At 40.8% G+C, this 57671-nt stretch carries 57 protein-coding genes and 1 tRNA gene (1 of these 58 running past the window's edge); 26 read left to right on the forward strand and 32 right to left on the reverse strand.

The annotated features are described in order from the left end of the window. Nucleotides 1-246 precede the first annotated feature (246 nt). The 6 genes from CSC79_RS07820 to CSC79_RS07845 all read left to right on the forward strand — a co-directional run bounded on the left by CSC79_RS07820 (nucleotide 247) and on the right by CSC79_RS07845 (nucleotide 5524). On the forward strand, nucleotides 247-1089 hold the full coding sequence (locus tag CSC79_RS07820) for a metalloregulator ArsR/SmtB family transcription factor (RefSeq protein WP_099295282.1): 843 nt from the start codon (nucleotides 247-249) through the stop codon (nucleotides 1087-1089). Nucleotides 1090-1103: 14 nt separating this feature from the next. Next, nucleotides 1104-1595: a dual specificity protein phosphatase family protein gene (locus CSC79_RS07825; RefSeq protein WP_099295283.1), complete on the forward strand. Its 492-nt coding sequence runs from the start codon at nucleotides 1104-1106 to the stop codon at nucleotides 1593-1595. A gap of 20 nt (nucleotides 1596-1615) precedes the next feature. Further along, the gene (locus CSC79_RS07830; RefSeq protein ID WP_099295284.1) at nucleotides 1616-2626 is read left to right on the forward strand and encodes an ArsJ-associated glyceraldehyde-3-phosphate dehydrogenase; all 1011 of its coding nucleotides are present in this window, start codon (nucleotides 1616-1618) and stop codon (nucleotides 2624-2626) included. Then, nucleotides 2627-3859, forward strand: coding sequence for an organoarsenical effux MFS transporter ArsJ (arsJ, locus tag CSC79_RS07835; RefSeq protein WP_180270404.1), 1233 nt, complete (start codon nucleotides 2627-2629; stop codon nucleotides 3857-3859). 155 nt (nucleotides 3860-4014) lie between these two features. After that, entirely contained in the window at nucleotides 4015-4440 is a 426-nt protein-coding gene (locus CSC79_RS07840) for a hypothetical protein (RefSeq protein WP_099295286.1), read from the forward strand. Between the two features lie 661 nt (nucleotides 4441-5101). Beyond that, entirely contained in the window at nucleotides 5102-5524 is a 423-nt protein-coding gene (locus tag CSC79_RS07845) for a BLUF domain-containing protein (protein WP_099295287.1), read from the forward strand. An 11-nt stretch (nucleotides 5525-5535) separates the two neighbouring features. Here the strand turns inward: CSC79_RS07845 and CSC79_RS07850 are convergent. Together CSC79_RS07850 and CSC79_RS07855 are read right to left on the reverse strand one after the other, a co-directional pair. Further along, nucleotides 5536-5612, reverse strand: a tRNA-Ile gene (locus CSC79_RS07850). A gap of 226 nt (nucleotides 5613-5838) precedes the next feature. Next, entirely contained in the window at nucleotides 5839-7023 is a 1185-nt protein-coding gene (locus CSC79_RS07855) for an NAD(P)/FAD-dependent oxidoreductase (RefSeq protein ID WP_099295288.1), read from the reverse strand. A 310-nt stretch (nucleotides 7024-7333) separates the two neighbouring features. On the opposite strand from CSC79_RS07855, the gene CSC79_RS07860 reads away from it, so the two are divergent. Continuing rightward, on the forward strand, nucleotides 7334-9460 hold the full coding sequence (locus CSC79_RS07860; protein WP_099295481.1) for a S8 family peptidase: 2127 nt from the start codon (nucleotides 7334-7336) through the stop codon (nucleotides 9458-9460). An 87-nt stretch (nucleotides 9461-9547) separates the two neighbouring features. Here CSC79_RS07860 and CSC79_RS07865 read toward each other — a convergent pair whose 3' ends face one another. The 13 genes from CSC79_RS07865 to zapE all read right to left on the reverse strand — a co-directional run bounded on the left by CSC79_RS07865 (nucleotide 9548) and on the right by zapE (nucleotide 22798). Then, nucleotides 9548-10021 carry a peroxiredoxin gene (locus tag CSC79_RS07865; protein WP_099295289.1) on the reverse strand — a complete coding sequence of 158 codons (474 nt, stop codon included), beginning with the start codon at nucleotides 10019-10021 and terminating at the stop codon, nucleotides 9548-9550. 247 nt (nucleotides 10022-10268) lie between these two features. After that, nucleotides 10269-11633 carry a Gfo/Idh/MocA family oxidoreductase gene (locus tag CSC79_RS07870; protein WP_099295290.1) on the reverse strand — a complete coding sequence of 455 codons (1365 nt, stop codon included), beginning with the start codon at nucleotides 11631-11633 and terminating at the stop codon, nucleotides 10269-10271. Between the two features lie 140 nt (nucleotides 11634-11773). Beyond that, complete coding sequence (locus tag CSC79_RS07875; protein ID WP_099295482.1) at nucleotides 11774-12847, reverse strand: aminoglycoside phosphotransferase family protein; 1074 nt, start codon at nucleotides 12845-12847, stop codon at nucleotides 11774-11776. Nucleotides 12848-12896: 49 nt separating this feature from the next. After that, on the reverse strand, nucleotides 12897-13778 hold the full coding sequence (locus CSC79_RS07880; protein ID WP_099295291.1) for an NTP transferase domain-containing protein: 882 nt from the start codon (nucleotides 13776-13778) through the stop codon (nucleotides 12897-12899). A gap of 148 nt (nucleotides 13779-13926) precedes the next feature. Then, nucleotides 13927-15987, reverse strand: coding sequence for a M13-type metalloendopeptidase (locus tag CSC79_RS07885; protein WP_099295292.1), 2061 nt, complete (start codon nucleotides 15985-15987; stop codon nucleotides 13927-13929). Nucleotides 15988-16247: 260 nt separating this feature from the next. Next, nucleotides 16248-16688, reverse strand: a complete 441-nt coding sequence (locus CSC79_RS07890) for a ClpXP protease specificity-enhancing factor (RefSeq protein WP_099295293.1) — start codon at nucleotides 16686-16688, stop codon at nucleotides 16248-16250. After that, nucleotides 16688-17314, reverse strand: coding sequence for a stringent starvation protein SspA (gene sspA / locus CSC79_RS07895; protein WP_087533162.1), 627 nt, complete (start codon nucleotides 17312-17314; stop codon nucleotides 16688-16690). The genes CSC79_RS07890 and sspA overlap by 1 nt, the downstream gene beginning before the upstream one ends. Before the next feature lie 79 nt (nucleotides 17315-17393). Next, nucleotides 17394-18137, reverse strand: a complete 744-nt coding sequence (locus tag CSC79_RS07900) for a cytochrome c1 (protein WP_099295294.1) — start codon at nucleotides 18135-18137, stop codon at nucleotides 17394-17396. Next, on the reverse strand, nucleotides 18134-19399 hold the full coding sequence (locus CSC79_RS07905) for a cytochrome b N-terminal domain-containing protein (protein ID WP_058560964.1): 1266 nt from the start codon (nucleotides 19397-19399) through the stop codon (nucleotides 18134-18136). The genes CSC79_RS07900 and CSC79_RS07905 overlap by 4 nt, the downstream gene beginning before the upstream one ends. Beyond that, complete coding sequence (gene petA / locus CSC79_RS07910) at nucleotides 19399-19989, reverse strand: ubiquinol-cytochrome c reductase iron-sulfur subunit (RefSeq protein ID WP_058560963.1); 591 nt, start codon at nucleotides 19987-19989, stop codon at nucleotides 19399-19401. Before petA ends, CSC79_RS07905 begins: the two co-directional genes overlap by 1 nt. A 659-nt stretch (nucleotides 19990-20648) precedes the next feature. Beyond that, on the reverse strand, nucleotides 20649-21041 hold the full coding sequence (gene rpsI, locus CSC79_RS07915; RefSeq protein ID WP_024600778.1) for a 30S ribosomal protein S9: 393 nt from the start codon (nucleotides 21039-21041) through the stop codon (nucleotides 20649-20651). Nucleotides 21042-21049: 8 nt separating this feature from the next. After that, a complete protein-coding gene (gene rplM, locus CSC79_RS07920; protein ID WP_002957960.1) occupies nucleotides 21050-21478 on the reverse strand; it encodes a 50S ribosomal protein L13 in 429 nt (142 codons plus the stop codon). A gap of 231 nt (nucleotides 21479-21709) precedes the next feature. After that, nucleotides 21710-22798, reverse strand: a complete 1089-nt coding sequence (gene zapE / locus CSC79_RS07925) for a cell division protein ZapE (RefSeq protein WP_099295295.1) — start codon at nucleotides 22796-22798, stop codon at nucleotides 21710-21712. 181 nt (nucleotides 22799-22979) lie between these two features. On the opposite strand from zapE, the gene CSC79_RS07930 reads away from it, so the two are divergent. The 3 genes from CSC79_RS07930 (at nucleotide 22980) to CSC79_RS07940 (ending at nucleotide 26088) form a co-directional block, all read left to right on the forward strand. Further along, complete coding sequence (locus tag CSC79_RS07930; RefSeq protein WP_099295296.1) at nucleotides 22980-23423, forward strand: YhcB family protein; 444 nt, start codon at nucleotides 22980-22982, stop codon at nucleotides 23421-23423. Nucleotides 23424-23550: 127 nt separating this feature from the next. Then, on the forward strand, nucleotides 23551-24903 hold the full coding sequence (locus CSC79_RS07935) for a Do family serine endopeptidase (protein ID WP_099295297.1): 1353 nt from the start codon (nucleotides 23551-23553) through the stop codon (nucleotides 24901-24903). Nucleotides 24904-25005: 102 nt separating this feature from the next. After that, nucleotides 25006-26088: a trypsin-like peptidase domain-containing protein gene (locus CSC79_RS07940; RefSeq protein WP_099295298.1), complete on the forward strand. Its 1083-nt coding sequence runs from the start codon at nucleotides 25006-25008 to the stop codon at nucleotides 26086-26088. A gap of 39 nt (nucleotides 26089-26127) precedes the next feature. Here the strand turns inward: CSC79_RS07940 and murA are convergent, their stop codons facing one another. The 7 genes from murA to mlaF are packed head-to-tail and all read right to left on the reverse strand — an operon-like array spanning nucleotide 26128 to nucleotide 30793. Next, nucleotides 26128-27387: a UDP-N-acetylglucosamine 1-carboxyvinyltransferase gene (gene murA / locus CSC79_RS07945; protein ID WP_099295299.1), complete on the reverse strand. Its 1260-nt coding sequence runs from the start codon at nucleotides 27385-27387 to the stop codon at nucleotides 26128-26130. A gap of 13 nt (nucleotides 27388-27400) precedes the next feature. Continuing rightward, nucleotides 27401-27658, reverse strand: coding sequence for a BolA family protein (locus CSC79_RS07950; protein WP_099295300.1), 258 nt, complete (start codon nucleotides 27656-27658; stop codon nucleotides 27401-27403). Between the two features lie 5 nt (nucleotides 27659-27663). Next, nucleotides 27664-27957 (reverse strand): STAS domain-containing protein, encoded by a 294-nt coding sequence (locus CSC79_RS07955; RefSeq protein ID WP_099295301.1) that lies wholly within the window; start codon nucleotides 27955-27957, stop codon nucleotides 27664-27666. After that, nucleotides 27950-28630 (reverse strand): ABC transporter substrate-binding protein, encoded by a 681-nt coding sequence (locus tag CSC79_RS07960; RefSeq protein WP_099295302.1) that lies wholly within the window; start codon nucleotides 28628-28630, stop codon nucleotides 27950-27952. Before CSC79_RS07960 ends, CSC79_RS07955 begins: the two co-directional genes overlap by 8 nt. A gap of 5 nt (nucleotides 28631-28635) precedes the next feature. Beyond that, nucleotides 28636-29184 carry an outer membrane lipid asymmetry maintenance protein MlaD gene (gene mlaD, locus CSC79_RS07965; protein WP_058560954.1) on the reverse strand — a complete coding sequence of 183 codons (549 nt, stop codon included), beginning with the start codon at nucleotides 29182-29184 and terminating at the stop codon, nucleotides 28636-28638. 14 nt (nucleotides 29185-29198) lie between these two features. Next, nucleotides 29199-29978, reverse strand: coding sequence for a lipid asymmetry maintenance ABC transporter permease subunit MlaE (gene mlaE, locus CSC79_RS07970; RefSeq protein ID WP_099295303.1), 780 nt, complete (start codon nucleotides 29976-29978; stop codon nucleotides 29199-29201). Beyond that, nucleotides 29978-30793, reverse strand: coding sequence for a phospholipid ABC transporter ATP-binding protein MlaF (gene mlaF / locus CSC79_RS07975; RefSeq protein WP_099295483.1), 816 nt, complete (start codon nucleotides 30791-30793; stop codon nucleotides 29978-29980). The genes mlaE and mlaF overlap by 1 nt, the downstream gene beginning before the upstream one ends. 517 nt (nucleotides 30794-31310) lie before the next feature. Between mlaF and CSC79_RS07985 the strand changes: the two genes are divergently transcribed. From CSC79_RS07985 to mgtE, 12 genes are all read left to right on the forward strand, one after another. Further along, complete coding sequence (locus CSC79_RS07985; RefSeq protein WP_099295305.1) at nucleotides 31311-32282, forward strand: calcium/sodium antiporter; 972 nt, start codon at nucleotides 31311-31313, stop codon at nucleotides 32280-32282. A 22-nt stretch (nucleotides 32283-32304) separates the two neighbouring features. Further along, a complete protein-coding gene (locus tag CSC79_RS07990) occupies nucleotides 32305-33276 on the forward strand; it encodes a KpsF/GutQ family sugar-phosphate isomerase (protein ID WP_099295306.1) in 972 nt (323 codons plus the stop codon). Then, nucleotides 33277-33828: a 3-deoxy-manno-octulosonate-8-phosphatase KdsC gene (gene kdsC / locus CSC79_RS07995; protein WP_099295307.1), complete on the forward strand. Its 552-nt coding sequence runs from the start codon at nucleotides 33277-33279 to the stop codon at nucleotides 33826-33828. After that, complete coding sequence (lptC, locus tag CSC79_RS08000; RefSeq protein WP_099295308.1) at nucleotides 33825-34379, forward strand: LPS export ABC transporter periplasmic protein LptC; 555 nt, start codon at nucleotides 33825-33827, stop codon at nucleotides 34377-34379. Before kdsC ends, lptC begins: the two co-directional genes overlap by 4 nt. After that, the gene (gene lptA, locus CSC79_RS08005; RefSeq protein ID WP_099295309.1) at nucleotides 34369-34902 is read left to right on the forward strand and encodes a lipopolysaccharide transport periplasmic protein LptA; all 534 of its coding nucleotides are present in this window, start codon (nucleotides 34369-34371) and stop codon (nucleotides 34900-34902) included. Before lptC ends, lptA begins: the two co-directional genes overlap by 11 nt. Next, nucleotides 34899-35624 carry an LPS export ABC transporter ATP-binding protein gene (lptB, locus tag CSC79_RS08010; RefSeq protein ID WP_099295310.1) on the forward strand — a complete coding sequence of 242 codons (726 nt, stop codon included), beginning with the start codon at nucleotides 34899-34901 and terminating at the stop codon, nucleotides 35622-35624. Before lptA ends, lptB begins: the two co-directional genes overlap by 4 nt. Nucleotides 35625-35692: 68 nt before the next feature. Then, complete coding sequence (locus tag CSC79_RS08015; protein WP_099295311.1) at nucleotides 35693-37189, forward strand: RNA polymerase factor sigma-54; 1497 nt, start codon at nucleotides 35693-35695, stop codon at nucleotides 37187-37189. 29 nt (nucleotides 37190-37218) lie between these two features. Then, nucleotides 37219-37506, forward strand: a complete 288-nt coding sequence (gene hpf, locus CSC79_RS08020; protein WP_099295312.1) for a ribosome hibernation promoting factor — start codon at nucleotides 37219-37221, stop codon at nucleotides 37504-37506. A 4-nt stretch (nucleotides 37507-37510) separates the two neighbouring features. Further along, a complete protein-coding gene (ptsN, locus tag CSC79_RS08025) occupies nucleotides 37511-37963 on the forward strand; it encodes a PTS IIA-like nitrogen regulatory protein PtsN (protein WP_099295313.1) in 453 nt (150 codons plus the stop codon). 20 nt (nucleotides 37964-37983) lie between these two features. After that, nucleotides 37984-38826, forward strand: a complete 843-nt coding sequence (gene rapZ / locus CSC79_RS08030; RefSeq protein ID WP_099295314.1) for an RNase adapter RapZ — start codon at nucleotides 37984-37986, stop codon at nucleotides 38824-38826. A 21-nt stretch (nucleotides 38827-38847) separates the two neighbouring features. Then, the gene (locus CSC79_RS08035) at nucleotides 38848-39120 is read left to right on the forward strand and encodes an HPr family phosphocarrier protein (protein WP_099295315.1); all 273 of its coding nucleotides are present in this window, start codon (nucleotides 38848-38850) and stop codon (nucleotides 39118-39120) included. A 110-nt stretch (nucleotides 39121-39230) separates the two neighbouring features. Continuing rightward, a complete protein-coding gene (gene mgtE / locus CSC79_RS08040; protein WP_099295316.1) occupies nucleotides 39231-40589 on the forward strand; it encodes a magnesium transporter in 1359 nt (452 codons plus the stop codon). A gap of 661 nt (nucleotides 40590-41250) precedes the next feature. Here the strand turns inward: mgtE and CSC79_RS08045 are convergent. Both CSC79_RS08045 and CSC79_RS08050 read right to left on the reverse strand, forming a co-directional pair. Then, nucleotides 41251-41409, reverse strand: a complete 159-nt coding sequence (locus CSC79_RS08045) for a YqaE/Pmp3 family membrane protein (protein WP_099295317.1) — start codon at nucleotides 41407-41409, stop codon at nucleotides 41251-41253. 65 nt (nucleotides 41410-41474) lie between these two features. Continuing rightward, nucleotides 41475-42044 (reverse strand): BON domain-containing protein, encoded by a 570-nt coding sequence (locus CSC79_RS08050; RefSeq protein ID WP_099295318.1) that lies wholly within the window; start codon nucleotides 42042-42044, stop codon nucleotides 41475-41477. A gap of 323 nt (nucleotides 42045-42367) precedes the next feature. Here CSC79_RS08050 and CSC79_RS08055 point away from each other — a divergent pair, with 323 nt between their 5' ends. Continuing rightward, nucleotides 42368-43024 carry a LiaF domain-containing protein gene (locus tag CSC79_RS08055; RefSeq protein WP_099295319.1) on the forward strand — a complete coding sequence of 219 codons (657 nt, stop codon included), beginning with the start codon at nucleotides 42368-42370 and terminating at the stop codon, nucleotides 43022-43024. Between the two features lie 371 nt (nucleotides 43025-43395). Here CSC79_RS08055 and CSC79_RS08065 read toward each other — a convergent pair whose 3' ends face one another. Further along, nucleotides 43396-43812 carry a VOC family protein gene (locus tag CSC79_RS08065; RefSeq protein WP_099295320.1) on the reverse strand — a complete coding sequence of 139 codons (417 nt, stop codon included), beginning with the start codon at nucleotides 43810-43812 and terminating at the stop codon, nucleotides 43396-43398. A 331-nt stretch (nucleotides 43813-44143) separates the two neighbouring features. Further along, a complete protein-coding gene (pmbA, locus tag CSC79_RS08070; RefSeq protein WP_099295321.1) occupies nucleotides 44144-45493 on the reverse strand; it encodes a metalloprotease PmbA in 1350 nt (449 codons plus the stop codon). Nucleotides 45494-45627: 134 nt separating this feature from the next. On the opposite strand from pmbA, the gene yjgA reads away from it, so the two are divergent. Beyond that, entirely contained in the window at nucleotides 45628-46152 is a 525-nt protein-coding gene (gene yjgA, locus CSC79_RS08075; protein WP_099295322.1) for a ribosome biogenesis factor YjgA, read from the forward strand. Between the two features lie 82 nt (nucleotides 46153-46234). On the opposite strand, the gene CSC79_RS08080 is transcribed toward yjgA, so the two are convergent. Both CSC79_RS08080 and CSC79_RS08090 read right to left on the reverse strand, forming a co-directional pair. Beyond that, nucleotides 46235-48160, reverse strand: a complete 1926-nt coding sequence (locus CSC79_RS08080; protein WP_099295323.1) for a methyl-accepting chemotaxis protein — start codon at nucleotides 48158-48160, stop codon at nucleotides 46235-46237. Nucleotides 48161-48874: 714 nt separating this feature from the next. Further along, complete coding sequence (locus tag CSC79_RS08090) at nucleotides 48875-49564, reverse strand: hypothetical protein (RefSeq protein WP_143483824.1); 690 nt, start codon at nucleotides 49562-49564, stop codon at nucleotides 48875-48877. A 229-nt stretch (nucleotides 49565-49793) separates the two neighbouring features. On the opposite strand from CSC79_RS08090, the gene CSC79_RS08095 reads away from it, so the two are divergent. Next, a complete protein-coding gene (locus tag CSC79_RS08095; RefSeq protein WP_099295326.1) occupies nucleotides 49794-50933 on the forward strand; it encodes an AraC family transcriptional regulator in 1140 nt (379 codons plus the stop codon). A 110-nt stretch (nucleotides 50934-51043) separates the two neighbouring features. Here CSC79_RS08095 and CSC79_RS08100 read toward each other — a convergent pair whose 3' ends face one another. The 3 genes from CSC79_RS08100 to prlC form a co-directional block, all read right to left on the reverse strand. Further along, nucleotides 51044-51799 carry a class I SAM-dependent methyltransferase gene (locus CSC79_RS08100; protein ID WP_099295327.1) on the reverse strand — a complete coding sequence of 252 codons (756 nt, stop codon included), beginning with the start codon at nucleotides 51797-51799 and terminating at the stop codon, nucleotides 51044-51046. A gap of 57 nt (nucleotides 51800-51856) precedes the next feature. Next, nucleotides 51857-53038, reverse strand: coding sequence for a response regulator (locus CSC79_RS08105; protein ID WP_099295484.1), 1182 nt, complete (start codon nucleotides 53036-53038; stop codon nucleotides 51857-51859). 130 nt (nucleotides 53039-53168) lie between these two features. Continuing rightward, nucleotides 53169-55220: an oligopeptidase A gene (gene prlC / locus CSC79_RS08110; protein WP_099295485.1), complete on the reverse strand. Its 2052-nt coding sequence runs from the start codon at nucleotides 55218-55220 to the stop codon at nucleotides 53169-53171. 132 nt (nucleotides 55221-55352) lie between these two features. On the opposite strand from prlC, the gene gorA reads away from it, so the two are divergent. Then, on the forward strand, nucleotides 55353-56714 hold the full coding sequence (gene gorA / locus CSC79_RS08115; protein ID WP_099295328.1) for a glutathione-disulfide reductase: 1362 nt from the start codon (nucleotides 55353-55355) through the stop codon (nucleotides 56712-56714). A gap of 92 nt (nucleotides 56715-56806) precedes the next feature. Here the strand turns inward: gorA and CSC79_RS08120 are convergent, their stop codons facing one another. Then, nucleotides 56807-57671, reverse strand: partial view of a LysR family transcriptional regulator gene (locus tag CSC79_RS08120; protein ID WP_099295329.1) — the 3' portion only. It continues 47 nt past the right edge of the window; the window shows 865 of its 912 coding nt (coding positions 48-912); its start codon lies beyond the right edge, outside the window; its stop codon occupies nucleotides 56807-56809.

Consider the following 57671-nt stretch of genomic DNA (forward strand, 5'->3'; position numbering starts at 1 on the left):
AATTATACGCAAGCGTTTTTTAAAGTTATTTGTAATTAATTAGCATTTGGTATGATTTTCAAACGAACAGCATAAAAACACAGCTAAACTATCTGCAAAACAACTTATATAACCTAGTTAACTATATCTTTGGCTAAGATCCACACAATAGAAACTTAGGTTATTACTATAAAACGCACATCCCAGCTTGAACATACACAAAAACGAATATACACTTTATCATATATTAAACTTAAGGCTTTATTTATGAGTAATCAAACTTCCGCTAATAAGCGTTCGGTTTTATTCTTGTGTACTGGTAACTCTGCTCGCTCACAAATGGCCGAAGCATTACTTCGTCACAAAGCAGGCGATCTATTTGATATTTTCAGCGCAGGTACGTCACCTGAATTGATTGACCCCCGTACTTTAGATGCCATTGAGAAATTTGGTTTGACTATAGATAACCTTAAATCTAAAAGTGTTGATGAGTTCTCAGGCAAAGAGTTTGACTTTGTTATTACCCTTTGTGATAAAGCAAATAAAGAATGCCGTAACTTCCCTGGCGCCAAAGCACAATTAGCTTGGGATTTTCCAGACCCAAAAGGCCGATGCTGTAATAACCCTTTTGCTACCACATTAAGTGAATTAAACAATCGCTTGTCGATGTTTCTACTTTTAGAAAGTAAAAATCAGCCAAATAACAAGACTGCATTGAACCTGCGTATTGATGAACAAATTTCTGAGCTTGATTCTTTTACGATTGATCCTGTTTCATTTTATAAGTGCTTAACAGACGATATACGTTTAAAAACACTGATGCTGACTAATTATCACGGTGAACTATGTGTATGCGAGTTGATGGAAGCATTACAAGAAGACAGCCAACCTAAAGTGTCGCGTAATTTAGCTGTTTTAAAGCGAGCGGGCATTATCACAGATAGAAAACATGGCCAGTGGGTGTTCTATAGAATTAATCCAGACCTACCTATATGGATCAAAAAAGTGATCAGTGAAACAACTGAAAGCAACCTCACACTGATAGCCAACAATTTGGACAACCTCGCTAACATGCGGAACCGTCCAAGTAAAACTGACTTTTGTCGCTAATATAGGATTTTACAATGCAACTTCACCCCTTTGACACATTAACGTTAGATAATGGCGCAAAGCTTATTTTTACGCCTTGCCCTGGTACTAAACAAGCATCCCTTGAAGAGTCAGTGTTCACACTTAAGCAAGCCGGCACCAGCATGTTACTTACGCTAATGTATGACCATGAAATTGCTAAAAATAACATTAAGCAGCTACCCACTATTTGTGCTGAACATGATATCTCTTGGTTACAGCTGCCTATATTAGATGACGATGCCCCCGATAAAGAATTTGAAGCACAGTGGCTGCAACATAAAGAAGCCATTCTAAACGCAGTAAATAACCAAGAAACTATTGCGGTGCATTGTAAAGGCGGCACAGGCAGAACAGGCTTAGTGATTGCGCTTATTTTACTGACTCATGGTTGGCCTAGTGACAAAATAATTCAACAGGTACAAAAAATAAGGCCAAAAGCACTTAGAAATACACTTCAACTTAATTATTTTAATTCACAGTTATAATCAGTATTAAGGAATAAACAATGACAATTAAAGTAGGTATAAATGGTTTTGGCCGTATGGGCCGTTTATCAATGCGGGCAGCTTTCGATTGGGATGATGTGGAAATCGTCCAGATTAACGACCCTGCAGGTAACGCTGAAACATTCGCTCATTTAATGACATTTGATTCCGTACACGGCAAATGGCATCACGAAGCAAGCCATAACGACAATGCCATTATTATAAATGGTAAAAAAATTGGCTTTAGTCAAAACACTAAAACACAAGAGACTGATTGGTCACAATGCGATGTGGTTATTGAAGCATCTGGCAAAATTAAAACTAAAGCACTACTGCAAGCTTACCTTGATCAAGGTGTAAAACGCGTTGTTGTAACAGCGCCAGTAAAAGAAGACGGTATTTTAAATGTTGTAATGGGTGTAAACGATCACCTTTATAACAAAGACACTCATTCTATTGTTACTGCTGCTTCATGTACAACTAACTGCTTAGCGCCTGTAGTTAAAGTTATTCATGAAAAGATTGGTATTAAACATGGTTCAATCACCACGATTCACGACATAACCAATACCCAAACAATTATTGATGCCCCCCACAAAGACTTACGCCGTGCGCGTTCATGTGGCACAAGTTTAATTCCTACCACCACAGGGTCAGCAACAGCTATCACACATATTTTCCCCGAGTTAAAAGGCAAATTAAACGGTCACGCGATTCGCGTACCACTTACTAATGCATCAATCACTGATTGTGTGTTTGAACTTGAACGTGGCACAACCATTACTGAAGTAAATACCTTACTTAAAGAGGCAGCCGCGGGTGAGCTTAAAGACATTATGGGCTATGAAGAACGCCCGCTTGTATCTATTGATTACAAAACCGACCCTCGCTCAAGTGTTATTGATGCACTTTCAACTATGGTGATCAACGACACACAAGTGAAGCTTTACGTGTGGTACGACAATGAGTGGGGATATGCAAACCGTACTGCCGAACTTGTACGTAAAGTTGGCCTAGCCGATAAGGAATAATTGACCGTGGAGCGATTAAAAGCACTTCCGCCACAAATAAAACAATATTTAATAATTACCGGTAATTATTGGGCGTTTACCCTTACTGACGGCGCATTGCGTATGCTTGTAGTGCTGTACTTCCACCAGCTTGGTTACAGCCCGCTTAGCATAGCGATGTTATTTTTGTTTTATGAAATTTTTGGTGTGATCACTAATTTAGTGGGCGGATGGCTTGGCGCTCGATTCGGCCTCAATAAAACCATGAACATTGGCTTGGGCTTACAAATAGTTTCTTTAGCCATGCTCATGGTGCCTGTTGATGTACTCACTGTAATTTATGTTATGGCAGCACAGGCACTATCTGGAATAGCCAAAGATCTCAACAAAATGAGCGCAAAGAGTGCGATAAAACTCCTTGTGCCAAAAGATGCGCAAGGCCAGTTGTATAAATGGGTGGCAATATTAACTGGATCTAAAAATGCACTCAAAGGGGTTGGCTTCTTTTTGGGTGGCTTGTTGCTTACCATACTGGAGTTCCACGGTGCAATTCTTAGTATGATTTGCATGCTCACCGCGGTCTGGCTATTTAGTATCTTTGCTTTAAAAGAAGACTTAGGTAAAGCTAAAAATAAAGCCAAATTTAGTGAGTTATTCTCCAAAAGCAAAGCCATTAATGTGCTCTCCGCTGCACGAATGTTTTTATTCGGCGCAAGAGATGTATGGTTTGTGGTTGCCCTACCGGTATTTTTAGCCGCAACCTTTGGTTGGGATCACTGGTGGGTTGGTGGCTTTATGGCAAGCTGGGTGATCGGCTATGGCGTAGTGCAATCTTTTGCCCCCTCTTTTACCGGTAAAAAGTCAGGGCAAGTCCCAAGTGGCCGCAGCGCATTTTTATGGGCGAGTTATTTAACGCTATTGCCTGCATTTATTGCTTTAGCACTACATTTTGACTTTCATATTCAGGTATCAATTATTGTAGGCTTACTACTGTTCGGTGCAGTCTTTGCTATAAACTCATCATTACATAGTTACTTGATTGTCAGCCTTGCAGATAGTGATGGCGTGTCGTTAGATGTAGGCTTTTACTATATGGCCAACGCCATGGGCCGATTAATTGGTACTGTTCTATCGGGCTGGGTATATCAACAGTACGGACTTGAAGCCTGTTTATGGATTTCAAGCGCATTTATTGCCTTAGCTGCCCTGCTATCACTAGCATTGCCACAACAAGCCGACGCTCCTGCACAGTAACTGAGTTTACACCTGCATGGTGTTTACCATGCAGGGCTCTGCAGTTTCAAAAATAAGACAGCTCACGACTAAGCAACTTACCTAAATATGGAACATTTAATGCATGATTTTTGACATTAAAAAACATGTCAATTTATAGTCGCACGGGACGCTCAATGAATCTAACCAATATACCTTCATCATTAATTACTGATCCAAACTTGTTAAAGCAAGCCCAAACTGGCACACAACAAACTATGAACCAAGCTGAAGATAGCGCACCAACAGCTACTTCAGCAAAAGTTGCTGATGAGCAAACCACCCAAGACGAAGCTAACACTGATGAAACCAAACAAAGCACGCAGCAACAGATGATTACACACATAAAAACACTACAAGAAAAAATTCGCGCGCTAGAAGCTGACGACAGCCTAACAAAAGCAGATCAACAAACACAAATTGACGAATTACAGCAAGAGTTAGATGAAGAACTCGTTGCAATACAATTAAGCGTTAAAAAGAATGTATCAACGTTGATGGGAAGTTTATTTTCGTCAGCAGGCAACACGAGTTCAGGTTTATTGTTTAATCACAGCGCTTAGGGTAACTTTTTAACTAATATTCTTAGAACTAAAAAAGTCCCTAAGCGGGGCTTTTTACTTATTACCCTTGACCTACATGTGCCTTATTTACTGCTTGTACTTGAGGAAAATTGCTCGCCTCAAGACTTGATTATAAACCCGCTTTTTCTCACTTGAGCTAAGTTCAAAGTCTACACGCGTAGAATATTTCATCTAAATGATGCTTTGCCTAATTTAATATGGGTGACTGGTGCATATTCACACCAATCGACGTCATTACTGGATGCATAGTCATATTTAAAGTGAGTTAAAAAAACAACACTTGGTTTTTTAATTAAAAGATCAAGAAAACACAACAGCTTGCTTGACCGAAACTTTCTAATGGGAGAGCCCTTATAAGCACTTCACAGTTAATAGATTGCCAGTCTTGCTAACAGCCATGGCGTATCGTTAGATGTAGGCTTTTATATAGGGTCGACGCCATGGGAAGGTTTATCGGGCTTTATTATCAATAGGGACTTAAAGCCTGCTTAAGGTTGTTAAGTGCACTTATCGCTATCGCGGCAATATTATCTATGCTTCTTCCAATCCAACACTAAAAATAACTAAGTACGCGTTTTTTTAGCTTTCTTCTCAAAGTGTCGTATATTTAAAGGCAGTAATTAACTACAGAGTTGCAATAATGTTCCTTACCCGCTTAATTTACGCAAGCCGAATTACAGAAAGCTTTTCAAACTCAAGTATTGAGCACATTATTAGAAAGGCATCTGAAGATAACGTCAAAAATCATATAACAGGCATGTTGTGCTTTAATAGTAACTATTTCTTACAGTGTCTAGAAGGAGCACGCACGCAAGTAAACCAAACCTATAAACGAATTTTAAATGATGAACGCCACACGGACATAACCCTTCTTTACTATGATGAAATTGCTGTAAGGGATTTCGCTGACTGGTCCATGGGATATGTACCTTCTTCAAGCCTCAGCAGCTCTATTAACCTTAAATTTTCAGGCTGCACTGATTTTAACCCATATAAAATCTCAGGTGACGGCGCATTTAAAATGATGTTGGAGTTAAAAAAGTTATTACCATCAATAGAGTGAATGTATAAAAGTGGTGGCCCCTCCCAGACTCGAACTGGGGACCTAACGATTATGAGTCGTGTGCTCTAACCAACTGAGCTAAGGGGCCACTTATATATTAGCGTTTATATACAGCTAAATTTTGAAGCGTTTAGTCACTTGATTGACTAAAGCGGGTTGCAGTATAAAAAGTTTTTACTGGCTTGTCACTAGCAAAAACCTTTATTTTAACAATCTGTAAGCCAACTGCCTAAATAGTAATCGCCACAATGCTTTATAGTGGTGTTTATAGCAATTTAAACTTTAAAAACCACCTTCACAGCATATATCACAACCTAACAGAATTGCCCTGCTGCAAAACCACAGCTCCAAGCGTATTGAAAGTTATAGCCTCCCAACCAACCTGTTACATCTGTTACTTCGCCAATAAAATATAAATTTTTAGCCTTTTTAGCTTCAAAGGTCTTTGAACTGAGTTCGTCGGTGTCTACTCCGCCTAATGTAACTTCTGCGGTGCGATAGCCTTCAGTCCCGTTAGGTTTAATTTGCCAGTTATGTATGTAATCAGATAGCTCGTCAATTTGGCTGTGAGTAAGCTGGTTTATATTACAATCTGGAATTGCTTTACTTTCATGTAATATTTCAACAAAACGTTTTGGTAAAATAGTTGCTAGGCTATTCTTTAATGATTTTTGTGCTTGGCTTTCGCGCCATGTTGCTAGTTGCTCTTTTAAATCAAGCTCTGGTAACAGGTTTATAGTAACTGCTTGCCCTGCTCGCCAAAACGAGCTTATTTGTAATATGGCAGGGCCGGATAAACCACGATGAGTAAACAGAATATTTTCTTTAAAAGTCGTGCCGTCTTCGCTACTGACAATACAGGGAATACTGATCCCTGATAACCCTTCAAAGCGGTCTTTATCATGTTGGTGCAAGGTGAAGGGTACAAGTGCAGCCATGGTAGGTAATACTTTCAAACCAAATTGTTCAGCAACCTTATAACCTATTGGTGTGGCACCAAGCTTTGGCATTGTTAAGCCACCCGCAGCAACTACAAGTGATTCACACTGATAGGTTTCTTGCTCTGTGGTTACCTGATAACCAGTATCGGTTTTTGTTACGTTTAGCACTTCATTGCGAAGCGCAACATTAACCCCTGCCCACTCACATTCGGTGAGCAATATATTAACAATGTCTTGGGCACTGTTATCACAAAATAACTGACCTAGGGTTTTATGATGATAGGCTAAACCGTGGCGATCGACCAATTCAATAAAGTCATGCTGGGTATAACGACTTAGACATGATTTAACAAAATGAGGATTGCCGCAAAGGTAATTGTCAGGGCTCGCATTTTCGTTGGTGAAGTTACAACGCCCTCCTCCACTAATTAAAATTTTACGTCCTGGCTTTTTACCCATATCAAGCACCGTAACATTGCGTCCTCGGTAACCTGCTTGAGCAGCGCACATTAAACCTGCAGCACCGGCACCTATCACTATTACATCTACTTGGGTCATTTACTTTTCTCGCTAAATTTTTTTGAATTATAACAAACTTAGCTCGACAAACTGAGATGTATTTAACTATTAAATTAATAACAATAAAGATTTTATCGGGATTATCGCCACATCAAAAAACAATACTTTATAACTAAAAACCAATGAAAAAACAAAGCTAAAAATATTATTTGGCCATATAAACATCTCTATATAACCAAAATGGTGACAGACATAACGAAACGTTATTTTCACAGTTTTAACAGATCGTTTACTTTTGTACCCCTTCACAACAATTCATTGTGAAGTAATACATAACAATCTAGGGATAATTATGACAACAACAAGTTTTAAAAAGTGTGCATTAGCACTCACATTGGGTACGCTATTTACTGCAACAACCACCATGGCTAATCCAAGCCAATCAATTATGCCATCAATGGCTGAAACAACCGCAAAGCTTCAAGGGCAAGATCCTTTAGGTACACGTTTCATCATCAAATATAAAAACAACTCAAGTGAAATGGCGACGCTTTCAGCTATGGATGCTAGCCCACAAATGATGAACAAAAAAGCGCAAGGCTTCGTTAAAAACTTTACGAGCAAAAAAGGTAAAGTTAAAGCGCAGTATGTCCGCGCAATGGCATTAAGTAATCACCACGTTATGCGTGCAGACAAAAAATTAAGCGCTTCTGAGGCACAAGAATATATGCAAGACGTTATCGCTACAGGTAACGTAGAGTACATTGAAATTGACCAAATGCTGAAGCCATTTGCAACGCCTAACGATCCTCGTTATTCAGATCAGTGGCATTACTTTGAACAAGCAGGTGGTTTAAACCTACCAACAGCTTGGGATACAGCAACTGGTAGCGGTGTAACCGTTGCAGTGCTAGATACAGGTTATCGTCCGCATATTGATTTGAATGGTAATATTTTACCCGGCTACGATATGATTTCTGATACGTTTGTAGCTAATGATGGCGGTGGCCGTGATAATGATGCACGCGACCCAGGTGATGCTGTTGCAGCAGGCGAATGTGGTAACAATGGTGCGCAAGGTTCTAGCTGGCATGGTACTCATGTTGCGGGTACTGTTGCAGCTGTTTCTAACAATGGTGAAGGTGTGGCTGGTGTTGCTTACGACGCTAAAGTTGTTCCTGTTCGTGTACTTGGTAAGTGTGGTGGTTTAACCTCAGATATTGCTGATGGTATTATCTGGGCTTCAGGTGGTTCTGTTTCTGGCATTCCAAGCAATGCAAACCCAGCTGATGTTATTAATATGAGCCTTGGTGGTAGTGGCTCTTGTAGCTCAACTACGCAATCTGCAATTAACCAAGCACGTGGTAATGGTGCGGTAGTTGTTATTGCGGCTGGTAATGACAATGATAACTCTGCAAACTATAACCCAGGTAACTGTAGCGGCGTAGTAAACGTTGCATCGGTTGGCCGTAATGGTGGTCGCGCTTACTACTCTAACTACGGTAGCAATATCGATGTTGCAGCACCTGGTGGCGCACAAAGTTTTGCTAATGATTCTGAAGGCGTACTTTCAACCCATAACTCAGGTTCATCAAGCCCTTCAAGTGATAGTTATCATTACTCGCAAGGTACGTCTATGGCGGCACCTCATGTTGCGGGTGTAGCTGCTCTAATTAAGCAAGCTAAACCGTCTGCAACACCGGATGAAATTGAAAGCATTCTAAAATCAACAACTCGTTCATTTGCTGCTACCTGCAATAATTGCGGAACAGGTATTGTTGACGCTGCCGCAGCGGTTGCTGCTGCAACAGGTGGTACACCACCACAACCAGGCGGTAATGAATTACTAGATGGCCAAGCACAAACTGGCTTAAGTGGCGCTGCCAGCAGCGAAACTTTCTACACAATGACTGTACCAAGCGGTGCAACCAATGTAACTTTCACAATGAGTGGCGGCACGGGTGATGCTGACTTGTATGTACGCGCTGGTAGCGCTCCTACCACGTCAACTTATGATTGCCGTCCTTATAAAGGCGGTAATAGCGAAGAGTGTTCTATCGACAGCCCTGCAGCGGGTACATATCATGTAATGCTACGCGGTTATTCGGCATACTCTGGCGTAAGTCTAGTAGGTAACTTAACAACGTCTGGCGGTGGTACAGGTACTCCGCAAGCAGGTGGCGGTACAGTTGAAAATGTATCTGCTAACGCAGGCCAATGGAAACATTATACGCTAGACGTACCTGCTGGTATGGCAAGCTTTACAGTGACAACATCAGGCGGTTCAGGTGATGCTGACTTATTTGTTAAGTTTGGTAGCCAACCAACAACGTCAAGCTATGATTGCCGTCCATATAAAAATGGTAATGCTGAAACATGTACATTTAGCAACCCGCAAGCAGGTACTTGGCATATGAGCGTTAACGCCTACAGAACATTCTCAGGCTTAACAATTGATGCACAGTATCAACCTTAAGTAATAAAAGAAAAGCCTAGTTTATTAGGCTTCTCTTTAACCAGTTCCCCTGGTAATTTTTAGCCGAGCTTTGCTCGGCTTTTTTCGCTAAAGTGTAGCTAGCACAGCTTCAGCACGGCTCACTGCAAATTCTTTACCTTGCTCAACATACAAACCAGTCACAGTTTGGTTTTCTACAACCATTGCATAACGCGTTGATCGTACACCGCCAAACCCTGCTGTGTCTTTATCTAAGCCAAGGGCTTTAGTGAAACTTGCATCACCGTCCGCAAGCATGTCAATTTCTTGCGCATTATGCTGCTCACCCCATGCTTTCATTACAAAAGCATCGTTTACTGATACACAATAAATAGCATCAATGCCTTTGGCTTTAATTTTATCTGCAAGCGTAATAAATTCAGGCAGGTGCGCATTAGAACAGGTTGGAGTAAACGCTCCAGGTACCGCAAATAACACGACTTTTTTATCTAAAAATAGCTCGTTATTGCTAAGGGTTTGCAACCCATCTTCTGTTAGTTGAGTTAAACTTACAGCGGGTAAAGTATGGCCTTGAGTAATCATTTTGTTTCCTTAACTTTAGTATGAATACTAAGTGTAAAGTGCAAATAAGGTAAATTAATAAGTTTAAGCTTACTTAATTACACCATGTACTTTTATTGAAGCTACACCAATAGGACACCTCCTTTAATGTAGCTTCAATTATTAAACAGTTCTTCCTAATCAATAATCTGTGGCTAGCTATAGGTTTGCAAAGTTTATGTTGTTTACTAAACACCCTATCCTTTACAAACCTAAAGTAAACACTATATTAACCAACAATCCCTAAAGGTTGGGCTGTTTTCCATGCACCTCGGGTAAAGTCTGGGATATCTACAGAGTCGCTACGATTACTCACTGACTGAGCTGATAATGGCGAAATAACTGACCACGCAGCGCCATCGTATACATCTTGATCCAATGCCTCACCATTACGCATACAATAAATCATGCGCCAAAACATCAGAAAGTCCATACCGCCATGCCCACCATTTCGTTGCGCTTCTTCGCCCATCTTAAGCCATAATGGGTGATCGTATTTTTTATACCACGAAGACATATCGTGATCCCACTCGTGGAAGCTCTTTTCACTTCCTTTTTCCAGTGCGATTCGGTTTGGAAAGCCTGCAAACACCCCATTTGTGCCCTGTATTAAATTATGACGAGAGTATGGCCTTGGTGTGGTAGTGTCATGCTGAACCATAATGCTTCGTCCCTTCACTGTTTTGATAAGTGTAGTATTCATATCTCCGGCAATATAATTAAGCTGGTTTCGTTGATGCTCAGGCGGGAACTCTTGTTCTGCGTACGCTTTTCGGCCAAGCGCTGGTGAACTCATAGAGGTTAAAAAATCAAAACGGTCGCCACGGTTAATATTCATATACTGTGAAACAGGCCCTAAACCATGGGTGGGATATAGATTACCATCACGTTTGGCATGCCAAGCCGTTCGCCACGAACCCGTTTTATGAGTAACCTCTTTCATTTGCCAACGCAATTCGTGAATATAAGCCGCTTCGCCGTGCAATAGCTCACCAAATACACCTTGACGAACCATATTCAAGACCATCAACTCATCACGGCCATAGTTGACGTTTTCCATCATCATACAATTCTTTTGTGTACGCTCTGCCGTATCAACAATTTGCCACATTTCTTCTACTGTTAACGCAAGTGGCACCTCAACAAATGCATGTTTGCCACTATTCATTGTGTCTATTGCCATCGGGGCATGCCATGCCCAAGGCGTAGAAATAATCACAATGTCGATATCGTCTCGATCGAGCATTGCTTGGTATGCGTTATCAGCCCCAGAATATAAAGCTGGCTTTACAAAGCCATTTTCAGTTAAATAATTTGCTGAACGCTCAAGTACTTCATCATGGGTGTCACATATTGCAACAATTTGAGTGCCATCAATGTGGCTCATTCTTTTTACGTGACCAAATCCTCGCTGGCCAACACCAATAAAGCCAACCCGAACAACATCCATTTTTGGTGCTATTAAGCCTATAACTGACTGCCCTTGTTGCGCTGGAATTATGGGAGTCTTAGATGTTGCGCACCCGGCAACAACGCTAGCAGCGGCAGCTGCACTAGCGGCTTTTAGAAAGTCGCGGCGATTAAACTGTTTCATTATTTTTTCCTTGATAAACCTAAGTTTAACTTACCTAAGATAGCTGTAGAGGTAAAGTAGACCAAGGTAATTAACAAGAATATGCGGTGAGCTGAGGAATGAGAAGTTAAGCCTAGCGCAAGACACGCTAGGCTTATTAATTAAACGTCGCTTATGATTGCTTTGAGTATTTGCTTTTTAGCGATGATATCACGGTAAAGTGCAAATTGGTTTTGCGCACGCTCAAGGTTATGTGTTGCGTGTTTTGTCGCAAAATAATTGTCGCCATCAATATAATCAGTAAGAAAGCGTAGACCTATCATAAAGGTCATCACTTTTGTACCCAACCAGAAACTTTGCTTCTCTTCATCTGTAATGAGGCCTTTTAATGGCTCAATATAGCCCTTTACCACAGCTGCGAAAATCTCTTCGCGCACGCGTACATTATCTAGATTAGTTGAATCTTCTTCTTCTGGAGAACAAAAAGTACGCACCATATCGCCAAAATCATACAACCAATATCCAGGCATACAGGTATCTAAATCAATAACAGCCTTGGCCGTATGTGACTTATTACAAAACAACATGTTATTAATTTTAGTATCATTATGACATGGTCTAACAGGTACGTTTCCTGCCAGGGCTTTTAATTCATCAATCAAACCAAACTGAGATAAACAAAAGTCTACTTCTGACTGACAACTCGCCAAACGTGATACCGGATCTTGCTCTATCACTGCTTTGAAGTTTTTGCCGCGCATTGCTAAATTATGAAAATCAGGAATAACATGATGCAGTTGCTCAGCATCAAAATCTTCTAGTGCTGCTGCAAACTGTCCAAACGCATTGGCGGCAATTTCTGCTTGTGAAGTATTCGCTACTACATCTTCACTATAACTGCCGCCAATAAATTCGAGAGCACGCCACACACCTTGATCACAGTCCACTAAAAACTCACGTGACTGAGTAGGTACATGCCTAATAATGTCTAACTCATAATTTCCTGATTGGTGTTTTTGAGTTAAATGACGCTCAATGAGTCGAGCATTCTTAACTAACATCTCCGGCTCTGGAAACACCTCTGTATTCAACTTTTGTACTACCAATGACTTCTCAGGCATGGTCAATAACATGGTGCTATTAATATGACCATTACCGATTGGTTTAATGCTTACACATTCATTGCCAAGCCCAAAGCTTTCTGACAACTGCACCGCAACTGGGTCTAACTTCATACCTATTTCACTATTTTCGTGCCCAGAAAAGGGCTGGGATGGGATTACCTCATCCATGGCGTAGTTCATATAATTTCCCTGCAACATCCTGTAACTCAGACTTGTAAGTCACGCCATACCACGACTCTTGGGCCGTATAAACGCGGACTTTTTGTTTATTGTTAATGATTGACCACTGTATTTGATCGGGTAAATAATACTCCCTTTTGACATCGCTGTCATGCATTTCTAAAAACTCAACAAAACCATGTTCCAAACGCTCAAGAAAAGTAGGAGTAATCCCCCAAAAACTCATTGAGCTTAAGGCTTCCATCGCTATTTGTTTTTGCTCACCGAGTGGGTTTACTCCTGTTAACCCCGTATCGCTTTGAGTGATATTTAAATACTCCTCTACCCCTTGTAAATAACCATTATCAACTTGGCAGATACCTCTGTTAACACCCCCTTGTGTTGATAATGTAGCCTCAATAGGGTATCCGACCATAGCCCAACTTTGTTCAGACTTAAAATGGTCACTGAGTATTTTAAATGACGAAGCCCCGTAGTAATCATCTGCCGTAATCACAATAGCTGGGTTTTTAATGTGCTCTTTAGCACATAATAATGCGTGGCCTGTACCCCAAGGTTTAACTCTATTACTAGCTAAATCAACAAAGCGCTGTGGAACTGAATCAATATGCTGCTCTACAAGTAGCACCTCTAGACCTTGCGGTAATCGAGGTAAGATTGTATTTTCAACCTCCGCTCTAACATTTTGGTTAATGACAAGTACTACTTGAGTAACTCCCGCAGAGTGTGCATCAGCGATGCTCAATTCCATTATTGTACAACCTAGCCCAGCCACTTCTGCAATTTGCTTATTACCACCAAAGCGACTACCTAAACCACCGGCAAGTACAACCAAACTGAGCGAGTGTTTACTTTTTTCCATGACTAACTCATATTATTTTTATTGGGAAGAATTGTACCAGCTTTCAATAATAGGTCTAGCTGAACACAGGTAGGATTAAACGGTTATAAAGCAAAAACGGTGGCCTGATGATTAGGCCACCGATTAAACATCTATCTAAAAAAGACGACTACCAAATTTTAACTCGGTCTGCTGGTTTGATGTACATTTTGTCTCCCTCTTTTACATCAAATGCTTGATAAAACTCCGGCATGTTAGACAAAATACCAATAACGCGATAATGGCTCGGTGAATGAGAGTCAGTCATCAGTCTGTTGCGTAACTCTTCATCACGGTATTTACGACGCCAGATTTGTGACCAACCCATAAAGAAGCGCTGCTCACCAGTGTAGCCATCAATGATAGGCGCTTTGGTTTCACCTAATGATAATTGGTATGCGGTATAGGCAACGGTTAAACCACCTAAGTCACCAATGTTTTCGCCTAATGTTAGCTCACCATTGACAGCTGCATCTTCAAATGGCTTATATTCATTATATTGTGCAACTAACTGCGCTGTACGCTCTTCAAATTGTTTGAGGTCTGATTCGCTCCACCAGTTGCGCAAGTTACCATCACCATCATATTTAGCACCTTGATCGTCAAAACCATGCCCTAACTCATGTCCAATAACAGCACCGATAGCTCCGTAATTTACTGCATCATCAGCCTCTAAATTAAAGAACGGTGGTTGTAATATTGCTGCTGGGAATACTATTTCATTATTAACCGGGTTGTAATACGCGTTAACTGTTTGTGGAGTCATATGCCATTCAGACCGATCAACAGGTTGACCAAGCTTCGCCGTCATATCTGCGTATGACCATTCACTAAAGCGAATATAATTTCCAACCAAATCATCCGATTTGATTTCCAACTTAGAGTAATCTTTCCACTTGTCGGGATAACCAATTTTAGGCGTGAACTTGTCCAGCTTCTCTTTGGCTGCTAATTTTGTTTCAGGACTCATCCATTCTAGGTTTTCAATAGCAACACCATAGCCTAGAATCACGTTATCGACTAACTCTTCCATTCGTGCTTTGGCTTCAGGCGGGAAGTTTTCTTTAACGTAAACCTTGCCTAAAATTTCGCCCAATACACTGTTAGAGGCATCCACCGTTTTTTTCCACAGTGGAGCTTGCTCTTTTACACCTCGCAAAGTGGTACTGTAAAAATCAAAGTTTAAGTTGACCAAATCTTTGTTTAACAGCCTTGCATAATTATTAACGAAATGAAATTTCAGATAATTTTTCCACGTATCTAAATCCGTGTCGCTATAAATACTAGCAAACTTTTCAAAGTAGCTAGGCTGCCCAACAATAATATCCGTTGAGTCCACACCTGAGGCTGTAAAATATGTCTCTAAGTCAAATGTACCTGTAAGCTTACTCGCATCAGATATACTCATCTTATTATAAGATTTAGTTGCATCGCGGCTTTCCACTCTGCTCCACTGTGCCTGTGCAATGGTTTTCTCTAACGCTAAAATTGTTTCTGCGGCGCTTTTTGCATTTTCTACATTTGCTCGTTCAAGCACAGCAGTAATGTATGCCTTATACTCTTCACGTATTTTGCTAAACTTTTCATCATCTTTTAAATAGTAATCACGATCAGGTAAGCCCAGACCTGACTGATAAGCATAAAGAGCATATTCACTTGAGTTTTTAGCGTCATTGTTAACATACCAACCAAACGGTACGCTACCACCTTGAATACGTAACTGAGCCATTAACGTGACCAAATCACTTTTAGCTTTAACTTCATCAATATTCTTTAACACAGGCGTTAAAGGTTGAATTCCAAGCGCTTCACGTTTAGCTTCATTCATATAGCTATTATAAAATGAGGCTAATTTAAACTCATCAGTACCAGCTTTAACCGACTTATTCGCTGCTGCTTTTTCTAATACAGCCTTCATTGCTTTTTGAGAGTCGTCATATAGTTGTGTAAAAGATCCATAATTAGATTTATCACCCGGAATCTGTGTTGTCTCTAACCATTGACCATTCACGTGGTAATAAAAGTCATCTTGCGCTCGAACTGATTTGTCCATATTCGCTAACTCTATTCCTGAATCCAATTGCTGGACTTGTGTTTGAGGTGCTGCTATTTCTGCTTGTTGTTTTTCCCCGCACCCTACTAAACCCAATGCCAGCGCAATACTTGCTGCCGTAAGCGTTACTTTTTTCATGAAAGCCTCGTTTTTTAATTATTGATTAAATGCGTAGAAACGATAAACCTCATCAATCTATTCGCATCCATCATTTTAAACCTGATCAGCAAAACAATATATGACTGTGCAATGGCAAACGATTTTAATGTGTAACAAAGTTTATCAAATAGTGTGTATTAAGACTCAGAGCTGGAATATCAAATCCATTACCTAAACGGTTTATAATCTTACAGACACAAAAAAACCGCTATAAAGCGGTTTTTTTAATTATTCACGTTTTATTTTATAACACGCAAATGTGAGCCTTTCTTCTTGTCAGGTTTAGGTGACGCAGGCTCATCAATGATCGGTTCATCAACTAATTCAACCGGCTCAGGCTGTAGTGCAAAATCGTCTTCGTCCTCTAAAAACTCTTCTGCAGTAAATACAGTTCCTTCACCGTTTTCGCGTGCATATATTGCAAGTACAGCACCTATTGGTACATATACTTGCATTGGTTGACCACCAAATCGAGCATTAAAGCTTAATTGTTGGTTATCCATCGAAAACTGCGTAACGGCTGACGGGCTAATGTTCAAAACAATCTGACCATCTTGGACAAATTGAGTTGGAATTTGCACTGCAGGAAAATCAGCGTTCACTACTAGATGTGGTGTACACTGATTATCAACAATCCAATCAAAAAATGCACGAAGCAAATAAGGACGATTAGATGTCATTACAAACGTATCTCACGCTCAGCTTCTGTTAAAGAAGCTTGGAAAGATTCACGTTCGAATAAACGAATCATGTACTCTTTCATTTCTTTAGAACCTGCACCATTTAGCTCAATACCAAGTTCTGGTAAACGCCATAATAGAGGTGCTAAGTAACAATCAACTAAGCTGAATTCTTCGCTCATAAAGTATGGCGCTTCAGTAAAGATTGCTGATACTGCTAGTAGTGCTTCAGTTAGCTCTTTACGAGCTTGAGCTGATTCAGCACCATTAGCATAAATTTTTGCTGCTAGGCTATACCAGTCAGTATCGATACGGTGCATCATCAAACGGCTACGACCACGCATTACCGGGTAAACAGGCATTAGTGGAGGGTGAGGAAAACGTTCATCAAGGTATTCCATGATGATGTTTGCCTGATATAAACCAAGCTCACGGTCGATCAGTGTTGGCACTGTACCGTAAGGGTTAATTTCGTGAAGTGCTTCTGGCAGATTATCCTTTTCAGCCAAATGAATATCTACACTTACACCTTTTTCTGCAAGTACAATACGTACTTGGTGACTATACATACAGTTAGCACCAGAAAAAAGGGTCATTACAGGGCGCTTATTGGCAGCTACGGCCATGCCTACCTCCATTATATAACTAAAACAGCAATAGGGGCTTAAGCCCCTATTGCAAAATTACCTTTAAATATGTTCAAAATTAATGAACATCTCTCCAGTATTCTTTCTTCAGCATGAATGCCAAGATAAATAGGATAATTAAAAACCCTATTACCTTAATACCTAACGCTTCAGACTCAAGACGTGTAGGTTCACCTACATACTCAAGAAAGTTAGTTAAGTCACGAGCCGCTTGGTCGTATTCATCCACGCTCATTTCACCAGTACCATCTGTCTCAGTGCCGACGACCTTAGTCACTGTGTGACCATTTTCTTCAACTTCTTCGACTATAGGTGTTGGTAAACCTTGCAGTTCTTGTAGAACATGAGGCATACCTACTGATGGGAATAACGTATTATTCACGCCAAATGGACGAGATTCGTCTTTGTAAAATGATTTTAAGTAAGTATAAATCCAATCACTACCACGAACTCGTGCAACATTAGTTAAATCAGGTGGTGCTGCGCCAAACCATTTTGCAGCATCTTCTTTAGCCATAGCATTAAGAATGTGGCCACCTACTTTTGAACCATCAAAGATAAGTTGTTCTTTACCAACCTCTGTTGGAATTCCAATGTCACGAAAAGTACGTTCATAACGTTGATACTGCATTTGGTGACAACCTAGGCAGTAGTTCATGAACAACTTTGCGCCACGCTGCAAAGAAGGTTGATCAGATATATCGTTACCCGCTTCCATTAAAGGAACTGACGGGCCTGCCGCCATTGCAGGTAACACGTTTACTGATAAAGCGAATAAACCAATAAGTAGTTTTTTCATCATTTCGTTAACCTCTCAGGCAATGGCTTAGTTTTTTCATTCTTACTGTAAACAAATAACAGTACGAAGAACATAAAGTAAGTCACAGTACAGACTTGCGAAACAATCGTTTTAAAGTCAGTTTGTGGTGTAGCACCAACCCAACCTAGAAGAACGAAAGTAACAACAAAACCTGCAATGTTCCATTTGTGGAAACCACAACGGTAACGAACTGAACGAACCGAACCACGGTCAATCCAAGGTAATAATGCTAGTACGACAATTGATGCACCCATTGCAGCAACACCCATTAATTTATCAGGGATTGCACGTAAGATTGCATAGAATGGCGTGAAGTACCAAACAGGGAAAATATGCTCTGGTGTTTTAAGTGGATTAGCAGCTTCAAAGTTTGGCGCTTCTAAGAAGAAGCCGCCCATCGCTGGCATAAAGAACACAACCCAACAGAACAAGATTAAGAAACCAACCACGCCCACAATATCTTTAACTGTATAGTAAGGATGGAACGGAATTGCATCAATGATGTCTTTCTTATCAGTATAGTATTCATGGAACTTAAATTTAGGCTTATCTTCTTCAGCCACAGTTCCTTTCTTGCGTTTGTTATCAATACCATCTGGGTTGTTTGAACCCACTTCATGTAGTGCAACAATGTGTAAGAATACTAAAATAACAATAACCAATGGCAATGCAATTACATGTAATGCAAAGAAGCGGTTAAGCGTTGCACCAGAAATTACGTAGTCACCACGGATCCACAGTGTTAAATCGTCACCAATAACCGGAATAGCACCGAATAGTGAGATAATTACCTGTGCACCCCAGAACGACATTTGGCCCCATGGTAATAAATACCCCATGAACGCTTCAGCCATTAGGGCTAAGAAGATGAACATACCGAATAACCACAGTAATTCACGCGGCTTTTGGTAAGAACCGTAGATCATGCCACGGAACATATGAAGGTATACAACAATGAAGAATGCTGATGCACCCGTTGAATGTAGATAGCGTAAGAGCCAACCATACTCAACATCACGCATGATGTATTCAATAGAAGCAAACGCCCCTTCTGCTGAAGGCACGTAGTTCATTGTCAACCAAATCCCAGTTAGGATTTGGTTTACTAGTACTAACATGGCTAGCGAGCCAAAGAAGTACCAGAAGTTAAAGTTTTTAGGTGCTGGATACTGTGCAATATGCATGTTCCAAACACGTGTCATTGGGATACGGTCGTCTATCCAATCAACAATTTTACCAAACATTAGGCCACCCCTTGTTCTTCGCCCACTAAAATAGTGGTCTCATCAAGAAAAGTATATGGTGGAATTTCTAGGTTTAATGGTGCTGGTACCGATTGGAAAACACGGCCAGCCATATCAAATTTAGAACCATGACATGGACAGTAAAAACCGTCTTCAGTCCCTTCCACTTTTTCACCAAAGCCACCTTGTAGGAAGCTAGGTGAACACCCTAGATGCGTACAAATACCAACAGCGACAAAAATCTCTGGACGTATTGAACGGAAATCATTCGTTGATGATTCTAATTGTTGTGGCTCTTGCGATTGCGGATCACGAAGTTGACCTTCGTGAGCTTTCATCTGCTCAAGCATTTTTGGGGTCCGTGATACAACCCATACAGGTTTACCACGCCACTCGACACGTATTAATTGTCCTGGCTCAAGTTTGCTGATATCTACTTCTACAGGCGCACCCGCAGATTTAGCTCGCTCACTTGGATTCCAAGACGCAATAAAAGGAACAGCAGCCCCAGCCGCACCAACACCACCAACAACAGAGGTAGCTATGGTTAAAAAGCGACGTCGGCCATTGTCTACAGGCGCATTGCTCATCCACTTATCTCCACTATGATTCCCAACACTTGCTATATTGAGAACATCAGTTACAGCAGGTTAATTTTTCGAAATTTTAAAATAGAAGCGATCATAATTAAAACCCATTATTAAAACAAGGTTATTAACAGCCTCATGCTCGAATAATCCTGACTTTATCAAAAACTGATTAAGCTAGCTCGAGCATAGAGCCGTCTCTATGATATAACTTTTACAAAAACAATATACTGACCAAGATCAACCTCACTAAGAGGAAGCAGATAAACTGCACATGGTGCTGTTGAACTCACTCACATTACTTGCCAGACAATTGTAGCAAAAAAATCCATCAATTAACTGATGGATTTACACTTATTATGATTATTATTGAACTTTTTTTAAAGTTATACGCAGTAAAGGCCCAAGCAGGTTAATTATTAGGCGTATATTTAATACTCGTTTGCTGATTACTTGTAAAAAGTGCGAGTTTCTCAAATTTTCAGCAATCCGTTTTAAAGGGATGCATCAAGCTTTGGGGGGTGTTTTTTTGCTCGTAGGTTTGGTGATACTCAACCCACGCTACGGTATATAGGATAACACTGTGTTTATCGCTAACTTTTTCATCCATAAACAAAAAACCCAGCCGAAGCTGGGTTTTTGGAATTCTGTAAAACGTAATATTAACGTTTTGAGAACTGTGGACGCTTACGTGCTTTCTTAAGACCCACTTTCTTACGCTCAACTTTACGCGCATCACGAGTAACGAAACCGGCTTTACGAAGTTGTGGACGTAGTGACTCGTCAAACTCCATAAGTGCACGAGTGATACCGTGACGGATTGCGCCAGCTTGACCAGTAGTACCACCACCTGCAACAGTGATGTGTAAGTCAAACTTTTCAGTCATATCTACAAGCTCAAGAGCTTGACGAACAACCATACGTGCTGTTTCGCGACCAAAGTACTCTTCTAAAGAGCGCTTGTTGATTACGATGTTACCAGTGCCTGGGCGTAAGAATACGCGAGCACTTGAACTTTTACGACGACCTGTACCGTAGTATTGATTTGCCATGATAGTGCTCCTTAAATGTCTAGAACCTGAGGCTGTTGTGCAGCATGGTTGTGCTCAGTACCCGCGTAAACTTTAAGTTTACGGTACATAGCGCGGCCTAAAGGACCACGTGGCAACATGCCTTTAACAGCTTTTTCGATGATCATTTCAGGCTTTGCAGCTTGAAGTTTATCAAAAGTAGTAGACTTAAGACCACCTGGGAAACCAGAGTGAGCGTAGTAAACTTTATCTTTGAATTTGTTACCAGTTACAGTAACTTTCTCCGCGTTGATAACGATGATGTAATCACCAGTATCTACGTGTGGAGTATATTCAGCTTTGTGCTTACCGCGTAGGCGATGAGCGATTTCAGTAGCGATGCGACCTAAAGTTTTACCTTCAGCGTCAACTACGTACCAGTCACGTTTTACTGTTTCTGGCTTAGCAACAAACGTTTTCATTTATAAAAATCCAATGTTTTTCAATTAAAACCACAGGTAATTATTATTAATTACCGCTCTAAATGTTTGCTCCAACCCCTTCGAGTTTAAGACTTTTGCGCCATTCAAAAGAGGCTAAGCTAATGAAGGCAATAGAACGCAACGTGGCAGACGCGGGAGTATACCAGCACTTGAACCACATTGCTACCTGGTGCTTGTTTTTTCCGCAAGAAATTTAAGTGCTCTGTTTAATTAAGCTAAATGCTCTCTTGCAAGATATTCCAGTGACTGCATTTCTTGTAATCGACTAATACAACGTTTGAACTCAAAGTTTAGGTTCCCTTGAGTGTAAAGTTCAGTGATTGGTTTTTCAGCAGAGATGATTAATGTCACATTACGCTCATAAAACTCATCCACTAATGCAATAAAGCGGCGCGCAGCATCGTCGTTAGTTTGTCCAAGCTGTTTTACGTTTGATAAGATAACCGTGTTATACAAACGGCTTATTTCCATATAGTCCACTTGGCTACGGGCCGTTTCACATAGTTCAGGGAAATCAAACATGACGATACAATCCGATACTTTACGCGTTTTGATCATCCGCCCTTCAATTTCTATCGCTGTATCCAAGGTGCCAGGCTCTGGCGATAACTTATCAAAATATTCAAACAAGTTTTTATCAGCCTGTGCATCTAGTGGGCTGTGAAAAATTTCAGCTTGCTCAAGTGTCCGTAAGCGATAATCAATACCCGAATCAACATTAACAATTTCAGTATTTTCATTAACCAATGCAATTGCAGGTAAAAAACGTGCACGCTGAAGCCCATTGCGATAAAGCTCATCAGGCACGATATTAGAAGTAGCTACTAAAACAATACCACGTTCAAATAACGCCTCCATTAAACCACCTAACAACATAGCATCCGTGATGTCTTGCACAAAAAATTCGTCAAAACAGATAATATCCGTTTCAGCCTTAAATATGTCTGCAACGATTTCTAATGGATTCGACTTATTATTTAACTTTTTTAGCTCATCATGAACGCGGTGCATAAAACGATGAAAGTGCACACGCATTTTTCGTTTACCCGGCAAGGCTTCATAAAAAGTATCAACTAAATAGGTTTTACCACGCCCGACACCTCCCCAAAAATACAGTCCTTTTATTGGTGGCGTGCTATCTTTATTAAAGAGCTTTGCAAACCAGTTTTTTTCAGCTGGCTTTGCTGTCGTTAAATCATCGTATAGCCGCTGTAAATGACGCACTGCATTTTCTTGCGCAGCATCATGTACAAAATCGTCACGCTGTAAATCTTGTTGGTACTTTTGCCAAGGTGTCATAGGTAGTTACAATAAAAGACGGTTTAATTTACGCAACATATTAACACGCATCGTAACTCGGGGTATATTAGTCATAGTAAGATTTATGTAACCTGACATCAGGTTATCAAAGCACGTATTGAGTTATCCATCGTGCGAACTATTATTGGTTATTTTTGCATTTCCCAAAGGGGTGGATTTTATGGGTACAATTACTTGGATTGGTATTACCGTTATCGTTGCAGTAGCAGCTTTTTTTCTTGGTGCGTTTGTTACAAAAAAACAATTTAAGCAAGACGAGCTTGAACAACAAGCTGAACAAGCGAAGCACGCTTTGGAGCAATATAGACAAGATGTTGCCGACCATTTAGCCAGCACTGGCAAATTAGTTAATCGAATGAAAGACAACTACGATCAATTGCTTAACCACGTTGATGAAACCAATAAGCTGTTATTAAATGATAAAAAGCAGCACCCTGCTGAACCATTTTTCTCAAAAGAAACCACAGAACAGCTACAGCGCTCCTTAAAAGAGCGCCAAAGCGACCGTTCATCTGCTAATGCTCAACCCGCTGATTATGTCTCGGGTGAATCTGGTTTATTTGCTGGTGAAAACAAAGTTTCAGAACAATCAAAAGCATCTTGAGGAACTTTTTTTTGACCCCATAGTCTTTAGATATAACAGCTTTATATAATATCTATACCTTAATGAGGCTGCTATTTGCAGCCTTTTTAGTTTTTGCTTTTCCTGTGATGTGGAGTAAACCTTGACTATGAAAATGAAATTATCGTTAATCAGCTCAGCTGTCCTATCTGCGAGCCTACTATTAACCCCTGCAGTTTCAACGGCCAAAATGCCAATTGCAGTAAATGGTCAACAATTACCAACTTTAGCCCCAATGCTAGAACAAATCACCCCTGGAGTTGTGAGTATTCAAGTATCAGGGTCTAAAGAAGTACGCAGACGCGCCGATCCCCTTGACTTCTTTTTTGGCAATCCTCAGCCACGCAGCCAAAAACGTGAATTTAGTGGATTAGGATCAGGCGTTATTATTGATGCCGATGAGGGCTATGTAGTAACCAATAATCACGTGGTACAAGATGCTGAAAAAATGCTTGTTACACTTGAGGATGGCCGTGAATACGAAGCTAAACGGATCGGCAGTGATAAAGAATCCGACATTGCCTTATTACAAATCGATGCGGATGACTTGGTCGAAATTAAACTTGCTAATTCAGATCAATTGCGTGTTGGTGATTTTGCGGTCGCAATCGGAAATCCATTTGGCTTAAGCCACACAGTGACATCAGGTATTGTTAGTGCACTTGGCCGCAGCGGCTTAAATATTGAAGGTTATGAAGATTTCATTCAAACAGATGCTGCAATCAATCAAGGTAATTCCGGTGGCGCACTTGTTAACTTAAATGGCGAACTAATTGGTATCAATACCGCCATATTGGGCGCATCGGGTGGTAATGTAGGCATTGGTTTTGCTATTCCTTCTAATATGATGAAAAACCTGGTTGATCAAATAATTGAACATGGTGAAACCCGAAGAGGATCTTTAGGTATCTCTGGACGCCCACTGGATGCTGGTCTTGCTAAAGCACAGAAACTCGATGTTAAGCAAGGGGCCTATGTCATGCAAGTAATGGATGATTCTGCAGCTAGTAAAGCAGGTATTAAAGCAGGTGATGTAATTACTAGCGTTGATGGCACTGAAATCAGCGGATTCCTTGAACTGCGCAGTAAGATTGCTACGCTAGGCGAAGGAAAAAAAGTGAAACTGGGGATTTATCGTGACGGTAAAGTAAAAACAGTGAGCGTCACTCTTGATGGTGCTTCTGGTCAAAGCGCTTCAGGTGATGAATTACATCCGGCATTCCAAGGTGCAACACTCAAATCAACCCAGCGAAATGGCGCAAAAGGTGTTGAGCTTGAATCTGTCGATCCTCGTTCTCCTGCTGCACGTGTTGGCTTAGAAGAAGGTGACATTATTATGCAGGTTAACCGTCAACGCGTAGAAAATATCAGAGAAATGAATAAAATCATCGAAAACACAAGAGGTAATATCGTTCTTGGCGTTCAAAGAGGCCGTGAATCTGTGTTTGTATTGATTCAATAGTATAAATATCGATTAAATAATAAAATTTATAACAGCGGCACTTGCCGCTGTTATTTTTTTTGTGCCAAAATAACAGGATTGCCCTCTAATAATAAGAATACCGTGCTAAGATTTTTTAAATTTGTACTTCCCCCTCTATTTGCTGGCCTCGGTATCGCTTTCTTAGTGGTATTCTTTAGCCCTAATATGCGAGCGGCTCTTTTACCAAATGTTGCCCTGCCCAGCGCTATAACAAGTCAGCACCTGAGCTTTTCTGATGCAGTAGAGAGAGCTGGGCCATCCGTTGTCACCATTTTCTCTGAGAGTATTTCTAGCCAACCTCGATATAAACGCCAAAACACAGTTCAAGAACTCGGATCAGGCGTTATCATGTCCAGTGATGGTTATATATTAACTAACTATCACGTGATTAATAATGCAGACCAAATAATGGTGATCCTCACTGATGGCCGTCGCTTTTTTGATGTACAACTCATCGGCTTTGATACCATAACAGACTTGGCGTTATTAAAAATTAATGCCGAACACCTACCTGTGATTCCAGTGAATAATAACTTTAACCCACGTGTGGGAGATGTAGTACTTGCGATAGGAAATCCACTTAATTTAGGGCAAACAATTACTCAAGGAATAATCAGCGCAACAGGCAAACAAAAAATCACTGACAGCCCATTCAATAGCCTATTACAAATGGATGCTGCCATAAATGTAGGAAACTCAGGCGGCGCGTTAGTCAACTCTAAAGGTGACTTGGTGGGGATAACATCGGCACAGTTCAAAACGCGTGAAAATTTGGACATTCAAGGTATTTTCTTCGCTGTGCCCTATTCTTTAGCAAAAGAAGTGATGGATAAGTTAATTCGACACGGCCGTGTTGTAAGAGGTTATTTGGGCTTCACAGGCACTGCTGTTGATAATACAGGTAAAGAAGTCAGCGATAATTATACCCCTGTTGCAGGGCTTCGTATTACAAGCTTAGATCCGTTCGGCCCTGCATGGCAGGCTGGTATAAAAGAGCAGGATATAATCGTTAAGATAGCAGGGAAAGATGTTAGTAACCCGCAACGTACGCTGACGTTAATAGGAAATTCGGAACCTGGAAATGAGATTGAGTTTCAGCTTTATCGAAGTGGGGAGATTTTAAAAGTGATGGTCAAAGTGGCCGAACTTGAAACAGAATTATAGAACCCAGGGCCTAGAAGCTAGGACCTAGGTTCTAGGCTTTTAACTACTTCTTCGCTTGATATTAGCACCTAAGGCACTGAGCTTATCTTCTATACGTTGGTAACCACGATCTACATGATAGATACGATCTACAATAGTCTCACCTTTGGCTACAATCCCCGTTAAAATCAAACTCGCCGAAGCACGTAAATCTGTTGCCATCACTTGCGCACCGCTTAAGCTTTGAGTCTCACCACAAATTGCAGTGTTTCCCTCTAAACGAATATTAGCACCCATGCGCTGTAGTTCTGGTACATGCATAAAACGGTTTTCGAAAATTGTTTCTGTGATTGTGGCACTGCCATTAGCCACCACATTAAGCGCTGTAAATTGCGCTTGCATGTCTGTTGGGAAGCCTGGGTGTGGCATGGTTTTGATATTAACCGCTTTTAATTCACGGTTACGCATATCTAAATATATGCTGTTATCAGTCACTTCAACTAGTGCATTAGCTGCGCGAAGCTTTTCAATAACAGGTTCAAGGCTGTGAAAATCAGTTGCTTTACAAAGCACTTCGCCACCTGCCATTGCCGCAGCAACCAAGAAAGTACCGGTTTCTATGCGATCAGGTAAAATACGATGCTCACAACCATTTAGCTTCTCAACACCTTCAACTTCGATGCGGCTAGTACCTGCACCTGATATTTTAGCACCCATCGCAGTTAAGCAGGCAGCTAAATCAGCGATCTCAGGTTCGCGAGCTGCATTTTCTAGAACCGTTTTACCATCGGCCAAAGTCGCGGCCATTAGCAAGTTCTCAGTTGCACCGACACTAACCATTTCCATGAAGATTTCAGCGCCTTTCAAACGCCCTTCTACACTGGCATTGATATAGCCGTTTTCAACCTTAATCGTCGCGCCCATGCGCTCAAGGCCTTGGATATGGATATCAACAGGGCGAGCACCAATAGCGCAGCCACCAGGAAGGGAAACCTGCGCTTGTCCAAAGCGAGCTACCAAAGGTCCTAACGCAAGCACAGAAGCCCGCATTTGTTTTACTAACTCGTAAGGTGCGAGTGTTTTATTTACTGTCGCACCATCAATTACAAGTTGGTCATTTTGCCACAGCACTTTTGCACCAAGGGTCTGTAATAGCGCCTCTGTTGTGCCAATATCACGTAAACGTGGAACATTGTTAAAAGTGCTTTTTCCATCAGCCAACAACGCAGCAAAAAGAATAGGTAATGCGGCATTTTTAGCGCCAGAAATGGTCACTTCACCAGCTAAGCCAGTGCCACCTTGAATTACAAATTGATCCATTGGGAGGCCTTAACTATTGCGGTAAGATAAATTTTTGTTCACGCTTCCACTCTGTCGGTGTAAATGCACGAATAGACACAGCGTGGATTGTTCCGTCAGAAATAGTATTCATCAATGGGCCGTACACTAACTGTTGTTTTTTAACACGGCTTAAGCCATCAAAACACTCACCCACAGCAACCACTTCATAATGGCTACCGTTGGCTTTTACATGTACTTCTGTTAATTGTAATTCGTCGCGTAATAATGTTTCGACTTCGCTTGTTTGCATAACTCTCACTCAAATAAGGTTGTAACCTGTCCCAACTGCATTAAATTTTGCAGTTGCTCAGGAATATTTTGCAATTCAAGGCGAATGCCTTGTTGCTTTAATTCTGCGAAAGAGTGAATTAACCAAGCTAAGCCCGCCGTGTCAACCCTAGACACCTCAGAAAGGTCAAAATACCAGGTTTTATGGTTACTTTGTGGGTTTTTATTAAGAAGCCGTTCAGTTGCGATTGAGTTTCGCGTCAGCTCGCCACTGATACGAAACTCATGATCGGTTACTTGAGTAACACTGACTTTACTCATTACCACCCTCACCTCTGAACTGAACAGGTAACTGACTTTTTTGTTTTAGTAAGTTACTTACATGCTCAATGCCTTGCTGACGAAGAATGCCTTGAAGCTCACTTTGCTTTGCATCAAGTAAACTAATGCCTTCTGCTACCATGTCGTACGCACGCCATTCGCCGCTTCTATCTTCACGTACTTTAAAATCAATTTTGATATCAGGTTTACCTGGATCAACAATTTTAGTTTTAACTAATACAACATCTTGGCCAGCAAATTCTCGACTAGGAGCAAACTCAACCTGCTGGTTAGTGTACTGGGTAAACACACCCGCATACGTGGCAATTAAGTACTCTTGGAAAACATCAATAAATGTTTTGATATCTTCGATAGCTTGTTTTTGTTCTGCGGGATCTTTAATCGCACGCACTTTCGAAACATGGCTGCCTAACACGCGAAGCGCAGCGTATTTATAGTCGATATAAGGCATTAACTCCTCAGAAACTATAATACGTAAATGTTCTTTATCTTTTTCGATGAGTGGCTGATCACGCGTAATACGTTGAAAGGTATTATCTGATACTTGACGCACCATCTTGTATGGGTCTTTTAAATTGACCGAATCTGTATTTGCATTTGCATTGGTTGCGATAAAAACAAACGTGATTAAAGCTAAAAGTTTTTTAAACATAATAATTACTCGCCACCTTGATTGAATAAGAACTGACCAATTAATTCTTCAAGTACTAGTGCTGATTTAGTGTCTGTAATAAAGTCACCATCGTTTAATGCTTTACTCTCTACACCAAACAACTCGTCTAATCCTAAATCGCCATCATTGCTTGTTACTTCAAGCCCTAAACATGCCTGTTCAGCTGATTTAGGCGCAATAACAGGGTTAATGCCTAAGTACTGCTCACCTAAGATACCTGATGTTAAAATAGACACTGAGCTAGTATCCGAAAATCGACATTGATATTGCGCATCAATTGTCATATCAACCACGGGTAAAAACTCTTGTGGATGGATTGAGATTGCTTCAACACGGCCAACAACTACGCCACCGACCTTAATCGGCGCTCGCGCTTTTAGTGAGCCAATATTATCAAATTTAGCCTTTAATAAATAAGTATCTCCATTACCACTGATACCTGCGTTAGCCACTTTCAATGCCAACATTGCAAATGCTGCAATCCCTAAAGCGACGAAAAAGCCAACTAAAATTTCTAATTTCCGTGAATTCATTATCTATACCTTTTTTAGCTGGTAAACATTACCGCTGTCAAAATAAAATCAAACCCTAAAACAGCCAGAGATGAGTGCACAACGGTCTCTGTTGTTGCTTTACTAATACCTTCTGATGTCGGCACACAGTCATACCCTTTATAAAGTGCAATCCACGTGACAACGATGGCAAATACAAAACTCTTGATCATGCCATTTAAAATATCCTGTTGGAATGACACTTGAGATTGCATGATTGACCAAAAACTACCTGTATCAACCCCTAGCCAATCTACGCCCACTAAGTGAGCGCCGATTATAGCGACCGCTGAAAATATCAATGCAAGTAACGGCATACTGATAAAGCCTGCCCAAAACCGTGGCGCTATAATGCGTTTAAGTGGGTCGATAGCCATCATTTCTAGGCTTGAAAGCTGCTCGGTTGCTTTCATAAGGCCTATCTCTGCAGTCAACGCACTGCCTGCTCGTCCAGCAAATAGCAGAGCTGTCACTACAGGCCCCAACTCTCTAAGTAAACTTAACGCAACCAATGGCCCAAGACTATCCTCAGCACCATAGCCCACCAATACGGTGTAACCTTGCAACGCGAGCACCATGCCGATAAATAAGCCTGATACCATAATAATCAGTAAAGATTGCGAACCAACCATATATAACTGACGAACAAGTAACGGAGTTCCTTTACGAAAGTTTGGTAAGTTCCACAACGCGCCAATTAACATTTGGGTAGAGCGGCCAAGCGCTGCAAATCGGCCAAATGTTTTCTGGCCTAGCTTTTGTAACATATCGAACATTAGCTAAGCACTCCAAGTAATTCATCATTATAAGGTTCTGCGGGGAAATGGAACGGTACTGGTCCATCAGACAGTCCTTTTAAGAACTGCTGTACTAATGGCGACTCATGATTACGCATTTGTTCTGGAGAACCACTTCCAATCACACCTTGGTCAGCAATGATAATCACATGATCTGCGATACTCATAACTTCTGTTACATCATGTGTAACAATTAATGAGGATAAGCCTAATACTTGGTTAAGTGATTTGATTAGCTTGACCAAAACCCCCATTGAGATAGGGTCTTGTCCAGCAAATGGCTCGTCATACATAATTAGTTCTGGATCAAGTGCAATTGAACGCGCCAAGGCAGCACGTCGTGCCATGCCACCAGAGAGTTCCGAAGGCATCAAGTCTTGAGCACCGCGCAAGCCAACGGCCTGAAGTTTCATCAATACGACAAGACGGATTAAATCTTCGCTGAGACGGGTATGCTCTCTAAGTGGGAAAGCGATGTTGTCAAACACTGACATATCTGTAAATAATGCGCCACTTTGAAATAACATGCTCATTTTTGTACGCGCGGCATAAAGCTCTTTGCGCGTCATGGTTGGGATATTATCACCTTCAAATAAAATCGTGCCGCTATCAGGTTTTAATTGGCCACCAATTAATCGCAGCATGGTTGTTTTACCTATACCGCTGGGCCCCATAATGGCAGTGATCTTACCCTTAGGAACACTGAAGCTCATATTTTTATATATGCTTCTGTCGCCCCTTGAAAAGCTTACATCCTTGATTTCTACTATTGGTTGCGACAAGTCGCTCTCCATTATCATTTTCACTACTTTTTCTATTTTAAAGCTTTTTGTACTCAGATGGAAAAAACAAATCGTAAAATTTTGTAATATTCTATGTAATAACAACCTAAGCATTGAAAACACAGGTTAGCATAATATCTAACATTGTTTTTATATGTATACCCAAACTACCTCAAGATGCGAGTTTCAGTTGGAATTAAAAGCGATTTAGGCAAGGCATTGATTGCAAGTAATAGTGGTTCTATTGTTAAAATCAATAACGCAGTATAAATCGCTTTTAAACCAACCCTTTGGGCGTTCCACAGAGACTTACTCCCATCGTTGTTACTTCTTAAAAGGGACTGCCATTCTTGCAAAGTAACGCCTTGATATTAAGCCCCTGTGAAACGCTGAATTCTGCATCTTGAGGTGGTTTGGGTATATAACTTCTCTCTTACTAACAATTTGACCTGATTCTTTTATTTATACTTTCAAGCTGGCTTTTGATATTATTTAAGTCAATTTGATATTGGATAATTGGCGTAATGTAATGGTGACTTCTTTTGTCATTTTGATTCTTGGATTTGCTGGGCTTGTTTGGAGCGCAGATCGCTTTGTATATGGCGCAGCAGCGCTGGCAAAAAACTTTGGTGTACCTACTTTAATTGTAGGTTTAACCGTTGTTGCTATGGGCTCCTCTGCACCAGAAATGATGGTCTCAGCTTCTGCCGCGCTTGCGGGTAAAACCGACACAGCAGTTGGTAATGCCGTTGGTTCAAATATTACTAATATTTTATTAGTGCTCGGTATTACAGCACTTCTTCGCCCTCTTTTAGTGTCATCGACAACACTCAAGCGTGAAATGCCGCTTGTATTGATTGTTTCTCTGGGTGCATGGTTTGTTTTTTCTGATAACTACTTTTCATTTGCCGAAGGTGTAGCATTATTAATTGCTTTTATTGTGTTTATCGCCGGGTTAATCATTATTTCTATTCGTGACAAAAACCAAGCTGATGACCCTTTTGTAAGTGAAGCATGTGAAGATGTGCCAGATAACGTGCCAACTAAAAACGCCTTTTTCTGGCTCGTGGTAGGCATGATATTACTGCCCTTAAGCTCACACTTTCTAGTTGGGTCTGCTGTTGATATCGCAAAGTATTTTGGCTTGAGCGACCTTGTTATTGGTCTAACGATTATTGCCATTGGCACCAGCTTACCTGAATTAGCAGCCTGTATAGCCGGGGTGTTAAAAAATGAAGATGATCTTGCATTAGGCAACATAGTTGGCTCAAATATTTTTAATATATTAGCTGTTTTGCCTTTAGCAGGTATTATCAATCCATCAATTATCGACCCATCAGCAGCAAACCGTGACGCACTTATAATGATTGGTGCAACACTCGCGTTAATAGCTATGTCACTAAGTATTAAAGGGACTCAGCGAATAAATAGAATTGAAGGTGGTTTACTGCTCGCTGCATTTGTAGCGTACCAAGGTTATATTTTCAGCCAAGTAGCTTAATGCCAACATAAATGGATAACAAATGACGCAGTTAAATTTTATTGAGCAAGGTAGGCGCGTACTCACAATTGAGCGCCAAGCACTTGATGATATCATTCAGTATTTAGATGATAGCTTTAACACAGCATGCCAATTAATGTTTCAATGCCAAGGGCGAATTATTGTTGTTGGTATGGGCAAGTCGGGTCATATTGGTAACAAAATTGCTGCAACACTTGCAAGTACTGGCACCCCCGCATTTTTTGTTCACCCTGGAGAGGCAAGTCACGGTGACTTGGGCATGATAACGCAAAATGATGTCGTTATGCTGATTTCTAACTCGGGGGAAACTAGCGAAGTACTCAATATTATTCCTGTTATCAAGCGCATAGGGGCTAAAATGGTTGCTATGACAGGTAACCCAAGCTCCTCGATGGCAAAATGGGCGGATGCACATGTATGTATAAAAGTTTCACAAGAAGCATGCCCGCTTGGATTAGCCCCCACAGCAAGTACAACTGCAACACTTGCTATGGGCGATGCTATTGCAGTTGCTTTACTTGAAACCAGAGGCTTTACCGCCGATGACTTTGCGCTTTCTCACCCTGGAGGAAGTTTAGGCAAGCGTTTGTTACTATGCCTAAAAGATTTGATGCACGATGGTGATGCAACACCTATCATTAAAGACACCCAGCGCATTAAAGATGCCTTAATAGAAATGTCAGCCAAGGGGTTAGGCATGACCGCGGTGGTCAATGAAGCTGGGCAATTAACAGGCCTGTTTACCGATGGTGATTTACGCAGAATTTTAGAGCAGCGTATTGATATTCATAACACCCTAATCAGTGAGGTTATGACGCGTTCTTGTACAACAGCGACAGCCGATATGCTTGCTGCCGAAGCGCTAAACATTATGGAACGTAAACGAATAAATGGCCTTATTGTTATTGACGATAACCAACACCCTATTGGTGCCCTAAATATGCAAGACTTGCTAAAAGCAGGAGTTTTATAAATGCAGTTTGCTGATTTATATCAACCACTGAGTAAAGATGCGCAGACCCGCGCTAAAAAAGTAAAGCTACTAATCTGCGATATTGATGGTGTTTTTTCTGATGGTCGTATTTACCTTGGTAACCAAGGTGAAGAATTAAAAGCCTTTAACACTAAAGACGGCTTTGGTATTAAAGCGTTGATAAACAGCGATATTGAAGTGGCAGTGATTACGGGTCGCCATTCACACATTGTTCAGCAGCGCATGACTAGTCTAACCGTTAAACATATTTATCAAGGCCAAGAGAATAAATTGCAGGCCTATCAAGAATTAAAAGATAAGCTGGCTTTAACCGATGAGCAAATTGCCTACATTGGTGACGATGGCCCTGATTTACCCGTAATGCAGCAAGTTGGCTTTGCTGTTGCCGTAAATGATGCGCACCCGTTGGTAAAACGAATAGCACATTATACAACCATGTTACCGGGTGGGTTTGGTGCAGTACGTGAACTAACCGATTTACTCATGTTGGAAAATGGCAAAGCACTAACAAACGAAGGGACTAGCTCATGAATAGTGCGCGTTTAATTTTAAGCGTACTATTTATAGGCTGTATGGTTTGGCTTTGGTATCCATACTTTAACCAATCTAACACACAGCAGCTCGTTGAAGAGGATATTATTGCAAAGCCTGATTACACAGCCGTCGCATTAAAACAAACAGCCTTTGACGAGCAAGGAAAAATAAGCCACAAAGTAACTGCTGCAAAAATGGAACTCTATCAGCAGTTAGGATTTACTTACTTTGAAGAGCCTATTTTTACCTTATATAATCAAGAGCAAATGTGGCAAATTAATGCAGCTGAGGCCACATTATATGAAAATAACCAGCTGATTTTAGAAGGCAATGTGATGGCAATTAACCTTACAGAAAATGCCATGATAGATCATATTAATGCCGATAACATCCAAGTTGATATTGAGCTACAAACCATGAGTTCAGAACAACCTGTAGAGTTAGTCGGGCCTGATTTAAAAATTACTGGGCGCGGGCTAAAAGCCGATTTAAAAGCCGAAGTAATTGAATTAATTAACCATACGCGAACCATATATTATGACCAATAAACTTGCCCAAATGCTTGTAATTCCAAGCCTATTCATTGCTTACTCAAGTGTTGCGCAAAGCGAACTTCCTACTGCAAACCAAGTATCAATCAGTGCAGATAAACAGCAAGCACAGTTAAAATCTAATGTCGGAATTTTTGAATCGAACGTTGAAATAATCCATGGCGCAAGACGCATTACTGCTGACCGTTTAGAAGTACATAAACGCGACAAGTTAGGCGAGAATAAGCAACTGCTTATTGCAACAGGCAGTCCAGCTTATTTCGAAGAAAAACAAGATGATGGTTCAATCATGAGTGCCAGCGCAAACGAAGTTCGTTACGATGTAGCTGAACGTTACTTAACCCTAATTGGTGATGCCCAGGTTACTCAAGCAGGTCAAAAGATTAATGCTAAAAGCATCTCTTACGACATGGAGCAGCAACTAATTAGTGCGCAAAAAGATGAAGACTCAGATGACCGCGTGCATACTATTTTAGTGCCCATCGAAAATAAAAAAGCAAAGTCAAAAGGCCAGCCATGAGTACATTAAAAGCTGAATTTTTAGCTAAGAGCTATAAAGGCCGCCAAGTTGTAAAGAGTGTCGGATTAGAAGTAAGTGCTGGAAGCATTGTCGGTTTACTAGGCCCAAATGGTGCAGGTAAAACGACCACTTTTTATATGATTGTTGGCTTAGTACCGAGCGACAAAGGCAAAATAAGTATCGATGATAACGATATTACATTACTGCCCATGCATAGCCGTGCGCGATTAGGTATTGGTTACTTACCGCAAGAGTCATCTATTTTTCGTAAATTAACGGTTTATCAAAACTTGATGGCGATATTAGAAACACGAAACGATTTAAATAAGCAAGGCCGAGAACAAGCACTTGATGGCCTGCTGGATGAATTTAGCATACAACACATACGCGATAGCCAAGGTATGGCGTTATCAGGTGGTGAGCGCCGCAGAGTTGAAATTGCTCGCGCATTAGCCGCAAACCCCAAGTTTATTCTATTAGATGAGCCTTTTGCTGGTGTTGATCCAATTTCAGTGTTAGATATAAAGAAGATAATTGAACACCTAAAAAACCGAGGCATCGGGGTGTTGATTACAGACCATAATGTACGAGAAACCCTTGATGTTTGTGAAAAAGCCTACATTGTTTCTCATGGTGAGTTAATTGCTTCAGGAACGCCTGAACATGTGCTTGCCGACCAAACAGTACGCGATGTTTATCTGGGTGAGCAATTTAGGCTATAAACCAACATTCAGCTAACTATCTGCTAAACTTAATTTTGATTACATATTAAAAGGATTGTTAAAGATAAATGAGGCAATCACTCCAGCTGCGCATGGGCCAGCAATTGACAATGACACCTCAGTTACAACAAGCTATTCGTTTGTTGCAACTCAGTACATTGGATCTCCAACAAGAAATTCAAGAAGCGCTCGATAGTAATCCTTTACTTGAAGTTGAGGAACATGAGTTTAGTGATGAAACTGCAGGCAAAAATGAGCAAAAGCAAGACACCGATGAAGTAACTGTCAGTGCATCTGCTGATGAAACGCCAAGTGAATACGAACAAGAAAGTAGTGAAGCACTCAATAAAGAAACTGTCAGTGACGAAATGGCAATGGATGTGACATGGGATGAGTATATGAGCGCTGCTCCTTCTAGCTCATCAGGACCCATGCCTGAAGATGAGTCTATTTACCAAGGTGCTTCCACTGAAACCCTGCATGAATACATCATGTGGCAACTACAATTAACGCCATTTAGCCCGACCGACGAAGCCATCGCCATTGCTATTGTAGAAGCGATTGATGAATCGGGTATTTTAACATTGAGCTGCGAAGATATTGTAGAAAGCCTAAATAAAGATAATAACGAAGAAGAAATAGAACTTGATGAAGTCCAAGCTGTTTTAAAGCGCATCCAATTATTTGATCCAATAGGGATTGCCGCACGCAGCTTACAAGAGTGTTTATGTATACAACTGAATCAATTTGACCCTGCAACGCCATGGCTTGCAGAGACTAAAATGATTTTAACCGAGCATATCGATCTTTTGGCAAGTCGTGACTATCGCACTTTAATGAAAAAGACTAAGCTTAAAGAAGATGAGCTAAAAGAAGTCATGACACTGATACACAGCTTAAACCCTAAGCCAGCAGATACCATTGTTCGCGAAGAGTCTGAGTATGTTATCCCTGATGTTTCAGTGAAAAAAGTTAAAGGGCGCTGGATGGTGGAATTAAATCCAGACAGCATGCCTAAAATTAGAGTGAACAGCCAGTATGCCGCCATGTCTCGCTCAGTAAAATCGAGCAGTGACAGTCAGTTTATTCGTTCGCATCTGCAAGAAGCAAAATGGTTTATTAAAAGCTTAGAAAGCCGTAATGAGACATTACTCAAAGTAACTAACTGTATAGTAAAACAACAGCAAGGTTTTTTTGAACACGGCCCCGAAGCTATGCGCCCAATGGTACTTAATGACGTAGCTGAAATGGTAGAAATGCATGAGTCAACGATCTCACGCGTAACAACTCAAAAGTATATGCATACTCCACGGGGTATTTTTGAGTTGAAGTACTTTTTCTCCAGTCACGTAAGTACTGAAAATGGCGGCGAATGCTCTTCTACAGCTATTCGCGCATTAATCAAAAAGTTAATTAGCGCAGAAAACTCAGCGAAACCATTGAGTGATAGTAAAATTGCAGATATATTGGCTGAGCAAGGTATCAAAGTAGCTAGACGCACCATTGCAAAATATCGTGAGTCACTAGCTATTCCACCGTCAAATCAAAGAAAGAGTTTGATTTAAGGCGTAAAAAACAAAGAAGGAAAATGCTTATGCAAATTAACTTAACTGGTCGCCACGTAGAAATTACCGATTCACTTAGAGACTATGTACATAATAAGTTTGCGAAGCTTGAAAGGCACTTTGATAGTATTAATAATGTACATGTGATTCTTGACGTAGAAAAATTAAGTCAAAAAGCAGAAGCCACAATACATGTTAGCGGTGCTGATTTGTTTGCTTCAACTGAACATCAAGATATGTATGCTGCGATTGACGGGCTAATTGATAAATTAGACCGCCAAGTAATAAAACACAAAGAGAAGCACGCTCGACACTAATACTATGAAATTAAGTTCACTTACTTCTGAGGACTGCAGTAAAGCTGCGGTCCTTTTTAATAGCAAAAAACGAATTCTAGAATTTATTAGCCAATTGGCTCATGAAAAGCTTCCTCACCTCACACAGCAAGAGATCCTTAACGCATTATTAAATCGGGAAAAGCTTGGTAGCACAGGCATTGGTCGAGGTATTGCTATACCACATGGTCGCATGAGTGGCGCGCAATCTCCACTAGCACTAATCTTAGTGAGTGAAACCCCTATTAGCTTTGATGCAATTGATAATCGTCCTGTCGATATTTTTGTGGCACTGATCGTACCTGATGGAGATTGCCAACTTCATTTAAAGACGTTAGCAACAATTGCTGATAAACTTAACGATAAAGAGTTTTGTAAACAACTACGTAGCGCAAAAACAGATCACGATTTGTATCAAGTTATTGTTGAGCATTCATAAGAAAGTGAAGGAGAGGTTACATGGAATTGATTATTATCAGTGGACGGTCTGGTTCAGGTAAGTCCGTCGCGCTTCGCGTGCTTGAAGATCTTGGCTATTACTGTGTTGATAATATTCCGGTCAATTTGCTCCCTTCCTTAGTACGAAGTGTGTCAGAAAATTACGATAAGATTGCAGTCAGCATTGATGTACGCAACTTACCTAAAGAACAAGAAGAGTTCAACGACATCCTTGAGTATTTGCCAGGCTTTGCAAACCCAACTTTATTTTACCTCGATAGTGATGACCAAACACTCATCAAACGCTTTTCTGAAACGCGTCGTTTACACCCTCTTTCTATCGATAGTTTGCCGCTAGATTTGGCAATTAAACAAGAAAAAATATTACTCGATGTGCTGATAACTCGCGCTGACTTTATCTTAGATACCACTGAGCTCAGTGTGCATCAACTGGCAGAATCAATTCGAGAAAAGATCTTAGGCAAAAAAGATAAAACCCTGATCATAACATTTGAATCTTTTGGCTTTAAACACGGCATACCTAAACAAGCAGATTATGTTTTTGATGCACGCTTTTTACCCAACCCACATTGGGAACCAGAATTAAAGCCTCTCACAGGTTTAGACCAGCCTGTAAAAGATTATTTGGCCAGCCACAGCATAGTGCAAAAATTTACGTGGCAAATCCAAACGTTTGTACAAACATGGCTACCGCATTTAGAACGAAACAACCGTAGCTATTTAACTATTGCTATTGGCTGTACCGGAGGGCAACACCGCTCCGTATATTTAGCTCAAACCATAGGTGAAAGCTTTGCTATGAGCCATAACAATGTAAAAATTCGCCATCGCGAGCAAGATTGATTTTAAATAGGCCTGTTGTGTATGCGTTCAGAAGGTACTTTTTTAATTAGAAATAAACTAGGTTTGCACGCAAGGGCCGCGACTGTATTAGCTCAACTCGCTGTTAAATTTGATGCAACCATCACACTTTTCCAAGATGAGAAACAAGCGGCAGGTGACAGCGTGTTAGCTTTGATGTTACTAGAAAGCAGTCAAGGAAAAGAAGTAAAAGTTGTGTGTGAAGGGCCTGATGCAGAGCCGGCTCTTAATTCTATTGGAGAACTGATAGAACAACGCTTTCACGAGCATGAATAGTGCGTGGTCAGTCACTTAAAAGTAAGTTAAACTAACCATGCATGTAAGCACTGCAATATATTATTAGTTTTTGACCTACCCTTTGAAAAACACATGATATAAGGACACTAATGCCAGAAGCTTTTGAACAAGATTACCCACTACAACAACTAAAACAGGTGACTCAGTCACTTAATAGTGGTCAATTTGTTCAAGTTAGGCGCATGCTGGCAAAAACAGCACCGTGTGATACGGCACTTCTTCTTGAATCTTCCCCCCATAAAATAAGAACTCTGCTATGGCAACTTGTTGATCCGGATGTCAGAGGCGATGTATTAGAAGAACTTTCTGAAGACGTACGCCTAGGGATCATTGCCCAAATGGAGCCTGAGCATATTGCCGCGGCGACAGAGGACATGAGCCACGATGATTTAGGGGAAGTATTACGTAGCCTACCAGAGACCGTCTATCAAGACGTTGTTGGCGCTATGGATAGCCAAGATAGAGAGCGAGCAACACAAGCCCTGTCTTATCAAGAGCGTTCTGCGGGCGCACTAATGAATACCGATACGGTAACCATACGCCCCGATGTCACTATCGATGTAGTATTACGTTACTTACGTTTGCGTGGCGAGCTACCTGAAGGAACCGATGACTTATACGTTGTTGATAAACATAATTGCTTTTTAGGTGCAATGTCACTTACTACCTTACTGACCAATCCACCTGATAAAATAATTCGTGATTTAATGGACGAAGATTGTGAATCTATTTCTATTGCCATGGATGAAAGTGAAGTTGCTCAATTATTCGAGCGCCACAATTGGATTTCGGCCCCTGTTGTTGACGATAACGACCACTTATTAGGGCGAATTACAATCGATGATATCGTTGATGTAATCCGAGAAGATGCTGAGCATAGTTTATTAAGCCTCGCTGGTCTTGATGATGAAGAAGACACCTTTGCTCCCGTATTAAAAAGCTCCAAAAAGCGTTCAATATGGCTTGGAGTAAACTTACTAACAGCATTATTAGCAGCAATTGTGGCAAGCTTTTTTGAAAACACCTTAGCCATATTACCGATTCTAGCTGTACTTAATGGTATTGTGCCTTCAATGGGTGGAGTTGCAGGTAGTCAAACACTAACACTGGTTATTCGTGGTATTGCTGTAGGGCACATAAATCAGACAAACCAACGATTCTTGCTATTAAAAGAGCTGGCAATCGGTGCTATCAACGGTATGGTGTGGTCTATTTTAATTGCCGGTGTTGTTGCACTGTGGCAGTGGGACTTCAAGCTTGGTGGCGTATTAGCATTTGCAATGTTTATGAATTTAGTAGCGGCCGGTATTGCAGGGGCAAGTATTCCATTACTACTGAAAAAAATGAAGATAGATCCTGCACTTGCAGGGAGTGTTGTATTAACCACAGTTACTGACATCGTGGGCATTTTCGCCTTTTTAGGCACTGCGACTTGGCTGCTAATTTAGATACATGGCTTTTCGAAGTTTAACAGAGTTGATTTTTATGAAGTGTTCATAAGTGCATACTTTTAATTAATTATAAGCATGCACTTATGATTTGTTAGATACCATCCTAGTTATCTCCATATTAATCCGTGTGAAAACACTGCATCATCCTTTGATATATCCTAAACCTCCTGCCCACTGACTCCTATGTGGATTTTATCAATCCTTGCTCACATCCATCGTGAGTAATTTCAATCCTTGCTCACATCCATCGTGAGTAATCTCAATCCTTGCTCACATCCATCGTGAAGAACCTCAATCCTTGCTCACATCCATCATGAGTAATTTCAATCCTTGCTCACATCCATCGTGAGTAGTTTCAATCCTTGTTCACATCCATCGTGAGTAGTTTCAATCCTTGCTCACATCCATCATGAGTAATCTCAATCCTTGCTCACATCCATCGTGAATAATCTCAATCCTTGCTCACATCCATCGTGAGTAGCTTCAATCCTTGCTCACATCCACCGTGATTAATTCGATTCATGCGAACTATCCATCAATTGCTTCCACTGTTTTAACGACCATAGCATTGTAAGGGCTTCAGTGTTATTCGTTCGAGTTATTCCTTGTGTTTGTTCCATTATTCCTCCTTGATAAAGTAAATTAACTGACGTTATATTTAGCGTCTTGCAATAATATATATCGCATGAATTAAGCCAGGAATATAACCTAGTAATGTTAACAAAATATTAATCCAAAAATGCGCACCCAATCCAACTTGAAGAAATACGCCAAGTGGTGGTATCAGCACCGATAAAATAATGCGAATTATGTCCATTATTATCACTCCTTGAAAACTGCATTAGAAAGCCCAGCACTGCTGGGCATTCGCTTGCTAAGAAATTATTCAGCGATAATTTTTAGCTCATCAACTACGTTATGAACGTCTTCAGCATTTTTTGCAATATTGATTGCAAGTTGCTTTTCAGCTTCAGACTCAACAGTACCTTTTAAGGTTACAACGCCGTTATCTGTATCAACGTCAATATCTGTGCCGCCTACTTCTGAGTTAAATAAATAACGCGTAGTAATTACAGTGCTTATCTTGGCATCTGTTAAATCACTTTCTGTGTCATTCATATCAGACTTCATATCTTTTCTATGCATATCTGGATTTTTTACAACAGATAGTTCGTTGTCGACATCGCTAACACCATCAAGGCTCAGCACAAGCTCTTCAGCAAGCTCCTTATCTAGTTCGCTGTCTACTTTACCTGTTAAAATAACTTTGCCGTTTTTCACGTCTGTGTTGATGTCAAAGTTGTTAAGGTTTGTATTCATTAATAAAACCGTTTCTGCCTTACCATCAATCCAAGCATCTTTACTTTCATTTTCCCAGCTGCTTGCTTGTGCACCCATTGCTGTAGTACCAAGAACTAACGCTGCAATCATAGATTTGTTAAATGTTTTCATAATCTTTCTCCTTTTGATTAAAGACAGTTTAGTTAATGCGAACATCAAGCCAACTTTTTAAGTTATATAAATCAGCAACTTAAATAAAAACGTATTTACCTTGTTTTTATACATGGTAATAAATTACATGCAGCTCGGTAATTTGTTCTGACCTGTGTAGATTTAACCATTTAGTCGCAATTTTCATTAATCTGTCGTTAATATTACTAAATAGAAAACACATAAAAAAATATAAGAGCATGATTTTATTAACCTTATTTTTTGGCCTAAGCTTTGCTTAATATAGTTAATTACCTATTTGAACGTGTAAAAAGGGAACTACCATGCCAGTTAAAGTTGAAGATCGTCCTATTGAGCAAGTGCGTGAACAAGTTATTGACCAATTAATCTATAACTATAGCCACGGAGTTATCTCTGCAGAAGCCTTTGAGCGTCGTCTAGATCAAGCAATGGAAGCAACAGATAACGCTGTTTTGATAGAATTAGTAAGCGATCTTGAGTTAACAACAGATACACAGTATCAAAGTGAAAAACGCGCACAGTTTACGCCAAACTATAGTAACCAAAGTCAGAATGATAAACTGCACCTGAAGAGCATTATGGGTTCAAATGAACGCAGTGGTCAGTGGGTGGTTCCTAAAGAGATTCACTTAACCAATTTATTAGGATCTATAGAATTGGATTTCACGGATGCCATATTTCAACATCAACACATTACATTGCATGTTAACTGTCTATTAGGGAGTGACGAAATTTACGTACCGGAGCACGTGAATGTAGTATCAAAAATGTTTAGTGTTGTAGGCAGCGTAGAAAACAAATCAGTATCGCTTAATAAACTACATGGCCCAACAATTACCATTGAAGGTAAAGTCATTCTTGGCTCAGTAGAAATAAAAGTTAAGCGCACAATTAAAGAAAAATTTGTATCCTTTGCTAATAGCTTAAAAGCAAGCTGGAATGATATGAATAAATATTAAGTCTCTAAGCACTCAAATAATAAGTAGGTGTTAGGGCGTGTTGACCTTTCGTGATTAATTTTGCAGCAGTATGTTTGGTATTTAGGCAAGGCAGCGCCTATGCAGTGTGGTTGTTCCCCATAAATAGGCGATAACGCAGTATAAATGCCAAACATGCGCTGCCCAAAGGGTTCTTCCTAGGGGCGATTGACTCTTTATTACCTACATGGATGTAGGTAAGGGGCGCTAGCAGGACGCGGTAGCTTTGCTCGGTTTTTACTTAGCCCGCTAGGTTACAAACCTCGCGCCGCGATTAAATCGCCCCTAGATTGAACAAATTTCAATCCACAAAGGTCAACACGCCCTAGTTAAACCTAATACCTACTATTAGCTCATTTATCATTATTTCGTTGCGCTGGTATATCACTAAGGTACTCAACAAACTCCACTTCAAATCCGGCTGGATCAATAAAGTATACGTTTTTACGATATGGGTTTTCTGCGCCAGGCTTGTCTATGCTATAACCTGCCTGCTCTAAACGCGCAATTACAGCGGCAATATTATTGGTAACGTAAGCAAAATGCGCCAACCCTACTTGATGACCAGTTAAATCTCGGTTCTTATGTTCACCATTGTCACTCAAAGCTAAATAATGATAATCATCACCAAAGTGTAACCATTGTCGTGGTTTACCATGCCAAGTGCCTTGTCCTTTACTCCTAATATACCAATGCGGAAACGCCGCTTGGTAAAAGTGCAGCATTGCCTCAACGTCATCAACAACTAAATTTACATGCTCTAAATACATAATATAGCTCCTTTATTTAAGTAGTTAAAGCCAGCTTAAAACCTAAAGCTAAGTTGAGGTAAAGTGTTTTTTACAATAAATTTTATAAGTAAAAGATATCAGAATAGAGGCACTAGATTTTAGGGCTCTAGTACCTAGTCACTTCCCTAGCACCTAGGATAAATAACTAAAATATTTTGCACAAAGAGAAGACAATGAGGGTAAATGAGAAGAAAAAGGCACAGGCTAATTGCACCTTGATCATTGTCACTTACCTAATACCTTTTCCCTTTAACCTCTTAAGCGCAGCGCCTCTTAACCTCTGTGTGAATTAATCACTTATAAGCTTCAATCAGCTTCCCGCTACTTGCATTTCTTCTATCAGTACTGAACCTGTTTGAATACCGCCACGGCGTTCTATATCACCACCTAAACCTACAATTGCTTTAAACATATCTTGCAATTTTCCGGCAATGGTAATTTCACTAACAGGGTATTGTATTTCACCATTTTCAACCCAAAAACCAGCGGCACCGCGAGAGTAATCACCTGTGACTGTGTTAACACCTTGACCCATTAATTCAGTGACCAATAAGCCTGTGCCCATCGTTTTGAGTAACTCAGTTAAATCCTGGTGAGTTTTTTCAACTAGCCAGTTATGAATGCCACCAGCATGCCCTGTCGGTGTCATGTTCATCTTGCGAGCTGCATAGCTGGCTAATAAATAAGTTTGTAATTCACCACCCTGAATAATTTCACGGTCAATGGTTTTTACACCTTCGCTGTCAAAAGGCGTAGACGCTAAGCCTTTTAACAGATGTGGGCGCTCTGAGACATTTACACAATCACTAAATACTTGTGTGCCAAGGCTATCCATTAAAAAGCTTGATTTGCGGTATAAAGCACCGCCACCAATGGCTGACACCAAGTGGCCAAATAAAGAATTAGCAATGTCAGCTCTGAAAATCACAGGCACCTTCATGGTACCTAACTTTTGGCTGTTTAATTTTGCTAAAGTTTCACTTGCGGCTTCAAGCCCAACAGCGGCGGCATCTTTTAAACCGTTTTGCTCTCGAGAAACCGTATAAGCTGAATCGCGTTGCATTTGCTCACCATCTTTACCAATAACCATGGTGCTTATGCTGTGGCGCGTTCGTGGGTAGCCTGCTATTAAACCATGGCTATTGCCATAAACCCGCAATCCTTGGTGAGACGAAAAACTTGCACCGTCTGAATTAACAATGCGCTCATCGGCATTGAGCGCAGCTTGCTCCGCACTATGGCAAAGCTCAATGCCCTGCTCCGGGCTAACGTCCCACGGGTGATATAAATCAAGATCTAACGGTGCAAACTCTAATAGCGCTTTATCTGCCACACCATTGTGTGGATCATCTGACGTAAACTTTGCAATATCTATGGCTTTTTCAACAACAGTCCGTAACGTTTTAGGGTTTAAATCAGCCGTTGAAGCAGATCCTTTATGATTACCCACATACACACTAATTCCTAAACCGCCATCTTGGTTAAATTCGATCGTTTCAACTTCACCCATGCGCGTACTTACAGATAACCCTGACGTACTAGACATAGCCGCTTCAGCACCGGTAGCACCGAGTTTTTTTGCGTGCTCTAACACTTCTGCTACGGCATCTTTTACTTGAGAAATTTGAGTATAAATAGGATCTTGCTGTTGGCTTTTCATGTTATTGGTCCTGAGCGTGTATCACTTACAATATAGTTAAATGCTAACACACCCAGTGCATTGCATCAGCTAATATTAATCATTAAAAGAATCGCGTATAATGAAGTCAGTTAACGACATTATATGAGCACCTCATGGCGAAGAAAAAAGGCAACCCTGCTGAAATTGAAGAAGAAATTATTTACGTATCCAAAAGTGAGCTTAAGCGAGATGCGCAAGAGTTTCATCAACTAGGCTCTGATATTGCCAAAATGGGGAAAAAACAGCGCGAGCGCTTGCCTCTTAATGACGATTTAAAAGCGGCCATGGTGGTGGCAGACAAAATTAGTAACAAGAGTGATGCATATCGCCGCCACTTAAATTACATCGCAAAAACGTTACGTACAGTTGAAAACATCGATGAAATAAAAGCAATTATCGACATTATGCTGAACAAAAATAACCAAGCGGAAGTCATGATCAAAAAAATCGAGCAATTGCGCAGCGATTTGATCGAGCAAGGTGATGATTTAATCAATCAAACGATTGAAGAATACCCATCACTTGAACGCCAAAAAATGCGCCAGCTAGTGCGCAATGCAGCGAAAGAAGTCAAAGCTGAAAAACCAGCACGTGGCTATAGAGAGCTATTTCAATACCTAAAAGATAGCATGATGTAATAAATCAGCGCCAAGTGCGTTCATATTACTTATCATTGCGAGTAGGCTTAAACTTACTGTATAAGCCTACTTCAATTATCTATTACAAACCTAAATTATCTTTAATATTTTTCATTTGTTGCTGTAATCGGTCGTGTATTTCTTCAACCAAGTGACTTGATTCACTCACCTGCCCCTTCATGTCTTGCATAGACTGACTAAAGTTTTCGAGCAACCTATTTTGCTGCTTTGCAAGCTCCATTGCCTCAAACGCAACCTTGTTGGCATCTTGAGCATTATTAGCCACACCTTCAGAGTTACGTTTAAGTTCTTGTGCGTTGTTAGTTTGTGATTGGGCATCATCCGCCAATGCTGAAATTTGAGTAGACACCATACCGGAGTTTTCACTGAGTAAATTAAGTTGTTCGTTAATATCGCTCAACGAACCTTGAGTTTGACGTGCCAATTTACGCACCTCATCTGCCACAACCGCAAACCCCCGCCCATGTTCTCCGGCTCGTGCAGACTCAATCGCCGCATTCAAAGCCAGTAGATTAGTCTGCTCTGCAATTGTACGTATCACTTCTATCACTTGGCCAACATCCTGCACACCACTAAGTAACTCTTGTAAGCTCTTAAGACCGCCTTCAACACGCGTTTGCGTATTTGAGCTCGCGCCTAACATGCTTTGTGCAAACCCCAAGCTTTGCTCCATCGCTGAAAAGGTTTGCTTAGCGTTATCAGCAACTTGACTATTAATGTCGTTAACTTGCTCACCAATTTGCTGTATGTCATGCAGCAATGCTTGATTTTGCTCTACTTGTTGATGGCTACCATGGGTTTGCTGACTAATTGTATTTAGGTTATCACTCATCTCCTGCATAAAATCATTAATGACCTTAAGCATTTGCGCTCGCTCTTGTGCTTCTAGTCGCTGGCGCTCAATTAATTGGTTAAAGTAAGTAGCGATTTCACCCACTTCAGTTTCTGAGTTTTTACTCTCAATATTTTTAAGCTCGTTTGACTCAATTAAAAATGCAAAACCATCACGCAACTGCCTTAATGGCGCAAGAATCTGTTTGCGCTGAACAATATAAACGCCGATTGCTAAAATCACCAGCATGCTTATAGCGATTGAACAAACCAAAAATATATGTTTTTTTAATGTAGCCTGTTCAACTTTTAATTGTTTCTCGGCGTTAATAACCGTCTCTGAAAGCAAAGCAGTTTGTTCACGTAATGACTCAATGCCAGCTTGGCGCTGCTCAGTTTGCTCTAATGTACTTGATAAATCTCGCGGGTATCTGTTTGGCCAGCTACTTATTTCTGCTTTTATTTCCTCTGCTAAATCTTCAGCTTCTACACCAAAAAACAGCTCATCTTCATCAACCTCACTCATCACACCCAAGTTATCTAGGTTATTAATCTGCTGTGCTATGCGATTTAAATTGGCTACGCTTTGAAGCAAGCTATCTTTAGTGTCTTGATCAAAGCTAATAATTAATTGATAAGTAAATAATGAAAGCGATGCAACTTCGCTATAGTAGTCACTAGCAAGCACATAATATTCCTCGCTATGAGTCCCCGCTTGATTTGCTTTATTGGCATAATTAATCAATGAAGAAGCAGAACCTGCCATTTGGCGCAAAGCGTTATCTAAAAGAGCCGTCTCATTGCCCGATAATTTGCCTAATGCTCGGTATTTACCATTAATATCTTGGTCAAGCTGAGTAAGCAAAGCTGCTAGCTGTTTCTCTAAGTGGCTGGGTAATACGTTAAGATCATTCTCTTGAACATCACTGATCAATTCGGATGCCTTAGTGAGGTACACACTATCGCCTTTAGCCAGATAGTCTTCAATTACCCCTTCAAGATCGAGCAGAATTTTATTCTTTAATTGGCTATAAGATTGATCTTGTTGTTCAAGCTTTATCAGGGTTTGGCTAGCCCAAAATAATGTAGCCGATAAAAGTATACTTGCAGAGGCAAGTAACACGGCTAAGAGGCGGGTAAATGAAGATACGCGCATAAGTTTTCCCTTTGGGTTAATTACGCACGTAGATTATTAATTATTTATGACAGTTTAATGAAAACCTAACATGAAATTCTCACATGACAAAAATAGCTAAACTAAAAGCATGATAAACATAGTTTGCAATTAACAAATAGCTTACGAACAATGTAAAGTCACACAGCGACATAAAATGAAACTACACTCTGGCATCACGTTTGTACATGTATGTGTTTGGACTTACCAACTTAAGGCTGTCGTTGGTAAATAGCTATCGTTAGTGAGTTTAAGTAACATGAACTCTGGATAATAAATCTATCTCCAGCGGCTACTTTCAACGCTAACTGCGTTGAATTTACAGAGTATTAGAGCAGCCATTTTTATAGTCTTTCCATAATATATACCCAAGCCACCTCAAGATGCAGAATTCAGCGTTTCACAGGGGCTTAATATCAAGGCGTTACTTTGCAGGAATGGCACTCCCTTTTAAGAAGTAACAACGATGAGAGTAAGTTCCTGTGAAGCGCCCAAAGGGTTGGTTTAAAAGCGATTTATACTGCGTTATTGATTTTAACAATAGAACCACTATTACTTGCAATCAATGCCTTGCCTATATCGCTTTTAATTCCAACTGAAACTCGCATCTTGAGGTGGTTTGGGTATAAAGGTTATTTTTGCTGTACTGTTGCTGCAACGCAACAGTCGGTAGCACGCTTTAACCTGGGAATCGCTTCACTGCGTTCTCTCAGCACTGCTTTTTAATAAGGCACACCCCATCCAGACAAACCATACTATCTGGCTTAAGCCGAATGCATCTTTCAACTCTGGCACTGACTGAAACAGCGTGAGCACACCGAAAGCACCAACAACAAGCCCTAATAAATGTAACCCTTTTGCTAATTGTGCTGTTTTTAGGCCATGAATACTAATAAGCAATACCCATATACCACCGACCAGCTCAATTCCCCCGCCTAAACCATTAACCACTGTGGTATAAATATAAAACAAGGTATCCGCATGTGAACTCCCTTTGGCAAACAACGAAACCATAGTGTTCATACCAACGAGTGCAACCATACCTGAGCCGAACATAAACACGACCCAAATAAAGCCAAATGCGCTTGCGGCGTTTAGAAGATGGGATGATAATACGTTGAGACGTGCATGCGTTGCCTGTACTGCAATAAATAAGAAACCTCCGAATACTAGATAACCCAAAATATTCGCGAGACTAAATAAGGACTGTTGTGATTCAATATACGCAATTTTATCACTTACAGACGCAGTTTGAGGAATTGAAAGCGCAACGCCATAGATTAAAAACATAACGATGTAGCACATCGGCATGGCAAAAAAAGCGCTCGCGCCCCACCGCATGTGTATATGGTTCGAGGTATTTTGATCACTTATGTTGTGATTCATGATAAACGGTTCCTTAATATTAAACTGTGTAATTAATGCGTCCATACTAACGAGTATAGTGTCTTCAATCGTCTTTCCTACGTAACTCGGACATTTTTTGCTGCTAACTCGCTTATAATACTGTCCGAATGCATTACAACAATTAGTGATGAAGTGAGTTGGGTATTCGCACCATGTGGCGAAGACAAAATACGGCGACGTTGAACAATAAAAAATAGGAATTGATTGAATGACTGAAATTTTCTTATCAACAATGGCAATGGCGGTCGCAAGTTTTACGCTGATATTAATGCCGATGCAAACGCCTTCACCATCAAAAAAACCGTTGATGCTGATACTGTTATGTTTAGGGCTGCTTTCTACTGGCCCTATTATTTTTGCTTTTTTGCCTTGGCTTACTCAGCTGTACATCAGTGTGTTGCCTTTGTTGTTCTTCTTATTATTGCCCAGTCTGTGGTTTTATCACGAAGCATTGATAGCAGAGCATCAATGGCAGTGGACGCCAGCTATGTGGAAGCATTTTTTCCCGCTGCTATTCGCAGGCGCTCTGGGTGGGGCTCTTTTTCTTTTACCAAAACCATCCTTTAACGCCATGTTTTTCTCAGAGCAGAGTCATGACGACACTTATATTCATCTACTTTCCGGTGCATTTTTTGCCACGGTGATATTTTGGTGCGTGCTCAGCTGGTGCTACGTTGTCATGATGCTAAAGCGAACGGTCAAATACAGAAATAAGTTGAAGAATGTATTTTCAAATGATCAAGGGAAGAGCCTAAGCTGGTTTAGTGGTGTTTCCTTACTTATCGCCTTTTCCTGGGTATATGCGCTAGCAGTATTGCTGCTTGATAATCGGTTACAGTTTATCGGCGTGTCTGAGAACGGCGCATTGGTAATGCTTGTCACCATTGTCTGGGTAATGTGTGCCAATGGGTTACAACAACGCCCAGGCTTTGAAGACAACCCACCACCAACAGACGTTGAAAGCCAGCAGCAACCAACAAAAGCATACGAACGCTCAGCATTAACTAACCATAACTTATCAGTGATTTCAGAAAAACTAACCCGTGCTATAAATGATGATAAGGCACACCTTGATCCTGAGTTAACGCTGGCAAAACTCTCTGCAATAGCAAAAGAGCCCTCGCAATATATATCACAAGCATTATCACAGCATTTGGGCACAACATTTTTTGATTTTATCAATGATGCAAGAATAGAGAGTGCCAACCACATGCTTATAAATACCAATCAATCGGTACTTGATATCGCGATGGCGACCGGGTTTAACTCGCGCTCTTCTTTTTACAAAGCGTTCAAAAAATTTAATGACTTAACGCCAAGTCAGTACAGAAAAGCGCAGAAAGTATGATTATCTCAGTGTAGTGTCTCGTTACAGTGACTTATTTTCACCGCTCAATCTATGTCAAAGTGTGGTGTCAGTGACATGAACGAATAAGCCACATTAATCCTATAAAACGATTAGACCATGGCCGCTTTAACATAAACATCAAAACGGTTTTTCTTGGTTTTTATTTGCATACTGGGTGCTTTGTCATTTAGAAATGGCGCATAATCAGGGCGTTTTACCACAACCCGTTTACTCGCTAGAGGGTAAGCAAAATCTAATAAGTTATCAGCATCGGTATCGGCCCCTACAAGATCTTGAAATACGCGCATCTCTTTTTTTACTAGCGCTGATTTTTCACGATGAGGAAACATAGGGTCAAGATACACAACATCTGGAACGCTCTCACATTGTGCAAGTAAAGTATGGCTTGAACCAAATACCAAGCTCATGCTTTGCTGCATCCAAGGGCCTATTTCAATGTCATCATAAGCTCGCTGCAAACCATCATAGAGTAACGCAGCCACAACAGGATGGCGTTCGTGCAAAATCACTTTACAACCCAAAGAAGCTAAAACAAATCCATCTCGACCTAAACCTGCAGTAGCATCTAAAACGACAGGGGTTGCCCCTTTGTTTAAGCCCACCGCCTTTGCGATTGATTGCCCTTTACCACCCCCAAATTTACGTCGATGAGCGGCCGCCCCAGTAACAAAATCGACGGATATCGCCCCAAGCTTTGGTTCATCAGTTTTATATAAGCTCAACCCTTTCTCGTCATAACGCAACGCAAACCCAGTTTGTTGGGCAGCCCAACTTTCCAGTCCAAAGCGCTGCTCTAACTCGTTAAGATATGTGCGCATTTCTTTAAAAGAACACTGTATAACCAAAATAAACTCCGACCATGAATAGCATGCGAAGTATATCAACTGCCACTATCTATAGCACTAAAATAGCTCAATATCTGTTTGTGAGGTAATGTCATCGGTGTGCTCAGGCTCTGCTATTTTGCTTAAGCTTACAATTAACTCATTACGTGATTCAATAATGTGATTTAGTTGATACTTAATATATGTAAGGTCTTCGTTAAGTACGCCGAAAGCCAGCTGTGTTTTTACTAGCTGCTCTATTTGTGAACGTAGTGTTTGATTATCTGCCAATGCAGGGTGTTGCTCAATGGTTTCACGTAGTTCATCTAATTGTGTTTCAAACTTTGCCGTTGCCATATCGCGCGCATCGCTATTTTTGTACATTTGCGATGAAAGCTCACTAAAGGCATTACCAATTGTATGCGCTTGGGATAAAGCTTTTTCATTGACTTCCATATCTTGGATTTTAGCGTTAGTAACCTCTAAAATATGAGGAAATAAATCTTTGAACCGGCCATATAAAGCAACATCATCCAGCGGCATGTTTTTAATCAAAATCGACACTTTGGGGTAGTTAACAATCGTGCGGCTGCTAAAATCTACAAAACGATTAGCATGGCGATGCTTTTCTAATAGCTCTTGTTCAAGTGGACACACCGCACCTTCAGCGCTATGAAATACCCCCACTTCTTCATACCAAAATGCCGCAACCACATCTAAATTTAACGGTTTAAAAAAATCAAAAAAGTAGTTCGATAGAGTATCTACATCATGGGCGTGATAAGTCTGACCGACGTAACGCATTATGCGACCCATATCACCTGAATCGGTCATCGCAATTTCAGCAGTAATTTGCGCCCGTTCAATATCACTTTTTAATTTAATAGAGTGCTGTCGATACTCATACAACACGCGGATCCGCGCAATGAGTTCTTCTGCATTGAATGGCTTAACAATATAATCAGCGGCCCCAGAGTTGTAGCCTTTTACGCGCTCTGGCAGTGCGCTTCTGCCAGACAAAAACATAATTGGTGTGTCTTTTGTTTGTTCGAGTGATTTGAGCTCTCTACAAACTTCGTAACCTGTTTTACCAGGCATTTCCACATCAAGTAATATAATATCGGGATTATACTTTTTTGCTTGTCTAAGTCCTTCCTCACCATTTTTAGCATGTATGATTTTACAAAACCCCGCTAAAGACTCTTCTATAACACGGTGTACGTATTTATCATCATCAATTGCTAAAACCAGTTTTGACATACCTTGCTCCATTATTGTCACTCACTTAAAAAGCATAGTACGGAGCACTGATTTTGCGATAATTTATTTGTTTTTTCTGCTTTAAAACAAAAAAAGCGCCAGTTCGGCGCTTTTTAAAATTTTATTGTGCTTACGAGGCAATACCACTATGACGTAAAAGTGCATCGACATTTGGCTCGCGACCACGGAACGCTTTAAATAATTCCATTGGCTCTTCGCTGCCCCCTTTTTCCAAAATATTCTCTAGGAATAACTGTCCTGTTGTAGCATTAAAAATGCCTTCTTCTTCAAACCGTGAGAAGGCATCAGCTGAGAGTACTTCAGCCCATTTATACGAGTAGTATCCAGCGCTATAGCCACCAGCAAAAATATGACTAAAACCATGTTGGAAGCGGTTAAATTCTGGCGGTTTAACAACTGAGGTATGGCTACGCACTTCGTCTAAGCGCGCTTGAATTTGGCACTCTTCACCCGCTTTATAATCATTGTGGATTCTAAAGTCGAACAATGAGAACTCTATTTGACGCAGCATTTGCATGCCTGAATTGTAATTTTTAGCGGCTAACAGTTTATCAAGTAGCTCTTTAGGCAATGGTTCGCCAGTTTCATAGTGGCCTGAAATAAAGTTAAGTGCCTCTTCTTCATAGCACCAATTTTCTAAAAATTGACTCGGTAGCTCCACAGCATCCCAAGCAACGCCGTTAATACCCGCAACTGGCGCCGCTTCAACTTGAGTAAGCATATGGTGAATACCATGGCCAAACTCATGAAATAAAGTAGTCACTTCGTTGTGAGTGAATAATGCAGGTTTATCGCCAACCGCTTTATTAAAGTTACATACTAAGTAAGCAACTGGTGTTTGCAACTCACCATTAGCACGCACCTTTCGACCCATGCAATCATCCATCCACGCGCCACCACGTTTGTGATCGCGTGCATATAAATCCAGGTAAAAACGCCCACGGAGAGTATTGCTGCTGTCGTAAATTTCAAAAAAGCGCACATCTTTGTGATAAGTATCTACATCAGCGACTTCTTTTACCGTAATACCAAATAGGCGATTTACAGTTTCAAATAAGCCACTCAAGACTTTATTTGCTGGAAAGTAAGGGCGCAATACTTCATCTGATATCGCATACTTTTCTTGCTTTAGCTTCTCACCGTAGTAACCATAGTCCCATGCAGCAAGCTCATCAATACCGTGTTTCTCTTTAGCGTAGGCTTGTAACTCTGCTAATTCTTGCTCTGCTTGTGGTTTTGATTTTGCAGCTAAGTCTTCTAAAAATGAAAAAACTTGCTCTGGTGTTTCAGCCATTTTAGTCGCCAATGATTTTTCGGCATAACTTTCAAACCCCAGTAATTGAGCAAGTTCATGGCGCAGCGCAAGTTCTTCACTCATAATTGCTGAATTATCAAATTCACCCGCATTGGGCCCTTTGTCTGATGCGCGAGTAACAAATGCAGTGTACGTTTCTTCACGTAATTCGCGGCTATCTGCGTAAGTCATTACCGGTAAATACGATGGAAAATCTAACGTGAATAACCAACCATCTAAATCTTTGCTTTTTGCGGTATCAGCTGCCAGTGCTAATGCTGACTCGGGTAAACCTGCAAGCTGTGTTTCATCTGTTATATGCTTTTGCCACGCAAGCGTTGCATCCATCACGTTATTACCAAACTTAGCTGCAAGTTCAGATAAACGCGCGCTAATTTCGCCATACCGTTTTTGTTGCGCGGGCTCAAGGGCAATGCCCGAAAGTTCAAAATCACGCAATGCATTAGTAATTGATTTTTGCTGAGCGGTGCTCAAGGTTTTAAATTCATCGCTGTTATACAGCGTATTATAAGCATCGTATAACCCCTGATGCTGACCAACAAACGTTGAATACTCTGAGATAATAGGTAAGCATTGTTCATACGCTTCACGTAGCTCATCTGAATTCACCACTGAGTTCATATGTGAAACAGGAGAAAACATGCGTGAAAGTTTATCGTCTACTTCTTCAAGTGGTAAAACGAGGTCCTGCCAAGTGAACGACTTATTAGCCAACACTTCATCTATCTTTGAACGACATTCATCAATACCGGCTTTGAGTGCAGGAACAACATGTTCAGGCTTAATTTTTGAAAACGGTGGCAAGCCTTCAAGGCCTACTAGTGGGTTATTTTGTAAATCGCTCATTTTAGCTCTCAAATCGTTTCGAATATGATTTTTAAGTTGGGGCACAACGCTTGAAATACAAGGGGCTTTTAACGGGTCTTCCATGTGTTATTATCGGATTAAATACGTTTTATATAAACTTGAGGACTAAAAATGGCTCAGCATTTTGATTACATTGCAATTGGTGGCGGTAGCGGCGGAATTGGCTCGGCTAACCGCGCAGCTATGCGTGGCGCAAAGGTCGCACTAATTGAAGCACAACACATGGGTGGTACCTGTGTAAACGTGGGTTGCGTGCCTAAAAAAGTAATGTGGCACGGTGCACAAATTGCCGAAGCGATTAATGCATATGCCCCAGATTACGGCTTTGATGTAGAACTAAAAAGCTTCAACTGGGCTAAACTAGTTGAAAGTCGCGAAGCCTATATTGGTCGTATTCACCAAGGTTATAATAAGTACCTTGCAAGTAATGGTGTAACCGTTATTAACGGTTTCGCTAAATTTGTAGATAATAAAACAGTTGAAGTAAACGGCGAGCTTTACACCGCTGATCATATTCTTGTTGCAGTAGGTGGTCGCCCTACTATTCCTAATATACCGGGTGCAGAGCACGGTATTGACTCTAACGGCTTTTTTGAGCTCAATGAGCAACCTAAACGCGTTGCTGTTGTTGGCGCCGGTTACATAGCAGTTGAGATTGCAGGTGTATTACACAGCCTTGGCACAGAAACTCATTTATTCGTGCGTAAAAACAAACCACTGCGTTCATTCGACCCATATATCATCGACACACTTGTTGATATTATGGCTAAAGAAGGCCCTACGCTGCATACCGAATGTTCACCAAAAGAAGTGGTTAAAGAAAGCGATGGTAGCTTAACTATCCACTTTGAGAATGGCTACAGCCAAAACGTTGACGAAGTTATTTGGGCTATTGGCCGCACGCCAACAACCGATAAAATTAACCTAGCCGCTGCGGGTGTTGAAGTGAACGAAAGTGGCTATGTAAAGGTTGATGAATACCAAAACACCACAGCAGAGAACGTATATGCGGTAGGTGATATTATCGAAAACGGTATAGAGCTGACACCCGTTGCAATCAAGGCAGGCCGCACTTTATCAGAGCGTTTATTTAACAAAGACCTCCCTGATGATTTGAAGATGGATTATAACCTAGTTCCTACCGTGGTATTTAGCCACCCGCCAATTGGCACTATAGGTGTAACTGAACAAGAAGCCATTTCGCAATACGGCGCAGAAAACGTAAAAGTGTATAAATCGAGCTTTGCCGCGATGTACACCGCCGTTACCCAGCATCGCCAAGCCTGTAATATGATGCTAGTTTGCGCAGGCCCTGAAGAAAAAGTGGTTGGCCTACACGGTATTGGTTTTACAGTTGATGAAATGATTCAAGGTTTTGCCGTTGCTATGAAAATGGGCGCAACCAAAGCTGATTTTGATTCAACGGTTGCCCTGCACCCAACTGGGTCTGAAGAGTTTGTTACTATGCGCTAGTTAAAGCGCTCAAGGCTCAAAAAGATAAACCTTGCAGTTAACGCTGCAAGGTTTTTTTCGTTTTGGCTGGTGACTTTACTTACTATCAATACCTACAAAGCTAAGTCATCAATTTTATTTTTTAATCTTGGTGATGCGAAATCTAGAAAGCTTTTCATTTTTTGTGGCATATATTTTCGAGATTTATGCAGTAAATGCACAGGAACTTTCGCGGGTTCAAATTCAGCTAATATGACCTCAAGCGCACCTTGCTCTAGTGCATCTTTAACTTGGTAATGTAGTTGCTGGGTCACCCCTACTGAATTTATAGCAGCTGTAACAGCTGATTTACTATCCGTAATCGTTAATCGCGATGATATATTTACATTAAAAGCAATTTTAGAATCCGGAACAAGGTAACTCCAAGGTGGAGTTGTCATTGCTGTATTTAGTGATATACACGGGTAGTGAGTTAAGTCTGCTGGTGTTTTTAACGTTTTGTGGGCAGCTAAAATCGATGGGCTTGCACAGGTTACCACCCGAATTTCGCCTACTTGAGTGGCTATCATTGAGCTATCTGGTAACGTACCAATTCTAACAGCCATATCAACATCATTATCAAACAAATTAATATTTCCATCCGACAAAATTAACTGCACATTTATGTTTGAATATAAGGACAAAAACTCAGTAACAATTGGCAATACATATAATCTTCCAAACATCACTGGTGCGGTGATGACCAACTCCCCTTTAGGCTCTGAATATTCGCCTTTTACCCCTTGTTCGGCTTCTTCAACTTGCTCGATAATTGCTTTGCAAGCACGAATATAATTTGCCCCAAAGTCCGTTAACGATAGCTTTCTCGTTGTTCTATGCAACAGGCGCACACCGAGCTGGTTCTCAAGTTCCGATATTTTTCGACTTAGGGTTGGCAAAGGAACGTTTAGCGCTTTACTTGCAGCAGAAAAACTACCC

Origin of the sequence: Pseudoalteromonas sp. 3D05 (genome assembly GCF_002723455.1) — a bacterium.
GTDB lineage: Bacteria > Pseudomonadota > Gammaproteobacteria > Enterobacterales > Alteromonadaceae > Pseudoalteromonas.

Bases quoted from the DNA above. Each gene is read 5' to 3' on its own strand.
- CSC79_RS07820 (WP_099295282.1), top strand. From the start codon at position 247: ATGAGTAATCAAACTTCCGCTAATAAGCGTTCGGTTTTATTCTTGTGT.
- CSC79_RS07825 (WP_099295283.1), top strand. From the start codon at position 1,104: ATGCAACTTCACCCCTTTGACACATTAACGTTAGATAATGGCGCAAAG.
- CSC79_RS07830 (WP_099295284.1), top strand. From the start codon at position 1,616: ATGACAATTAAAGTAGGTATAAATGGTTTTGGCCGTATGGGCCGTTTA.
- CSC79_RS07840 (WP_099295286.1), top strand. From the start codon at position 4,015: ATGAATCTAACCAATATACCTTCATCATTAATTACTGATCCAAACTTG.
- CSC79_RS07845 (WP_099295287.1), top strand. From the start codon at position 5,102: ATGTTCCTTACCCGCTTAATTTACGCAAGCCGAATTACAGAAAGCTTT.
- CSC79_RS07855 (WP_099295288.1), bottom strand. From the start codon at position 7,023: ATGACCCAAGTAGATGTAATAGTGATAGGTGCCGGTGCTGCAGGTTTA.
- CSC79_RS07865 (WP_099295289.1), bottom strand. From the start codon at position 10,021: ATGATTACTCAAGGCCATACTTTACCCGCTGTAAGTTTAACTCAACTA.
- CSC79_RS07870 (WP_099295290.1), bottom strand. From the start codon at position 11,633: ATGAAACAGTTTAATCGCCGCGACTTTCTAAAAGCCGCTAGTGCAGCT.
- CSC79_RS07875 (WP_099295482.1), bottom strand. From the start codon at position 12,847: ATGAAGTTAGACCCAGTTGCGGTGCAGTTGTCAGAAAGCTTTGGGCTT.
- CSC79_RS07880 (WP_099295291.1), bottom strand. From the start codon at position 13,778: ATGGAAAAAAGTAAACACTCGCTCAGTTTGGTTGTACTTGCCGGTGGT.
- CSC79_RS07885 (WP_099295292.1), bottom strand. From the start codon at position 15,987: ATGAAAAAAGTAACGCTTACGGCAGCAAGTATTGCGCTGGCATTGGGT.
- CSC79_RS07890 (WP_099295293.1), bottom strand. From the start codon at position 16,688: ATGACATCTAATCGTCCTTATTTGCTTCGTGCATTTTTTGATTGGATT.
- sspA (WP_087533162.1), bottom strand. From the start codon at position 17,314: ATGGCCGTAGCTGCCAATAAGCGCCCTGTAATGACCCTTTTTTCTGGT.
- CSC79_RS07900 (WP_099295294.1), bottom strand. From the start codon at position 18,137: ATGATGAAAAAACTACTTATTGGTTTATTCGCTTTATCAGTAAACGTG.
- CSC79_RS07905 (WP_058560964.1), bottom strand. From the start codon at position 19,399: ATGTTTGGTAAAATTGTTGATTGGATAGACGACCGTATCCCAATGACA.
- petA (WP_058560963.1), bottom strand. From the start codon at position 19,989: ATGAGCAATGCGCCTGTAGACAATGGCCGACGTCGCTTTTTAACCATA.
- rplM (WP_002957960.1), bottom strand. From the start codon at position 21,478: ATGAAAACGTTTGTTGCTAAGCCAGAAACAGTAAAACGTGACTGGTAC.
- zapE (WP_099295295.1), bottom strand. From the start codon at position 22,798: ATGACACCTTGGCAAAAGTACCAACAAGATTTACAGCGTGACGATTTT.
- CSC79_RS07930 (WP_099295296.1), top strand. From the start codon at position 22,980: ATGGGTACAATTACTTGGATTGGTATTACCGTTATCGTTGCAGTAGCA.
- CSC79_RS07935 (WP_099295297.1), top strand. From the start codon at position 23,551: ATGAAAATGAAATTATCGTTAATCAGCTCAGCTGTCCTATCTGCGAGC.
- murA (WP_099295299.1), bottom strand. From the start codon at position 27,387: ATGGATCAATTTGTAATTCAAGGTGGCACTGGCTTAGCTGGTGAAGTG.
- CSC79_RS07950 (WP_099295300.1), bottom strand. From the start codon at position 27,658: ATGCAAACAAGCGAAGTCGAAACATTATTACGCGACGAATTACAATTA.
- CSC79_RS07955 (WP_099295301.1), bottom strand. From the start codon at position 27,957: ATGAGTAAAGTCAGTGTTACTCAAGTAACCGATCATGAGTTTCGTATC.
- CSC79_RS07960 (WP_099295302.1), bottom strand. From the start codon at position 28,630: ATGTTTAAAAAACTTTTAGCTTTAATCACGTTTGTTTTTATCGCAACC.
- mlaD (WP_058560954.1), bottom strand. From the start codon at position 29,184: ATGAATTCACGGAAATTAGAAATTTTAGTTGGCTTTTTCGTCGCTTTA.
- mlaE (WP_099295303.1), bottom strand. From the start codon at position 29,978: ATGTTCGATATGTTACAAAAGCTAGGCCAGAAAACATTTGGCCGATTT.
- mlaF (WP_099295483.1), bottom strand. From the start codon at position 30,793: ATGGAGAGCGACTTGTCGCAACCAATAGTAGAAATCAAGGATGTAAGC.
- CSC79_RS07985 (WP_099295305.1), top strand. From the start codon at position 31,311: ATGGTGACTTCTTTTGTCATTTTGATTCTTGGATTTGCTGGGCTTGTT.
- CSC79_RS07990 (WP_099295306.1), top strand. From the start codon at position 32,305: ATGACGCAGTTAAATTTTATTGAGCAAGGTAGGCGCGTACTCACAATT.
- kdsC (WP_099295307.1), top strand. From the start codon at position 33,277: ATGCAGTTTGCTGATTTATATCAACCACTGAGTAAAGATGCGCAGACC.
- lptC (WP_099295308.1), top strand. From the start codon at position 33,825: ATGAATAGTGCGCGTTTAATTTTAAGCGTACTATTTATAGGCTGTATG.
- lptA (WP_099295309.1), top strand. From the start codon at position 34,369: ATGACCAATAAACTTGCCCAAATGCTTGTAATTCCAAGCCTATTCATT.
- lptB (WP_099295310.1), top strand. From the start codon at position 34,899: ATGAGTACATTAAAAGCTGAATTTTTAGCTAAGAGCTATAAAGGCCGC.
- CSC79_RS08015 (WP_099295311.1), top strand. From the start codon at position 35,693: ATGAGGCAATCACTCCAGCTGCGCATGGGCCAGCAATTGACAATGACA.
- hpf (WP_099295312.1), top strand. From the start codon at position 37,219: ATGCAAATTAACTTAACTGGTCGCCACGTAGAAATTACCGATTCACTT.
- ptsN (WP_099295313.1), top strand. From the start codon at position 37,511: ATGAAATTAAGTTCACTTACTTCTGAGGACTGCAGTAAAGCTGCGGTC.
- rapZ (WP_099295314.1), top strand. From the start codon at position 37,984: ATGGAATTGATTATTATCAGTGGACGGTCTGGTTCAGGTAAGTCCGTC.
- CSC79_RS08035 (WP_099295315.1), top strand. From the start codon at position 38,848: ATGCGTTCAGAAGGTACTTTTTTAATTAGAAATAAACTAGGTTTGCAC.
- mgtE (WP_099295316.1), top strand. From the start codon at position 39,231: ATGCCAGAAGCTTTTGAACAAGATTACCCACTACAACAACTAAAACAG.
- CSC79_RS08045 (WP_099295317.1), bottom strand. From the start codon at position 41,409: ATGGACATAATTCGCATTATTTTATCGGTGCTGATACCACCACTTGGC.
- CSC79_RS08050 (WP_099295318.1), bottom strand. From the start codon at position 42,044: ATGAAAACATTTAACAAATCTATGATTGCAGCGTTAGTTCTTGGTACT.
- CSC79_RS08055 (WP_099295319.1), top strand. From the start codon at position 42,368: ATGCCAGTTAAAGTTGAAGATCGTCCTATTGAGCAAGTGCGTGAACAA.
- CSC79_RS08065 (WP_099295320.1), bottom strand. From the start codon at position 43,812: ATGTATTTAGAGCATGTAAATTTAGTTGTTGATGACGTTGAGGCAATG.
- pmbA (WP_099295321.1), bottom strand. From the start codon at position 45,493: ATGAAAAGCCAACAGCAAGATCCTATTTATACTCAAATTTCTCAAGTA.
- yjgA (WP_099295322.1), top strand. From the start codon at position 45,628: ATGGCGAAGAAAAAAGGCAACCCTGCTGAAATTGAAGAAGAAATTATT.
- CSC79_RS08080 (WP_099295323.1), bottom strand. From the start codon at position 48,160: ATGCGCGTATCTTCATTTACCCGCCTCTTAGCCGTGTTACTTGCCTCT.
- CSC79_RS08090 (WP_143483824.1), bottom strand. From the start codon at position 49,564: ATGAATCACAACATAAGTGATCAAAATACCTCGAACCATATACACATG.
- CSC79_RS08095 (WP_099295326.1), top strand. From the start codon at position 49,794: ATGACTGAAATTTTCTTATCAACAATGGCAATGGCGGTCGCAAGTTTT.
- CSC79_RS08105 (WP_099295484.1), bottom strand. From the start codon at position 53,038: ATGTCAAAACTGGTTTTAGCAATTGATGATGATAAATACGTACACCGT.
- prlC (WP_099295485.1), bottom strand. From the start codon at position 55,220: ATGAGCGATTTACAAAATAACCCACTAGTAGGCCTTGAAGGCTTGCCA.
- gorA (WP_099295328.1), top strand. From the start codon at position 55,353: ATGGCTCAGCATTTTGATTACATTGCAATTGGTGGCGGTAGCGGCGGA.